The sequence below is a fragment of the Shinella pollutisoli genome (genome assembly GCF_024609765.1).
Classification (GTDB): Bacteria; Pseudomonadota; Alphaproteobacteria; order Rhizobiales; family Rhizobiaceae; genus Shinella; species Shinella pollutisoli.
In genome coordinates this window covers 57,672-113,404 of the sequence record NZ_JANFDG010000011.1, presented here as the reverse complement: position 1 = coordinate 113,404, position 55,733 = coordinate 57,672, and the positions used below count along the sequence as shown (strand labels likewise).

The following is a 55,733-nucleotide window of genomic DNA, read 5'->3' as shown; positions in this document are numbered from 1 at the left end:
GATCCGTTGCAGCTTGCGGCGGATGCCGCCGTGGCTGTCGGCTTCGGCTTCGACGAGCTGGAGACGACGATGCGGGTCGCGCGCAACGCCTGGTCCAATGCCGTCGCCTGCCTCGTCGGCTCGGCGGTGGGCGACTGGGGCACGCTGTTCCAGTGCTCGTCGGAGGAGGCGGAGGAGCTGAAGATCGGCATGGCCGGCTTCACCTCCTATGCCGAGACCGTCTCCGTCTACGGCACGGAGCGCACCTTCGTCGACGGCGACGACACGCCCTGGTCCAAAGCCTTCCTGGTCGCGGCCTATGCCTCGCGCGGCATCAAGGCGCGCTGCACCTCGGGCGGCGGGGCGGAGCTGCTGATGGGCTATCACGAGGCGAAGTCGCTGCTCTATCTCGAGGCGCGCTGCCTCTGCCTGCAGCGCGGCATGGGCGTGCAGGGCACGCAGAACGGCGGCATCGACGGCGCGCCCGTCACCGCCAGCATTTCCGGCGGTATGCGCGAGATCATGGCCGAGAACCTGCTCGCCGTCTGGCTCGACCTCGAATGCGCGAGCGGCAACGACGCGCGCCCGACCGAATCCGAGATCCGCGTCGGCGCCAAGATCCTGCCCTATCTGATCGCCGGCTCCGACCTCATCTGCTCCGGCTTCGGCTCGATCCTGAAATACGACAACTCCTTCAACCCCTCGCTCTTCAACGGCGAGGAGATGGAGGACTTCCTCGTCTTGCAGCGCGATTTCGAGGCCGACGGCGGGCTGACGCCGCTGCCGGAGACGAAGGCGCTCGATCTGCGCATCCGTGCCGTCGAGGCGATCTCCGCCGTGCTGGAGGAACTCGACCTCGCCCGGCCGACGCCTCAGATGAAGGCGAGCGTCGTCGTCGCCTCGGGCTCGCGCGAGACCACGACCTTCTCGCCCGGCGAGACGGCGAGGATCAGCGAGGCGATCCAGACGCGCGGCATCGACGTGCTGGACGTCATCCGGGCGCTGCACAGGCGGGGCTTTTCGCCGGAGGCGGAGAACCTCCTGCGCCTCGTCAAGCTGCGCGTCTCGGGCGACTATCTCCAGACCTCGGCCATCGTCCGCCGCGGCCGCATCCTCAGCGCCGTCAACGATCCGAACGACTATGCCGGCCCGGGCAGCGGCTACCGGCTTTCGGACGAGCGGCGCGAGGAGATCTGCGATATCCGCGACACGATCGGCCAGAGCGAGGTGCTCGCGGCCCAGGCCATGCACCGCCGGGCCGAGGCGCGGCGCATCACCTACGAGGCGAAGGGCGACGCCGGGGAGGGGACCGACCCGCTCGACGTGGTGATCGGCATCAGCCCGGCCTTCGGCCTGCAGCTCTTCCAGACGACGGGCGGCCTCAACCTCTCCGACGTGCTGCGCGCGCTCATCAGGGGCGTCGAGGACGGCGGCGCGCGTCCGCGCATCCTCAGGATGCACCACACGGCCGATACGTCCTTCCTCGGGCTGACGGCCGCGCAGATGGCGGGCTCCGGCTACGGCATCGGCATCCAGGCCAAGGGCACGGCGGTGATCCACGCCCGCGGCCGCATGCCCCACAACAATCTCGAGCTCTTCTCCAACGCGCCGATCACGACGCTCGCCCATTACGAGCAGCTCGGCCGCAACGCCGCCTCCTTCGCGCGCGGCGTGCCGCCCGAGCCGGTGGTGGTGCCGACCGAGGGCCAGGCGCTCGGCGCGCGCTACCACGCGCAGGTGGCGCTGATCCACGCCATCGAGACGGGCCTCACGGTCCCCGATCGTGCGCCCGAGGAGATCGAGATCCTGTTCCTCGGGCAGAAGGAGAAGGCCTGAGATGGCGGAAAAGCCCACCCTTGCCGACTATCCGCTCGCCGAGACCGCGCCGGACCGCATCCGCGGCGGCCGCGGCAAGGCGCTGGACGACCTGACGATGGAGGCGGTGCTCGCCGGCGACGTCACGGTCGAGGACCTGCGCATCACCGCCGAGGCGCTGGCGGCGCAGGCGGCGATCGCGCGGGCCGCCGGGCGCCCGACGCTGGCGGAGAATTTCGAGCGCGGGGCCGAGCTCGTCGCCGTGCCGCAGGACCTGATCATGGAGACCTACGACATGCTGCGGCCGGGCCGCGTGCGCGACCGCCGGGCGCTCATGGAGCGGGCAGAGCTGTTCCGGCGCGACTACGGCGCCGAGGAGATCGCGCGTTTCATCGAGACGGCGGCGGAATTCTATCACCGGCGCGGCCTCGTGTCGGACTGAGGAGGAACGGTATATGCGGCTTCGGGACAGGATCGCCTTCGTCACCGGCGGGGGCTCCGGCATCGGCCGGGCCGGCGCGATCGCCATGGCGGTGGAGGGCGCGCAGGTGACGGTGAGCGACCGCGACGGTGCGGCGGCCGAAAGGGTGGCCGCCGAGATCGCCGCGGCGGGCGGCCGCGCCGAGGCGCTGGCGCTCGACATGACCGACACCCCCGCCGTCGAGGCGGCGCTCGCGGGCACGATCTCCCGGCACGGCCGGCTCGACGTCCTGCATTCCCATGCCGGCATCCAGATCGAGGGGAGGCTGGAGCAGGTGACGCCCGATGAGATGGACGCCTCCTGGGTGCTGAACGTGCGCTCGCATTTCGTCGCGGCGCGCGCCGTGGTCGGGCAGATGCGCGCGCAGGGCGGCGGCTCGATCATCGTCACCGCCTCCAATTCCGGCGTGCAGTACGACGCGGAGATGATCGCCTATGCGACGACCAAGCATGCCGCCGTCGCCATGGTGCGGCAGATGGCCAAGGACTACGCCCGCGACAACATCCGGGTGAACGCGCTCTGCCCCGGCTTCGTCGACACGCCCTTCAACGCGGGCTTCGAGCGGCAGATGGGCGGGCGCGACAGGCTGGAGGACTACATCGCCGGCGCGATCCCGATGGGCCGCTTCGCCTCGGTCGACGAGATCGCCGAGGCGATCCTCTACCTCGCCTCCGACGCCTCGCGCTTCATGACCGGCCATGCGCTGGTGATCGACGGCGGCGAATGCCTCTGAACCTCAGGCCTGGCAGGTCCTGACCCGCTCCAGCGTCTTGGAGGGCAATTCGCCGAACATGGCGTGATAGTCGCGGGCGAAGTAGCTGAGGTGCCAGAAGCCGAACTGCGTTGCGACCTCGGTCACCGAGCGCGACTGCTCCATCATGCGGCGCGCCTCGCTGAGGCGCAGCGCCCGCAGGTATTGCACGGGGCTCAGGCCGACGATCTCCTGGCAGGCGTTCTGCAGCGTGCGGCGCGACACGCCGAGCTCGACCGTCAGCTCGGCCACCGAGGAGGGGCAGGAGGACGACTGGGAGACCAGCTGGCGGACCGCCGTGATCGTGTCCCAGTGGCGCATCGGCGGGTTGTCGGATTCGGGCGGGGCCGCCTGCAGCATGTCGAGGATCCAGCCGACGAGGCCGCGGTTGAAGGCCGCCGCGTGATCCGGCCAGGTCTGCAGCCGGTCGCCGATCCCCTCCTCGCTGAGCGTCGCGCCCAGCAGGCGGCCGAGCTTGCCGAGCCGCGCCGCGTCCAGCCGGATCGCCCGGCTCGACGAGGTGATCACGTCCTCCAGCGTCCGCACCATGGCGAGGAACACCGGATCGTCGGACGCCGATGCCGAGGTGTCGATCTCGATGCCGTAGAACTCGAAATCGTCGGGCGAGAGGAACTCGAAGCCCGAGCGGCCGGAGAACACCAGCAGGCTGTGCCCGTTTCCCTCCTCGCCGCAGATGTAGCTGCGCCCGGCGGCGCGCACCGGCAGGCCGAAGCCGAGCTTCGTGGCGGGCAGCGCGCCCATCTGGAAGACCGCGCGGTTCATCTGTTCGCGGAACAGCTTCACCCCGCCGTTGCGCAGGGTGCTGACCGATCCCGTGAAGCCGCCGGACCGCAGTTGCGTGTACTTCTGGTCCCAGGCCCGCAGCAGCGTCGCCTGATGGTGCACGTCGGCGCTGGCTTCCGTCGAAAGATCTGCCTGTTCCACCTCGCTTGCAACTCCATGCCGATCGGGATCCGGTCGCCGGACCCCGGTCAAGGTTTCGACGGGACGGGAATGGGCCGCCGCCACGGATAACGCATGCGAACCGGGCACTTGCGATGAGCGGACACGCCCAGCCTATCCAGCGCGAGCACGATAGGTAGGCCATCCTGACCTGTCAATCGGCAAGCCGTCCCGTCATCCCCGGACCCTCTCCTTCCGGCGCAGGCCGCTCGCCAGCAGGACGAGCGAGACGAGCACGATGGTCATCAGCACGACGGCCGCGACGGCGAGCCGCGGGCTGCCGGCCGAGCGCAGGCTGAGCCACATCAGCACGGGCAGCGTCTGCGTGTCCCGCGTCGTCAGGAACAGCGCCATGTAGAACTCGTTGACGGAGACGACGAAGCTGAAGAGCGCGCTCGACAGGATCGCGGTGCGCACCTCCGGCAGCACGATCTCGCGGAAGGTGGTGAAGGGGCCGGCGCCGAGGTCGCGCGAGGCCTCGAGCACCTGGCGGTCGAGCGAGCGGAAGGTCGTCTCCATCAGCATCATGACGAGCGGCATGCCCCACAGGCTGTGCGCCAGCATGACGATGAAGCGCGTGCCGTAGAGATCCATCCCGAACAGGCGGACATTGCCGAAGGTGATGGCGATGCCGAGCCCGAGCACGACGCCGGGCACGAAGAGCGGCAGCATGTGGAGGAGCGTCAGCGCCCCGGTGGCGAGGTTTTTCCGCCGGCTGATCGCCCAGGCCGAGGCGGTCCCCGCGGCGACGGAGAGGACGGTCGCCCCGAGCGCGATGACGAGCGTGTTGACGAGCGCGTCGACATATTGCGGGCTGCCGAAGAAATCCGCGTACCAGCGCAGCGACCAGGACTGGATCGGGAAGCGCAGGATCTGCCCGCCGCTGAAGCTCATCACGAAGGCGATCGCCACCGGCAGGGCCACATAGACCGACACGACCCCGAGGACCAGCAGCCCCGCCGCCCAGAGCAGGCGGGCGGTAATGTCGCCGCTCCGCCTCATGCCGTCCGCTCCTTCGGTTCCACGGTCCGCATCACCACGAGCAGCAGCGCGATGGCCGCGATCATCGCCACGGCGATCGCCGAGGCGAGCGGCCAGTTGGCGCGCCCTATCATCTCTTCCTGGATGCGCTGGCCCATGGTCCACAGCGTGTCGGGGCCGAGCGCGGAGGGCGTGGCGTAGATGCCGAAGGCCCAGATCAGCGCCTGCGAGAAGGCGAGCACCACGCCGCGCCAGGTGAGCGGCAGCACGACCTCGCGGAAGGTCGAGAGCGGCGAGGCGCCGAGATCGGCGGAGGCCTCGATGAGCAGACGGTCCTGCCGGTCCATGACGGAGAGCAGGATGAAGAAGGAATAGGGCAGGATGGCATAGACGAGGCCGAGGAAGGCGGCGAACTCGGTGTAGAGCAGGTTGATCTTCTCCGAGACCAGCCCGGAGCCGACGAGCATGTAGGAGAGGAGCCCGTTGCGCGGCAGCACCAGCCACCAGCCGAAGATGATCGAGATCTCCGAGGCGAGCAGCGGGCAGAGCATCAGGCCGATGACCGTGAGGCGGAAGCGTTTCGGCCTCAGCCAGACGATCAGCGTCATCACATAGGCGAGGACGACGGAGGTGAGCGCCGCCTGGAACGCCAGCACCACCGTGTTGAAGGCCGCCTCGCGGATCAGCGGGTCCGTCGCGAGCCGGACATAGTGGTCGAGCACGACGTCCTCGACGTAGAAGCTCGGCGGCGTCCAGCCGTTGAAGCTCATCCGCACGACGCCGGCGACGGTCCTCGCGAAGACGAGGACGAGGAGCAGCAGCGAGGGCGCAAGCAGCAGCCAGAAGCCGAGGGCTTCTCCCGTCCTCCTCCTGCGCGCGTCCGTCATCGATAGGCCCTCATGTCCGCCCCGTCCCAGGAGGCGATGACGTCGCTTCCCTCGGAGAGGCCGAGCTTTGCGGACACGTCGCACATCAGCCGCAGGCCGTGGCAGGCGAGGTGATAGCGGAAATGATCGCCGAGGAACTCGACCATGGACACCGTGCAGCGCAGCGCGTTGGAGCGGACGGGCTCGTGCTCGGAAAGATGGAGGCGCGAGGGCCGCAGGTAGAGCCGCCAGGCGCCCTCGGCAAGGCCGTCTTCGAGCGTCAGCGGCAGGAGGTGCCCCTGGAGGTCGCGGATCGCGCCGCCGCCGACGGTGACGTCCAGCCGGTTCGACTCGCCCATGAACGTGTAGACGAATTCGCTGGCGGGCCGGTTGTAGAGCGTGTCGGGCCGGTCGATCTGCTCGATGCGGCCCTTCTGCATGACGGCGACACGGTCGGAGAGCGACAGCGCCTCGCCCTGGTCGTGCGTGACGAAGACGGCGGAGAAGCCGAGCTCTGCGTGCAGCCGCTTGATCTCGGCGCGCAATTGCAGCTTCAGCGCCAGGTCGAGCGCCGACAGCGGCTCGTCGAAGAGGAGCAGCGACGGCCGGACGACGAGCGATCGGGCGAGCGCCACGCGCTGGCGCTGGCCGCCGGACATCTCCGCCGGATAGCGGTGCTCGAAGCCGGGCAGGGCGACGATCTCCAGCATCTCGGCGACCCGCCGCGCGATCTCGGCGGCGGGCACGCGGCGCATCCTCAGCCCGTAGGCGATGTTCTCCGCCACGGTCTTGTGCGGGAAGAGCGCGCCGCTCTGGAAGATGGTGGCGGTGTCGCGCCGGTTCGCCGGCAGGCCGTTCACCGGACGGCCGGCGATGCGGATCACGCCGCCGGTCGGATGCTCGAAGCCGCCGACGAGGCGCAGCGTCGAGGTCTTGCCGGAGCCGGACGGGCCGAGCAGCGTCACGAACTCGCCCCTGCCGACGGCGACGGTGACGTCGTCGACCGCCACGACCGGCCCGTATTGCAGGCGGACCCTTTCGAGCTCCAGGATGCTCTCGCTCACGGCGTCTCCTTGTCCGGGGCTGTCGTATATGGAAGCGACCTGGCCGTTTCCCCTTCTCCCCGGCGGGGAGAAGGTGGCCCGAAGGGTCGGATGAGGGGGCGAGTTCGCCGCATCTTGCCTACGCCCCCTTTCATCCCGCTGCCGCGGCCTTCTCCCCGCCGGGGAGAAGGGGCAGGAAGCACCCTCGCCATTCCACAGGCGATTCCCGTCTCCTTGCCCGCACGCCCTCGCTCAGCCGCGCGACGTGGTGGCGATCGTCTGCTTCATGCGGTCGTTGAGCGCGTCCCAGTTCGCGCCGAAGGCGTCCCAGCCCTTGAGGCTGAAGAGGTTGAACGTCTTGGCGATCGCCTCTTCCGTCGTCGGATAGTCCGGCCAGTGTGCCGGCGGCGTCAGGTCCGTGCGCGACAGGAAGTCGGTCGAGTTGTCGAGGAAGCGCTGCTGCGTCTCCTTTTCGAGGAGATAGGAGAGGAAGAGGTCGGACAGCTCCGGATGGCGGGTGCCGCGGACCTTCATGAACCAGTTCGTGTAGGAGGCGGTTCCCTCGGCCGGGATGGCGATCTCGTGCGTCTCGCCGAACTCCTTCATGAAGCCGCGGGCGTCGGCGGAATAGACCATGGCGATCTCGGCCGTCTCCTGGATGAGGATGTTGGCGAGCTCCGCCCCGTCGCTGTACCACTTCGCCATTTGCAGCTTGTCGAGCTCGGCAAACAGCGCCTCGACCTCGGCCGGGCTGTCGAAGACCTCGTCGATGCCGGGCTTGCGGTCGGAGAGGATGGCGGGCACGCAGAGGTCCCAGTAGAAGGCGGCCGCGTCCATGGTCGTCTTGCCCTTGGCGCGCTCGTCCCAGAAGCCTTTCCAGCTTCCGGCGCCGATGCCCGAGGAGCGGCTCGCCACCATCCACAGCGACCCGCCGCCGAAGGGCACGCCGTAGTCGCGCGCCGCGCCGCGATGCGCGTCGAACCAGGGCGACACGGCCTCGAAGCCCTTGATCCCGGACCGGTCGGTCTTCAGGAAGACGTTCTCGGCAAGGCCGAGCGAGGTCGTGTATTCGTCGGCGATGGTCAGGTCGAAGGGCGGGTTGTCCGCGGGTGCCGCCTTGATCTGGGCGATCATCTGGTCCCAGCCGCCGACCGTCTCGACCTTGGTCCCGTATTTCTCGTTGAACGGCTCGACGACGCTCTCGCGAAAGCTCTGCTCGTGGTTGCCCGACCAGGAGACGACGATCAGGCTCTCGCCGGCAAACGAATCCTGCGCGCCGGCGAGGCTTGCCCTTCCGAGGATCGCCGGCGCTGCCAGCAGCGCGGTCGCCTGCGCCGTATGCTTGAGGATCGAACGGCGTGTGAATCTGCTGTTAATCGGCATGGCGTGCTCCCCTTTGTGGTTCTTGAAACTCTGCCTAGCTGCGTGCCCGCTCTCCCGCCGGGTCGTAGACCGGCTTGCGGTGGAGCGTGACGGGAACCCGTTCGCCGCCCGCCGAAGCGATGACGAGCGACAGCCCGTCCGTATCGAAACCGGTCTCGACATAGCCCATCGCCAGGCTCTTGCCGACCGTGTGGCCCTTGGCCGCCGAGGTGACCGCGCCGACCTTTCGCCCCTCCGCCTCGATGGCGTCGCCGATCGCGAAGGTGGGCGCAAGGTCGTCGGCGGAAAGCAGGACGAGGCGCCTTTCGGTGCCGTTCTGTGCCTGTTCCGCGATCCGCTCGCGGCCGATGAAGTCGCCCTTGGCGGCCCGGAAGGTCCAGCCGAGGTCCGCCTCGATCGGCGTCGAGGCCTCCGAGATGTCGAGCCCGTAGAGCGGGTATTTCTTCTCCATGCGGAGCGTCACCAGCGCGCCGAGCCCGCAGGGACGAAGCCCGTGCGCCTTGCCGGCGGCGACGACGGTGTCCCACAGGTGCCCGGCATATTCCGACGGATAGAACAGCTCGAAGCCGAGCTCGCCCGAATAGCCGGTGCGGGAGATGACGGCGCCGGGAATGCCGGCGACGGCCCCTTGCGTGAACTGGAAATAGCGCAGGCTGTCGTTTCCGAGGTCCGCATCGGTCAGCGATTGCAGGAGTGCGCGCGACTGCGGCCCCTGCACCGAGAGATAGGCGTCGCGATAGCCGAGATTGACGATGGCGACGGGGTTCGTCCCGCGGTTCCGCTCCAGCCAGGCGAGGACGGGGCCGACACGCGTCGGCGTCGGCGCGAGCCGGTATTCCGTCTCGGAGAAGCGGAAGACGGTGAGGTCGTCGATCATGCCGCCGTCGGCGTTGCAGATCGAGGTGTAGCGCACGCCGCCGACCGCCATGCCGGCGATGTCGTTGACCGAAAGCCCGTCGAGGAAGGCGGCCGCGTCCGGCCCGATCACCGCGATCATCACCTGGTAGTAGACGTCGAAGATGCCGACCGCCTCGCGCGTCGCCTTGTGCTCCTCCGCGATGGAGCCGTAGTGATAGGCGGCGGCGAAGCCGACGCGGTCGACGAACTCCGCGCCGAGTGCGGCTTGCCGGGAATGATAGGGGGTGTTGCGGGTGAAGGTCATGGCGCTCACCGGATGTCGCGCAGGATTTCGCGCGCGGCGTTGAAGCCGGGGATGCCGGAGACGCCGCCGCCCGGATGCATGGACGAGCCGCAGATATAGAGGCCGCCGATGGGGGTCCGGTAGTCGGCATAGCCCGAGACCGGCCGCTGGAAGAACAGCTGGTCCGGCGACAGTTCGCCGTGGAAGATATGGCCCTGCGGCAGGTTGACGATCTTCTCGATGTCGGGTGCGACGAGGAGCTGCGCCTCGATGACGTCGTTGGAGAAGCCGGGTGCGAAGCGCTCGATCGTGTCGAAGACGACCTTGCGGAAATTGTCCTTTTCCGTCGCCCAGTCGCCGCCCTTCAGCTCGTAGGGGGCGTGGCCGCCGAAGAAGTTGACGACGTGCTTGCCGGGCGGCGCCAGCGTGTCGTCGACCATCGTCGGGCAGACCGGCGTCAGGAACGGCGCGCTCGAATACCAGCCGTACTTGGCGTCGTCATAGGCCCGCTCGAGATAGTCGATGTCCGGCGCGATATGCATGTAGGTCGGGTAGTCGAACTTGCCGAGCACGCCGTCGGCGCGCACCTTGTCGAGGATCGTGTATTGCGGCGGGCGCTCGCAGGCGACGTTCATCTTGAAGGCCGTCGAGAACGTCCGGTAGCCGCGGATCTCGCGCAGCACCTCGTCCGGCAGCAGCTTGGGGTCGAGCATGTCGAGATAGAGCGTCTTGGCCGACGCGTTCGAGGCGATGACCGGCGCGGTGAACTCGCGCCCGTCCGTCGTCAGCACCGAGCGCACCCTGTTGCCGCCGACCTTGATCTCGGCGACCGACGCATCGGTGACGATGTCGACGCCGTGGCTGCGGGCGGAGGCGGCGAGCGCCTGGGTGATCGAGCCCATGCCGCCCTTGATGAAGCCCCAGCCGCCGGCGCCCTCGTGCTCGCCCATGATGTGGTGCAGGATGACATAGGCGGTGCCCGGCGTCTTCGGCCCGGCGAAGGTGCCGATCGAGGCGTAATAGGCGATCACCGCCATCACGCGCTCGTCCTCGAACCATTCCCTGAGGAAGTCGTAGGCGCTCATCGTCAGCATGTCGGCGATGCGGTACATCTTGCGGCCGACCTTGCGGTAGCGCCAGACGAGCGAGGCCATGTCCCGGAACGTCTTCCAGTCGCGCCGCGACGGGTCGGGCGGCGTCTCCCAGAGCAGCTTGCGGACGATGTCGGTCGCCTCGCGGAGATACTGGTCGAAGACCGGATAGATCTCCGCGTCCTTTTCGGAGAATTTCCGGAAGCTGTCCTGCGTCTTCCTGATGTCCTCGGAGAAGAGGATGTAGTCGCCGCCGTCGACCGGCGAGACCATGTCGGAGCAGGGCAGCACCTCCAGCCCGTGGGCCTTGAGGTCGAGCTCGCGGATGATGCGCGGGTGCAGGAGGCTCATCAGGTAGGAGAAGATCGAGGCCCTGAAGCCGGGTGCGATCTCCTCCGTCACGGCGGCGCCGCCGACGATGCCGCGGCGCTCCAGCACGAGCACCTTCTTTCCGGATTTGGCGAGATAGTTCGCGCAGACAAGGCCGTTGTGCCCCGCACCGATGACGATGACGTCATAAGCGGCCTTTGGCGCGGTTGCGGCACTCATGCGAGCTCCCCCTCGTTGTTATGGCAACCGTCGATATGAAAAACGATACCGCGGATTTTTGAAAAGTAAATATTCAATGCCAAAAATTTGATAGAGTGAATTTTGTGGAATCCGGCAGAGGGCTGGCTTATGGTCCGCGGGATGACGACGCAGACAGGACCGAAATGAGCAGGAACGAGCCGAAATTCTTGAGACCCTCGAACAGCCTCGGCCTCGCCGAGGCCGGGGACGAGACCATCCGGATCGCCGACATCGTCAATCTCGACGGGCGCGTCGGCCAGGACATCAAGGGCCTGCGCAAGGCGAAGGACATGACGCTCGGCGAGCTCGCCGCCGCCACCGGCCTGTCGCAAGGGTATCTGAGCCAGATCGAGCGGGGGCTCGCCAACCCGTCGGTCAAGGCGCTCTATTCGATCAGCCGGGCGCTCGGCGTGACGATCAGCTGGTTCTTCCCGCCGGCGGCCGACGACGACGAGGAACTGCGCGACTTCGTCGTGCGCGCGCCCTCCCGCCGCAAGCTCCACTACGCCAACGGCATCGTCGACGAGCTGCTGTCGCCCAATCTCGACCGGCAGCTCGAGCTCCTCTGGTGCACCTTCCCGCCCGGCAGCCGGAGCGGCGAGACGCCCTATACCCATGTCGGCGAGGAGACCGGGATCGTCGTCTCCGGCCAGCTCGACCTCTGGATCAACGAGAGGCACGTCGTCCTGCTCGCCGGCGACAGCTTCGCCTTCCCGAGCAACACCCCCCACCGCTACGCCAACACCGGCGATGCCGAGGCGGTCGTGATCTGGGCGATCACGCCGCCGAGCTACTGAGGCGCGGCGGGCGGCGCGCCGGATGCGCCGCCCGTTCCAAGATCAGCCGAGGTTGATCCACACGGACTTCGTCTGCGTGTACTGCGTCAGCGCCTCGAGGCACTTGTCGCGGCCGTTGCCGGTCTGCTTGTAGCCGCCCCAGATCGACGTCATGTCGCCGTGGTCGAAGCAGTTGACCCAGACGACGCCGGCCTCGATGTCGCGGGCGAAGGTGTGCGCCTTGGTGACGTCGCGCGTCCAGATCGAGGCGGCGAGCCCGTAGATCGAATCGTTGGCGACGGCGATCGCGTCGTCCACCCCGTCGACCGGGATGATCGCCGCGACCGGCCCGAAGATCTCCTCGCGGGCGATCTGCATGCCGTTGTCGACGCCGGTGAAGAGCGTCGGCTCGACATAGGCGCCGGCCGGTGCCGCGGCGAACGTGCCGCCGCCGAAGCGCAGCGCCGCGCCCTCCCTGCGGCCGATGTCGATATAGTCGAGCACGCGCTTCTGGTGCGAGGCCGTCACCAGCGGGCCGATGGTGGTGGCCGGGTCGAGCGGGTCGCCGAGCACGAAAGTCTCGCGGGTGCGGGCGGTGAAGCGCTCGACGAAATCGTCGTGGATGCCCTTCTCGACGAGGATGCGCGAGCCGGCGTTGCAGACCTCGCCCTGGTTGCCGTAGATGCCGTTGACGGCATAGGTGACGGCGGTGTCGAGGTCGTCGTAGTCGCCGAGCACGATCTGCGGGGTCTTGCCGCCGCATTCCGTCGAGACCCGCTTCATGTTCGACTGGCCGGCATAGATCATCAGGAGCTTGCCGACCTCGGTGGAGCCGGTGAAGCCGATCTTGTCGACGTCGTTGTGGAGCGCCAGCGCCTTGCCGGCCTCCTCGCCGAGGCCGTGCACGACGTTGAGCACGCCCGCCGGCCCGCCCGCCTCGATGAAGAGCTCGGCCAGGAGGTTCGCCGACAGCGGCGACTGCTCGGCCGGCTTCAGCACCACCGAGTTGCCGGTGGCGAGCGCTGGCCCGAGCTTCCAGGCGGCCATCATCAGCGGGTAGTTCCACGGCACGATCAGGCCGACGACGCCGAGCGGCTGGCGCAGGATGTAGTGCAGCGCGTTGGCCGCCGTCGCCGTCACCGCACCCTCGATCTTGTCGATCGTCTCGGAGAAGAATTTCAGCGACGTGACGGAGCCGGGGATGTCGATGTTCATCATGTCCATCACCGGCTTGCCCATGTCGAGGCTGTCCAGCACCGCGAACTCCTCCGCATGCGCCTCGATGAGGGCGGAGAATTTCTCCAGCACGGCCATGCGGGCGCGCGGGTCCATGCGCGACCAGGCGCCGGAGCGGAAGGCCTTGCGGGCGACCGAAACGGCCCGGTCGATCTCTGCGGCACCGCCGCGGGCGACCTCGGCCAGCGTCTCGCCGGTCGCCGGGTTGATCGTCGGGAAGGTGCGGCCGTCGGCGGAGGCGACATAGGCCCCGTCGATGAAGTGCTGCGTGCGGAATTTCAGCGATCCGGCCTTGCTGCGCCAGAAATCGTGGGTGTAGGTCGAGGCGTCCATGCTTGTTCTCCCTTCCATGGATCAGGATCGCTCCCGGTCGCGCAGGAGCGTGACCGAGAGGACGATGAGGACGAAGGACACGGCGACGATCACCGTGCCGATGGCGTTGATCTCCGGCGTGATGCCGCGCCGGAGCGTCGAGTAGATGTAGATCGGCAGCGTCACCTCGCGGCCCGTCAGGAAGTAGGTGACGGGGATCTCGTCGAAGGAGAGCGTGAAGCAGAGCAGCGCCGAGCCCACGATGGCGCTGCGGATGCCCGGCAGCGTGACGTGGCGGAAGGTCTCGAACGGGGTCGCGCCGAGGTCGGCGGAGGCCTCGAACTGGCGGCGGTTGATCTTGGCGAGCCTGGCCATCACCTGCGAGACGACGACGCCGAGGAGTGCCGTGGCATGGCCGATCACCACCGCCGTCAGGCTCTGCGGGATGCCGATCTGCTTGTAGAAGTTCAGCATGGCGATGCCGGTGACGATGCCCGGCAGGCTGAGGGGCAGCAGGATGACGTTCTGGAACAGCCGTTTTCCCGGAAAGTCGTAGCGGTCGAGGGCAAGCGCCGCCGTCACGCCGATGACGACGGAAAGCGCGGTGGCGAAGAGCGCCACCCACAGGCTGTTGGCGAGCGCCCGCAGCATCTGCGCATTGGCGAGGAAGGCCTCGTACCAGTGCAGCGTGAAGCCCGAGAGCGGGAAGGAGGTGACCTTGCTGTCGTTGAAGGAGAAGATCACCAGCATGACGATCGGCAGGTAGAGGAAGGCCAGCACGCCGAGGCTGACGCCGACCAGTCCCCTCTGCCACCAGTGCAAGCGCCGCATCACCGCCTCCTCACGCCAGGTCGACCCGGCCGGCCCGGTCGAGGCGGCTGGAGAGTTGCAGGAGGATCAGCACCAGCGCGAGCACCAGCGTCGCGAGCGCCGATCCGAGCGGCCAGTTGAGGGCGGCGCCGAACTGCGTCTGCAGGAGGTTCGCCACCATCGTCCCGTCCGGCCCGCCGACGAGCACCGGGGCGACGAAATCGCCGAAGGACAGGCAGAAGGTCATGGTCGCGCCGGCGATGACGCCGCCGAGCGAGAGCGGGAAGATCACCTTCCAGAAGGTCATGAACGGGCCGACGCCGAGATCCTCCGAGGCCTCGATCAGCCGGCGGGGGATGTTGTCGAGCACGGTGAAGAGCGGCATCACCATGAAGGGCACGAAGATGTAGACGAGCGTCACGACCATGGCCGTCTGGTTGTAGAGGAAGATGTCGAGCGGCGCGGAGACGAGGCCGGTGGAGACGAGCAGCGAATTCAGCGCGCCGTCGGTGCCGAGGATGATCTTCCACGTGTAGGCGCGCAGCAGGTAGGAGACCCACAGCGGCACGATCACCGACATGTAGAGGAGGTTGCGCAGCTTCTGCGAGCGGACGGTGAAGACGAGGAAATAGGCGAGCGGATAGCCGAGCAGCAGCGCGCAGACGGTGACGCAGGCGGCGATCTTCAGCGTGCGCAGGATGACGGTCGTGTATTGCGGGTCGGCGAGGATCTGCGCGTAGTTGCCGAACTGGAAGTCCGGGTAGAACAGCGGGAACTGCCGCGTCCAGAAGCCGACCGAGATCATGATCGCATAGGGCACGACCATCAGCAGCAGCACCCAGGCGAGCGGCAGCGAGAACAGGGCGGCGAAGCCCGGGATGGTGCGGCGCGTCAGCGTCATGGCCTGTCTCCCGTCTCGAACACCATCACGTCGGCCGGATCGGCATGGACGGTGACGCGGCTGCCCGGCGCGAAGCCTTCCGCCGCCGCGGTGCGCGCCATCTCGGCGAAGAGCGGCCGGGTAGCGCCGTCGAGCGCCAGCTCCACGCGCAGCCGGTCGCCGTGGAAGAGCCGTTCCGTCACCGTGCAGTCGAGCGCGTTCCCGCCGGCGGAGGAGGCGACCAGCAGCCGTTCGGGGCGGATGCCGAGGCTCACCTTGCGGCCGGCGGCGGCGTCCGCGCGCCGGCTCGCCATGGTCTGGCCGCCGGCAAGGCGGAAGGCGCCGCCGCCGAGCGCTTGCGCGTCCAGCAGGTTCGCCGCGCCGATGAAGTCGGCGACATAGGGGCTCGCCGGATGGTCGTAGAGCTCGGTCGGCGAGCCGATCTGGGCGATGCGGCCCTGGTTCATCACGACGATGCGGTCGGAGAGCGCCAAGGCCTCCGTCTGGTCATGCGTGACCATCAGGAAGGTGATGCCGAGCTCGCGGTGGAGCCGCTTCAGCTCGACCTGCATGCCTTCCCGGAGCTTCACGTCGAGGGCCGAGAGCGGCTCGTCGAGCAGCAGCACGCGCGGGCGCCGCACGATGGCGCGGGCCATGGCGACGCGCTGGCGCTGGCCGCCGGAGAGCGCGCCCGGCCGGCGCTCCGCCATGCCGTCGAGGCCGACCATGGAGAGCGCGTCGGCCACGCGCCGGTCGCGCTCGGCCCTGCCGATCCGGCCCGAGCGGACGGTGAGGCCGTAGCCGATGTTCTCCGCCACGCTCATGTGCGGGAAGAGGGCGTAGTCCTGGAAGACGGTGTTGACCGGCCGGCGGTAGGGCGGGCGCTCGGTCACGTCCTCGCCGGCGATGGCGATGCGGCCGGCGCTCGCCTCCTCGAAGCCGCCGACGAGGCGCAGCGTCGTCGTCTTGCCGCAGCCGGACGGGCCGAGCAGGGTGACGAACTCGCCTTCGGCGATGGCGAGGTCGGTCTCGTGAAGCGCGACGAAGGCGCCGTATCGTTTCTGAACGCCGTCGAGCGCCACAATCGGGCTGGAGGTCATCGGGTCCCCGTGTCTCTTGATCGTACGATGCCGGGCAAGGCAATCGAATCCAGAATGCGGCCTTTCCGTTTTCCCCTTCTCCCCGCCGGGGAGAAGGTGGCCCGAAGGGCCGGATGAGGGGTATACCGCCTTGCCTGCGCCTGGCGGTGCCCCCTCATCCCGCTGCCGCGACCTCTCCCCGCCGGGGAGAAGGGGCGGGACGCACCCTCGTCATTCCATATGCGATTGCCCTGCGATGCGAAGGGGAGGGCCGCGCGCGGCCCCTCCCGGCAGATGTCAGGGCGCCGCCTTCACGGCGTTCCAGGTCTCCAGATACTTGTCGAGACGGGCCGGCTGCTGCCACATGACGAGGCTCTTGACGAACTCGACGTTGTCGACCTGCCGCTCCTTCTTGAGCTCGTCGCTCATGCAGCCCTGCACGGCCTTCGGGTTGGCCGGGAAGTAGCCGGTGGATTCGGCGAGCCCGCACTGGCCGTCCGGCGACTGCATGAAGCTCATGAACTTGTAGGCGCAGTCCTCGTTGGGGGAATCCTTCACCAGCATCATCGAGTCCATCCAGCCTTCCGCCTTCTCCTTCGGCGTGAACTCGACGACCTCGAAGCCCTTCTTGAGGTTGTTGACGTCCTTGCTGGTGAGCCCCGTCCAGGCGTTGGAGACGTAGACCTCCTGGTTCGCCATCAGCTCCGTCAGCTCGCCGGCAGACGCCCAGTACTTGCGGATCAGCGGCTTCTGCTCGATGAGCTTCGCCTTCACCGCGTCGAGCTGCTCGTCGGTCAGGTCGAAGATGTTGTCGTAGCCGAGGTAGCGCGCGGTCCAGTAGAGCGCGGACTTGTCGTCCCAAAGCGAGATCTTGCCCTTGAGGGCCGGGTCGAACAGCACGGCGATCGAATCCGGCGCGGTCTCGAACTTGTCCGGCCGGTAGATCAGCGAGACGGAGCCCCAGATCAGCGGCACGGCCCAGGTCTCGCCGTCGGCCACCACGTCGCTTTCCTTCGAGAATTCCGGATAGATGTCGCCGAAGCCCTCCACCTTCGCCGTGTCGATCGGCGCGACGAAGCCGGCGAGGCGCAGCATCGGCACGGTGTCGAGCGAGGGCGTGATGATGTCGTAGACGCCGCCGCCGGCGGCGAGCTTGGCGGCGAAGTCGTCGTTCGAGCCGACATAGGAGGCGCTCACCTTGCAGCCGGAGGCCGCCTCGAACTTCGAGATGAAGCTGTCGACGGCATAGCCTTCCCAGGTGAGGTAGTTCAGCTCGGCGGCATTGGCGGCGAGCGCCTGCGGCAAGACGCTTGCCGTTGCAAGGGCGATGATGGCGGATCTGCGCAGTATCGACATGGTCTGTTCCCCTTCATGTCTCTCGTTGGTCATCTCGTCCGCTTCGTCTTCCTGACGAGGGTGGCGATATCGATGCCGAGCGCCTTGGCGGCGCCTCTTTTGCTTCCATGTTCTGCGATGGATTTTTCCAGGACCCAGCCTTCGAACGCCTGCACGAGGTCCCTGAAACTGGCCGGCGAGCCGTCCTTCCCGCCGCTGCTCATGATGGCGTTGGTGGGCGAAGGCGCGGGCGCGGGGGCGATGAAATGCTCGGCGAGCGCCATGTCCTCGGCCGTCGCCGCGGCGCGTTCGAGGATATTGGCGAGCTCGCGGATATTGCCGGGATAGGCGTGGGCGGCGAGCCGCTCCATGAAGGTCGATGAGAGCCTCAGCGCCGGCGTGCGCCCCGCATTGAGCCGGCGCAGGAAATGCTCGGTGAGCGCCGCGACGAGCTCCGGCTGGTCGCGCAGCGCCGGCAGGTCGAGCGTCACCACGGCGATGCGGTAGTAGAGGTCGCTGCGGAAGGCGCCGCTCGCCAGCAGCGCCGAGAGGTCGGCATTGGTCGCGGTGACGAGGCTGATGCGCGCCTTGCGCCGCTGCACCGAGCCGAGGCGGCTGAAGGTCTGGCTTTCGAGGAAGGCGACGAGCTTCATCTGCGCGACCGGCGTAAGGTCGGTCACCTGGTCGAGGAAGAGCGTGCCGCCGTCGGCCGCCTCGACGAAGCCGAGCTTGCCGCGCGTCGAGGTGTCGAGCGCCGAGCCGGGCTCGATGCCGAACATCTCCGCGTCGAACTGCGCGTCGGTCAGCATGCCGCAATTGACGTGGACGAAGGGCGGTGCGTTGGAGGCGCCGGCCTTGCCGACGAGGCGGGCGAGCTCCGTCTTGCCGGTGCCGGTCTCGCCGGTCAGGAGCACCGCGCTGCCGCGCTCGATGGCGCTTGCCGCCCGCCGCGCGACGGCCTGCAGGCGCGGCGTCAAGACGGGGCTCGCCCGGCCGGCGGCGGCGGGCTCGGCCTCGAAGCGGAACTTGTCGGAGCCCTCGCGATGCGGCCGGCCGGCCTCGCGCAGCGTCAGGAGCGCGCCGTAGGCGCCGCCGTCCGGCGTGCGCAGGATGCCGAGCGAGGCGGTGACGGTGCGCTGCGAGTTGAGCGTGCCCGAGACCTCGATACGCTTCAATTGCTGCAGGGCGGCGGCGAGCTTCTGCACGAGCGGCCCGGCCGTCTTGGCGTGGCGGGCGAGCTCCGAGCCGACGAGGTCGCCGCGCGCGAGGTTGAGGAGCAGCTCCAGCTTGCTGTTGACGAGCTTGATCGTGCCGTCCGTCTCCAGCAGCGCCACCCCGTCCGGGAAGGCCTCGAGGAAGGCGCCGAACTGCGGCTCGTCGATGAAGCCGGGGCGCAGGCGGCGGTGGCCGAGGGCGGTGATGTCGTTGGCGTAGAATTTCATGACGCGGCCTCCGTGAGGCTGCGCGCGCGGCGGCGGGCCTTGCGCCGGGCGGTCAGCACGTAGCGGCGGATCTCGCCCTCGATGCGGGCGGCGCGGAAGCGCCAGACGTCGCGGCTTCCGTCGGCGGCGATGACGGCGAGCTCGCATTCGCCGTCGCCCTCCTCTCCCGACAGGACCGCCTGCCGGAGCTTGTCGAGCGCCTGCCGGGTCTCGATGAAGTGCTGGATCGGCCGGCCGAGCACCTGCTCGGCGGTGCGTCCCCAGACGCTCTCGGCGGCGGGGTTGGCGGCGAGCAGCAGGCCGTCCTCGGAGACGACGAGGATCGGGTCGGGGGCCGCGCTCAGGATGTCCTGCATCGTGTCGGCGCGGTCGGTGAGCTGCTGCTCGCGCTCGCGGTGTGCGCCGATGTCGCGCGTCGTACCCCACAGCCGCACCAGGAAGCCGTCCTTGATCGCCGCGCGGAAATCGTTCTCGACCAGCATCTCGGTGCCGTCGTGGCGGCGGTCGACGGCGACGGCGCGGTCGAGCCGGTAGTTGGAGCGCACGAGGTCGCGCACCATCTGCCGGTTGATCTCGGTCGCCGGGAAGTAGCGCGACACCGGCTGCATGTTGAAGTCGGTGCCGTCCGGCACGCGGTAGAGCCGCGCCATCGCCTCGTTGCAGGCGCGCCAGCGGCTCTGGTTGGCGAAGATGCGCTCGACGATCTCGTCCTCTGCGAGCGACGTGTCGACCGGCTCCAGGAACTCGATGCACCAGCAGGCCTCCGTCGCCGCGCCGATCATCTGCGACAGGATCTCCACGCGTTCGGCGAGCTCCGGACCGATGCCGAGCACGCTCGCCGGCAGCGGCTGCTTGATGACGACGATCCCCCGGGCCGCATCGGCGGCGACCGTGGCGATCATCGGCACCTCGCTGTATTGCGGCGAGTTCACCCAGACGGGAAGGCCGGAGCGGACCGGCTGGTCGCCGCGCGCGATGCCGCGCAGCACCTGCGCCGAGGTGCTGCTGTAGATGCGTTCGAGCGGCAGGCTCTCGCCGTCGGCGATCTTGATGGCGAGTTCGCGCGCCTCCAGCGCGTTGACGGCGCAGACGCGCCCCTGCCCGTCGATCCAGTCGACCATCAGGGCGTCGAAATGCGCGGTGTCGGGCACGTGTATCTTCATTCTCCGATCCTGATCTCGAAGGCTGGCCTTCGTCACGACGGCCGCGCCAACGGACGCGGCAATCCCGCCACAACTGGAAACGGAAACAACCCTGAATCCGTTGGAAAGCGAAATTCGGAGCCGATGATAGGGAAAACAGGTAGAAATGCAGCATTCCGCTGCGGATTTGCGCAACATGGCGATGCGAAACGGCGGTTTTCGACGGGCGGCCCGCCGGTTCGCCCGTCGAATTTGCGGCTATCGCGACGGCGGCAGGCATGCTCATACTGGCGGCGGATGGCAAACCGGGGCCCGACGCCCCGCCGAGGAGTGGCCGGCATGACCGTTACCGACGTCGCGACGCGCACCTACAATCACAACTTCCGCCTCGACCCGATCGTGCGCAGCCTGCTGGACACGGATTTCTACAAGCTGCTGATGCTGCAGATGATCTGGCGGCGGCATCCGGACGTGACGGCGACCTTCTCGCTGATAAACCGCACGCGGAGCGTCCGCCTGGCCGAGATCGTCGACGAGGGGGAGCTGCGCGCCCAGCTCGACCATGCGCGCAGCCTGCGCTTCACGAAGAAGGAGCTGATCTGGCTGTCTGGCAACAGCTTCTACGGCAAGGCCCGCATGTTCGCGCCCGATTTCATCGGCTGGCTTTCCACCTTCCGCCTGCCGGGCTACGAGCTGCGCAAGGCGGACGGGCAGTACGAGCTGGTGTTCGAGGGACCCTGGGCCTGCACGACGATGTGGGAGGTCCCGGCGCTGGCGATCGTCAACGAGCTGAAGTCGCGCGCCGCCATGCGCGACAGGGGGCGCTTCGCGCTCGATATCCTCTATGCGCGCGCCAAGTCGAAGCTCTGGGAGAAGGTGGCGCGCCTGCAGGCGCTGCCGGACCTCGCCATATCCGATTTCGGGACGCGCCGGCGCCACGGCTTCCTCTGGCAGCGCTGGTGCGTCGAGGCCCTCAAGGAGGGGCTCGGCGACCGCTTCATCGGCACCTCCAACGTGCTGCTGGCGATGGATGCCGACCTGGAGGCGATCGGCACCAACGCGCACGAGCTGCCGATGGTCGCCGCGGCCCTTGCGCCCGACGACGCCGCGCTCGTCGACGCGCCCTACCGGGTGCTGGAGGAGTGGCGGCAGCACTACAACGGCAACCTGCTGATCGTCCTGCCCGATGCCTTCGGCACGAAGGCCTTTCTCGCCGGGGCGCCGGACTGGGTCGCCGACTGGACGGGCTTCCGCCCCGACAGCGCCCCGCCCGTCGCCGGCGGCGAGCAGATCATCCGCTGGTGGCGGCAGAAGGGCCGCGACCCGCGCGAGAAGCTGCTGATCTTCTCCGACGCCATGGATGTCGACAGTATCGAGGAGACCTACCGGCATTTCCACGGGCGCGTGCGGATGAGCTTCGGCTGGGGAACGAACCTCACCAACGATTTCCAGGGCTGCGACCCGGACGGCGGCGCCGGCCTCGACCCGATCTCGCTCGTCTGCAAGGTCACGAGCGCCGGCGGGCGTCCCGCCGTCAAGCTGTCGGACAATCCCGCCAAGGCGACCGGCGACCCCGCCGAGATCGAACGGTACCGGCGCCTGTTCGGCGTCCCGGCCTATCAGGCCCGGGCCGTGCGCGTCTGACCCGGCCGCGGCGGGGTCTGTGCCATTCCGGGAAAGGCATGGAGCCGGCCGCGGGGCCTATTCCTCCGGCCTCGACAGGAGCGAGACCGGCTCGATGTCGAGCGCGCTTGCGATCCGTTCCACCACGTCGAGCGTGGGATTCTTCTGTCCGCGCTCGATTCCGCCCATGTAGGAATAGGCGAGGCCGACCTCGGTTGCCAGCGCCTCCAAGGTCATCCCGCGCTTCAGGCGGGTTTTCCGAACGTTCTCTCCGAGAATCTTTGCCATACGCATGGTGCGCATAGCGATAAGGGAGTCTTCAGGTTTACCAGTCATTATAGTGACTGACGGGCTGGAAGTTTCGGAGTGGACTGTCCGCTGTTTGCATACTCATGGCAGGGCGCGTCGTTCGACGAACAGGATGCAGGGAGTCCGAATCGCCCACGCCGTGAATGGTTCCGCAGCGAGGACGCGCCCTTTAGCGCCCGTCGTCGCGAGGGCGCCGGGAGGAGTGGATTTGCGAGTTGGTTTTGCCGGTTTCCGCTGACGCATTCGCCAACCGGGCACGACAGTCGCTGCGGTCGCTGCCGACGCTGATCCTCGGCCTGAGCATCGCCCTGCTGCTCGCCTACGAACTCTGGCGCAGCGACGCGGCCGCGCGCGAGGATGCCGAGCGCAACGTCGCGAACCTCATCCACGTGATGTCGGAGCAGGTCGCCCGCACGATCCAGTCCGTCGACGTCAACCTGCAGGACATCGCCGGCGAGCTTGCGGCCGCCCCCGGCCTTGCCGACAACGATCCCACCTTCCGCGCCCGGCTGCACAAGCGGCTCGCCGCCATGCCGTTCGTGCGCGCGCTCTTCGTCATCGGCCGCGACGGCTACATCTCCCACGACACGGACTTTCCGGCCACGCCCCGGGTCAGCCTCGCCGACCGGGACTATTTCCGGGTCCACCGGGACGATCCCGCCCTCGGCCTGCACATCGGCCGGCCGCTGAAGAGCCGCTCGCGCGGCGTGTGGTTCATCAGCCTCGGCCGGCGGATCGACGCGGCGGACGGCGGCTTTGGCGGGATCGCCGTCGCCGCCGTCGAGCCGCTCTATTTCGAGAGCTTCTACCGGCGCCTCTGGGTGGGCGGCGGAACGATCGCGCTCTTCCTCTCCGACGGCACCCTGCTCGCCCGCTCGCCGGCCAGCGAGCAGGCGATCGGCACGTCCTTCGCCGATGCCGAGCCGTTCCGAAGCCTGCTCGACGCGCAGGATGCCGGCGTCGCCTGGCTGGAAAGCCCCATCGACGGGGTCATGCGCGTCGTCGGCTACCGGCGGCTGGAGATCGCGCCGGTCGTGGTGCTGGTGTCGCTCAGCGAGGCCGACGTCATGCGGCCGTGGCGCTCGCATGCCGCGGCCGTCCTGATCGGCGCGGCGATCCTGCTCACCCTGCTTGCCGGCCTCGACTGGCTGACGCGCCGCGGCCGGCGGCGCGAGGAGGCGGCGCGCCGGCGGCTGGAGGCGACCCAGCGGCTGGAGGCCGTCGGCCGCTTCGCCGGCAGCATCGCGCACGACTGCGGAAACCTGATGCGGATCATCCGCTCCATCACCGTCGTCCTGCGCCCGCTGGTGGCGGACAGGCGCGAGGCGGCAAGGCTGCTCGACGAGATGGACGGCGCGCTCGATGCGGGGCGAGCTCTGGTGAACCGGCTGCTCGTCTATGCGTGCACCACCGAGGCCCGCCTCGAGACCCTCGACCCCGGCGCCCTCGTCGAGGAGATCCTGCCGATCGCGCGGCAGGCGGCGGGGCCGGGCATCACGGTCGCCGCCGAGATAGCCGGCGGAACCATGGCCTGCCGCCTCGACAGGGCGCAGTTCCAGGCGACGATCGTCAACCTGGTGCTGAACGCCCGCGACGCGATGCCGGCGGGCGGGACGATCACGATCGCCGTGCGCCCGCCGGACGGCGGCAACCCGTCGGGCTGGGTGGACGTCAGCGTCGCGGACGACGGGATCGGCATGAGCGAGGTGGTGCGGCGCCGGGCGTTCGATCCGTTCTTCACGATGAAGGAGACGGGGGAGGGATACGGCATGGGATTGAGCCAGACGCTGGAATTCGCCCGGCAATGCGGCGGGAGCGTCGATATCGTCAGCCGGCCGGGCGAGGGCACGACGGTCCGGCTTCGCCTGCCGCAGGACGGCCGCGGCGGAGGGAGAAAGGCATGAGCATGACGGCGAAGGCCGAGGCATGAAGGAGGCCGGCGGCGCGGGGCTGGACGTCCTGATCGCGGACGACCATCCGATGATCCGGGCGGGCATCCGGGCGACGCTCATGGCGCGCCCGCACTGGCGCGTCTGCGCGGAGGCCGAGACCGGCCCGGCGGCGCTCCGGCTGGCGCGCGCGCTGAACCCGGGCCTCGCCGTGCTCGACTATTCCCTTCCCGGGGTCAACGGCCTTGAGGTGGCGCGCCAGCTCTGCCGGGAGATGCCGGGGATCGGCGTGCTGATCTACACCATGCATGCCGACCCGCGGCTGCTTTCGGCGCTCGTCGCGGCGGGCGCGCGCGGCTACGTGCTGAAGACGGAGGACGACGTCGCCCTGCTTGCCGCGATGGACGCGGTCGCGGCGGGCGGCACCTACGTCTCGCCGGACGTGGCGGGCGCGCCGCCGGCCGCGCTCGCCGCGCTGACGCCGCGCGAGAGGGAGGTCGTGCGCCTCGTGGCGCTCGGCGAGACCAACAGGAACATCGCCGCACAGCTGAACGTCAGCGTGAAGACCGTCGACACCCACCGCACGGCGGCGATGCGCAAGCTCGGCCTGCACACCGCCGTGGACGTGACGCTCTTCGCCGTCCGCAACGGGATCATCGCGCCGTAGTTTTTCGCCGCGCCGCCGCAGCGTATTGATGCATGTCAGGTGCAGGGGCGGAAATGCTGGTAGCCTCGGGTATGCACCCGATAGTCCCCGGCGATGCCGGATGCTAGGGCGGGTGTTCGCGGTTGCGGCCGGTTGAAACGGAATGCCCCTGGGCATGCACGCCGAGGGGTTCCGGGCCGGTGGCGCCGCCCAGAAGGACCGTGGGATGCATGCCGCAGAAACAGCCGAACTTCGTCTCCTCCCGTAACTATGTCGACGTCGCGGAGCGCTTCCTCGACGTCGGCTTCTGGAACGCCGACCTGACGACGGGCGAGGTGCGCGGAACCGACGGCTTCTTCAGGATCCTCGGGCTTGCGCGCGGCGAGACGTTCAGCCTCCAGCGATGGGCGGCCCTGCTCCATCCGGAGGACCGCGAGGATTTCCGCTCCATCTCCCCGGTCGTCGCCATGGGCGTTTCCGTCTCGCGCGAGGTGCGCCTCGTCGACGGCCAGCGCCCGCCGCGCTGGATCCGCATCGCGGTGGAGGAGCCGACAGCGGCCGACCGCATCGTCGGCCTGGTGCAGGATGCCGCCGGCGAGCGGGAGGCGCGGGCGGTCCTCTATCGCGAGCGCGCGCGGCTGAACGCCTTCATCGACATGTTCGGCGGGGTTTTCTGGGCCCGTGACCTGAGCGGCATCGTCGCCGACCTCCGCGGCTGGGACCGGATCACCGGCCAGGACCAGTTCCAGTGCACCCGCGACGCCTGGATGGAGGCGATCCATCCCGAGGACCGCGAGCGGGTCCGGCAGGTGCGGGAGGCCTGCGCGCGCGACTCTCTCGCCCGCGAGGTCGCCTATCGCCTGCTCTATCCCGACGGCCGCTATCGCGAGGTGCTGGCGCGCACGACGCCCGTCCGCCAGGAGAACGGCACGCCGATGGAGTGGATCGGCCTCATCGAGGAAACGTGGCGGCGCGATGCGGCAAGCCTGCAGAGCGACGGCGCGGCGCTGCGGCCGCAGCAGCTGCGCGCGGCGCGCGTGATCCTCGGCTGGTCGGCCGAGCAGCTCGCCCAGGAGGCGGGCGTCTCCACCGCGACGATCCGCCGCTACGAGACCGACGGCGAGCACATGAAGGACGCGACGGTCGCCGCCATCCTCGCCGCGCTTGCCCGCCACGGCCTGGTGCTGACCTCCTCGTCCACGGAAATGGGCCTCCGGCTCCGGATTCCCGGCCTGTCCGACTGACCCGGCGCCTGCATGGAATTGTACAATTTTATGCAATTTTTGCGCTCAATTTTCAGGTTTTGAGTAGAAAAAACGCAGTTTTCGGCGCGCGGCGGGGAAGGCGGGCGCATTTCGTTTCATGGTTGTCAAGGGTGCTATGCTACTTTAGATTATCCGAATAGATGCGATCGTATCGCTTCCGGCATGACGACGGATTCGGGATTTGAACGTCGTTCCTGAGATAGCCGCCGGGGTGCTCCATGCAATCGAATCCCTCCTGTCCTTCCGCCTTGCCGGACGCCGATGCCGGGATCGCCGGCGATGACGAGGCCGAGCGCGTCCGGCGCCTCGTCGCCCAGATGACCGAGACGAAGAGGATGCTCAGCGGCCTTCTGTCCGATCTCGCGACGCTCGGGGCGACCATGGCGGTGCCCGAGCCGCGCGAGCCGGTCCCCAGGCCCGCCGCGCGGGGAGGATAGTCCGCGCAGTTTCTGTCCCGATGCGGCCGGCCGGAAGGCCGAAGCCCGTCCGGGGCGCCAACCCCAACCCGTGAGAATGGCACGCTGCCGGCAGGTCGACGAGACGCCCTGCCGCGGGGCGGACCATTGTGGATTTCAATCAGGCCTGCCGCCGAGGAGGAAACATGCCATCACTGTCTTTCGGTCTTGCATCCGATGCAAGCGCCGTTCTTGCCGCAATGCAGCGTTCCCAAGCCATCATCGAGTTCGACCTGTCCGGCCGGATCCTCAAGGCGAACGAGAATTTCTGTCACGCCCTCGGCTACAGCCTTTCCGAGATCGTCGGCCAGCACCACCGCCTCTTCGTCGATCCCGCCGAGGCCGCATCCGAGGACTACCACGCCTTCTGGGCCAAGCTTTCCCGCGGCGAGTTCGACCAGCGCCAGTACAAGCGCATCGGCAAGGGAGGCAGGGAGGTCTGGATCGAGGCGTCGTACAACCCGGTGTTCCGGCGCGGCAAGCCCTACAAGGTCGTGAAATTCGCGACCGACGTCACCGCGCAGAAGCTGAAGAGCGCCGAGGACGCCGGCAAGCTGGAGGCGCTGTCGCGCGCCCAGGCCGTCATCGAGTTCACGCCGGCGGGCGACATCATCACCGCCAACCAGAACTTCCTGGCGACCCTCGGCTACCAGCTTTCCGAGATCGAGGGGCGCCACCACTCGATGTTCTGCGACCCGACCTATTGCCAGAGCCCGCAATACCGGCAGTTCTGGGAGCGGCTGCGCGGCGGCGAGTTCGTGGCCGAGGAGTTCATGCGCATCGGCAAGGGCGGCCGGCGCATCTATATCCAGGCCTCCTACAACCCGATCTTCGACATGAACGGCAAGGTCTTCAAGGTGGTGAAGTTCGCGACCGACGTCACCGGCCGCGTCGAGAACGTCGAGACGCTCGCCGGCGCGCTGACGCGGCTCTCCCAGGGCGACCTGACGCTCAACCTGCCGACCCCCTTCATCCCGTCCCTCGAGCGGCTGCGCACCGATTTCAACGGCGCCTGCGAGCGGCTGCGCGAGGCGATGACCGCGGTCGGCGAGAACGCGCATGCGATCGCCGCCGGCTCGAGCCAGATCCGCTCGGCCGCCGACGACCTGTCGAAGCGCACCGAGCAGCAGGCGGCCTCCGTCGAGGAGACGGCGGCGGCGCTGGAGGAGATCACGACCACGGTGGCCGATTCCAGCCGGAGGGCCGACGAGGCCGGCAAGCTCGTCGCCAGCACCCGCGAGAACGCGGAGAAGTCCGGCGAGGTCGTGCGCATGGCGATCGCGGCGATGGGGCAGATCGAAGGCTCCTCGCGCGAGATCTCCAATATCATCGGCGTCATCGACGACATCGCCTTCCAGACGAACCTGCTGGCGCTCAACGCCGGCGTCGAGGCGGCGCGGGCAGGGGAGGCCGGCAAGGGCTTCGCCGTCGTCGCCCAGGAGGTGCGCGAGCTCGCCCAGCGCTCGGCCAATGCCGCCAAGGAGATCAAGGCGCTCATCAACACCTCCGGCGAGCAGGTGAAGAACGGCGTGACGCTGGTCGGCCAGACCGGCGAGGCGCTGGAGCGGATCGTCGGGCAGGTGCAGGACATCAACACCAACGTGGCGGCCATCGTCGAGGCGTCGCGGGAACAGGCGATCGGCCTCGGCGAGATCAACCAGGCCGTCAACACGCTGGACCAGGGCACGCAGCAGAACGCCGCCATGGTCGAGGAATCGACGGCGGCGAGCCATAGCCTCGCCCGCGAGGCCGAGGCCCTCTTCAACCTGCTCGGCCAGTTCCGCGTCGGCGACACCGGCCGCGGCCGTCCGTCGGAAGCCCAGGCGGAGACGCGCACGGCATCCGCCCAGCCGCGCCGGATGGCCGGATAAGGCGGCCGCCACCCGAGAAACGCGGGCGCCGCCCCGGCGGCGCCCGCATCCGCATGTCCCGCCTTACGCCGCCGGGAAACGGATCGTCACCCGCAGGCCGCGGCCGGCCGCGCCGCTTTCCAGCACCATGGTACCGCCGAAGAGGGCGGCGATCTCCTCGACGATGGCGAGGCCAAGCCCCATGCCGGGGGCGTCCCGGTGCTCGCCGCGCGAGAAGCGCTCGCGCGCGAGCCGCAGCCGGTCCGGCGCGATGCCGGGGCCGTTGTCCTCGACGCGAAGCAGGACCGCGCCGCCGTCGGTGCGCACGCTCGCCGTCACCTCGGCGCCGCGCCCCGCATAGGCGATGGCGTTTTCCAGGAGGTTGCGCAGCAGTTCGCCGAAAAGCAGCGGCTCGGCCCGCACCATCGCCGGCCCCGCGCCCTCGTAGCCGAGGTCGATGCCCGCCTCGGCGGCTGCCGGCACGCGGTCGGCGGTGAGCTCGCGGGCCAGCGCGGCCACGTCGACGGGCTCGGGCGGACCCGGCTCGCCGGAGGCGGCCGCGTCGATCTTGGCCATCAGCAGGAGCTGGGCGAGGATGCGCTCGGCATGGGCGACCGCCTCGTCGCCCTTGCGCACCGCCTCGCGCACCTCGGCGAGCGAGCTGGCCCGGCCGGCGAGCGCGAGCTGCGTGCGCACGATCGCCATTGGCGTGCGCAGCTGGTGGCTGGCATTGCCGGAGAAGTGGCGCAGCGCATCGAGCGCCGACTGCAGCCGCACCATGAAGGAGTTGACGGTCTCGACGAGCCCCTGCACCTCGCTCGGCGCGCGCTGCTCGATGGGATGCAGGTCGTCCGGATTGCGCAGCGCGATCGCCTCGCCGAGCCGGTGGAGCGGGCGCAGCGACACGGTGACGGCGATCCAGACGATGGCCGCCGCCCCCGCGATCATCAGCGCGAGCCGGAGCGCCGAGCGCAGCAGGATGGTCTCGGCGAGCTGGCGGCGCGCGATGGTGGTCTCGGCCACCGTCACCGCGAAGGGCACGGAATTGATGCCGGTCGAGGCGGAGCGCTGCAGCACGGCGATGCGGATCGGCTCGCCGCGGAAGACGGCGTCGCGGTACGCCGTTGCCTGCCCGCCCATGTCGGCGACGGTCGGCAGGGTCTGGTAGCCGGTGATGAACTGCCCCGGCGGCCCGTCGACCCGGTAGAAAACCCGGTCCTGCGCCGCGGACGTCAGCATCTCCAGCGCCACGTAGGGGATGTCCACCTCCAGGCTGCCGTTTTCCGTCACCACCACCCGCTCGGCGATGGCGAGCGCCGAGCCGGCGAGCACCCGGTCGGAGACGGCGTTCGCCGTCTCCACCGCCTCGCGCCACGTGTCGGCGAGCGCCACGACGCCGATCACCGCCGTCGAGGCGAGCAGCCAGAACAGCAGGCGGCGGCGCAGCGACGGGGCGGACAGCAGGCTCAAGCGGCACTCGCCTTGTCGAGGTAGTAGCCGATGCCGCGCGCCGTTCGCACGGTCAGCCCGTGCGGGGCGAGCCGCTTGCGCAGCCGGCTCACATATTGCTCGATCGCATTGGCGGAAAGATCGTCGTCGAAGGCGGCGAGCGACTGCATGATCGCCTCCTTGGCGACGACCCGCCCCGCCCGCAGGAAGAGGATCTCGAGGAGGCCGAGCTCGCGCGCGGGAATGTCGAGCGGCGCGCCGTCGGCCGAGAAGGTGCGCGAATTGAGGTCGAGGTCCAGCCCGCCGAAGCTCACCGCCGAGGAGCTGAGCCCCGCCTGGCGGCGCAGGAGCATGCGCACCCGCGCCTCGAACTCGGAAATGTCGAAGGGCTTGATCATGTAGTCGTCGGCGCCGAGGTCGAGGCCGCGCACGCGCTCCTCCGGCGCGCCGCGCGCCGTCAGGATCAGCACGGCCGCCCTGCTCTGGCGCGCGCGCATCGCCCGCAGCACGTCGAGCCCGTCCATCTCCGGCAGCGTGAGGTCGAGGACGACGAGGTCGAAGGTCTCGGTGGCGATCGCCGCATCGGCGGAGGCGCCGTCGCGCACCACGTCGACGGCGTGGCCCGTGCCCTTCAGGAGCGCCGAAAGGCCGTCGGCGAGCGCCCGGTTGTCCTCCACCAGCAATATCCGCACGGCGTTCCTCCTCGCCTGCGACTGTAGCGGGCAGGGGCGCACTTGTGAACGGCCTCCCGCTTTGGCAAGCTCGGCCCATGCGCATCCTCACCCTCCTGTCGGCGCTTCTCCTCGCCGCCCCCGCCGCCGCTGCCGCCGGCCCGACCCTCTATCCGGCCCGCGACGGCAATGCGGCCGCCCCCGTGCTCGTCGTCTATTCCTCGCTCGACGAGCCGCTCGCCCGGCCGATGATCCTCGGCTTCCAGGAGGCCAACCCGGACGTGGCCGTGCGCTACGAGGAGATGCTGACGGGCGAGGTCTACGACCGCATCGTCGCGGAGACGGATGCCGGCGCGCGCACGGCGGACTTCGCCTTCTCCTCGGCGATGGACCTGCAGGTCAAGCTCAGCAACGACGGCTACGCCCAGCGCAGCGACCTGCCGATGAGCGCGAGCTGGCCGCAATGGGCGAACTGGCGCAACACCGCCTATGCGCTGACCTTCGAGCCGGCCGTCTTCGCCTATCACAAGCCGAGCTTCGCCGAGGAGGCGCCGCCCGCCTCCCGCGCCGAGCTGATCGACTACCTGAAGCGCCGCGGCCCGCAGGTGCACGGCCGCATCGGCACCTACGACATCGAGCGCTCCGGCGTCGGCTTCCTGTTCCTGTCGCGCGACCAGGAGCAGTTCGGCGACATCTGGACGGTGATCCAGGCGATGGGCGAGGCGGGGGTGAAGCTCTATTCCACGAGCTCGGCCATCCTCGAACGGGTGGCGGACGGGCGCTTCGCCATCGGCTACAACATCCTCGGCTCCTATGCCGCCGACTGGGCCGCGCGCAATCCGGACGTCGGCATCGTGCTGCCGAAGGACTATACCGTGGTCATGTCGCGCATCGGCCTCGTGCCGCAGGCGGCGGCCTCGCCGGAGCTCGGCCGGCGCTATCTCGCCTTCTTCATGTCGAAGGAGGGCCAGACGATCATGGCGCGCGAACTGCAGATCGCCGCCGTCAGCCCCGAGGTCGGCGGCGAGAACACGGCGAGCGCCATGCGCGCGCTGCTCGGCGCGCAGCTGAAGCCCGTGCCCGTCAGCCCCGGCCTGATGGTCTATCTCGACCAGGTCAAGCGCGCCCGGCTGATCGCCCACTGGAACGAGGTGCTGCGGCGGCATTGAGCGCTCGACAAGTCCGTCCGGCGCGCTACGATGTCAGGTAGATGTCAGCTTCTTCTGCTGGCTTTGGGCCTTCGCGGTCCGTGGAGGCGGAGCGGGAAGACCTGGGAGGAGAAGACCGTCAGCCGCTGCGGGCGTCGCGCCCGCGCCGCGCGCCGTCGATCCTCCCGCAAGCAACGACGCGCGGGCAGGGACCCGCGCCTGACGGAGGACAGAATCGTGAGACATTTTTTCCTGGCATCCATCCTGGCCGGCGCGATGGCGCTGCCGGCGCTCGCCGCCGACTACACGATCATCGCGCCGGCCGGCCCCGGCGGCGGCTGGGACCAGACGGCCCGCTCGATCCAGACCGTGCTGCAGGACGAGAAGATCTCCGGTAGCGTGCAGGTGGTGAACGTGCCGGGTGCCGGCGGCACCATCGGCCTTGCCCAGTTCACCGGCCAGAACGCCGGCAATCCCAACGCGCTCATCGTCGGCGGCTATGTCATGGTCGGCGCGATCCTGACGAACAAGTCGCCGGTGACGCTCGCCGACGTGACGCCGATCGCGCGGCTGACCGGCGAATACGAGGCGATCGTCGTGCCGGCGGCCTCGCCGCTGCAGTCGATGGGCGACCTCGTGGAGGCACTGAAGGCCGATCCCGGCGCGGTCTCCTGGGCCGGCGGCTCGGCCGGCGGCACGGACCATATCGCCGCCGGCCTCATCGCCAAGGCGGCGGGCGTCGATCCGACCAAGATCAACTACATCGCCTATTCCGGCGGCGGCGAGGCGCTCGCGGCCATCCTCGGCAACCAGGTCACGGCCGGCATCTCCGGCTACGGCGAGTTCGAGGCGCAGGTGAAGGCCGGCACGCTGAGGCTCCTGGCGATCAGCTCGCCCGAGCGCATCGAGGGCATCGACGCCCCGACGATCAAGGAGAGCGGCCTCGACGTGGTGGTCGAGAACTGGCGCATGATCGCCGCCGCGCCCGGCCTCTCGGCCGAGCAGACGGCCGCCGTCAGCGCCGACATCGAGAAGATGGTCAATTCCGACTCCTGGAAGGAGCTTCTGAAGACCAAGGGCTGGCAGAACACCTATCTCGCCGGCGACGCCTTCAAGGAGCAGCTCGCCAAGGACATCTCCGCCACCGAGGCGATCCTCAAGGACATCGGGCTCGTTCAATGAGCGAGGACGTTTCCCGCAACGCAGAAAGGCGCCGCCCCGACCGGGCGGCGCTGGTGATCGCGCCCGCCCTCCTGCTGCTTGCCGCCGTCATCTGGTGGGACGCCTCGCGGCTTTCCGCCATGAGCAACTACGCCCGCATCGGCCCGGCGACGGTGCCGCACGTGGTGGCGCTGGGGCTGGCGCTGCTGGCGGTCTGGACCGCCTTCGAGGCCTGGCGCGGCGACTTTCCCGAGCGCGAGCCGATCGAGACCGTCCCGGTCGTCTGGATCGTCGCGGGCCTCGCCGGGCAGATGCTGCTTCTGAGGCCGGCCGGTTTCTCGATCGCCACCGGCCTGCTCTTCGCGCTCACCGCCTACGGCTTCGGCCGGCGCAAGCTCTGGATCTCGCTGCCGGTCGGCATCGTCCTCAGCTTCCTCGTCTGGATCGTCTTCGGCCGCCTGCTGCAGCTGTCGCTGCCGGCGGGCCCCCTCGAACATCTCTTCTTCCGGGGGAGCTGACATGGGAACCTTCGAATTCCTGCTGCAGGGCCTCGTCGTCGCCGCGCAGCCGATCAACCTGTTCTACGCGCTGATCGGGGTCACGCTCGGCACCGCCGTCGGCGTGCTGCCGGGCATCGGCCCGGCGCTCACCGTGGCGCTGCTCCTGCCCGTCACCTACAAGCTCGATCCGGCCGGCTCCCTCATCATGTTCGCCGGCATCTACTACGGCGGCATGTACGGCGGCTCGACCACCTCGATCCTTCTCAACACGCCCGGCGAGAGCGCCTCGGTCGTCACCGCGCTCGAGGGCAACAAGATGGCGCGGGCGGGACGCGGCGGACCGGCGCTCGCCACCGCCGCCATCGGCTCCTTCGTCGCCGGCCTGATCGCCACCCTGGGGCTCGCCTTCATCGCCCCCTTCGTCGTCAAGTTCGCGCTCTCCTTCGGCCCGCGCGAATATTTCGCGCTGATGGTGCTCGCCTTCGTCACCGTCTCGGCGGCCTTCGGCGACTCGACGCTGCGCGGCCTCACCGCGCTCTTCGTCGGCCTGGCGCTCGCCGTCATCGGCATCGACCAGCAGACCGGCCAGGCGCGCCTTTCCTTCGGCATCCCCGACCTTCTCGACGGAATCGAGGTGACGACGCTGGCGGTCGCCATGTTCGCCATCGGCGAGACGCTGTTCGTCGCCTCGCAGGGCAGCCGCGTTCCGGAGAAGGTCGAGGCCGTCAAGGGCTCCGTCTGGATGAGCGCTGCCGACTGGGCGCGCTCGTGGAAGCCGTGGCTGCGCGGCACCGCGATCGGCTTTCCGATCGGCGCGATGCCGGCGGGCGGGGCCGACATCGCGAGCTTCCTGTCCTATTCGGCGGAAAAGCAGTTCTCGAAACATGCCGACGAGTTCGGCAAGGGGGCGATCGAGGGCGTGGCGGGGCCGGAGGCGGCCAACAACGCGTCGGCCGCCGGCACGCTGGTGCCGCTGCTCTCGCTCGGCCTGCCGACCACGGCGACGGCGGCGATCATGCTCGCCGGCTTCCAGCAATACGGTCTCCAGCCCGGCCCGCTGCTCTTCGCCACCAACCCGCAGCTCGTCTGGGGCCTGATCGCCAGCCTGCTCATCGCCAACTTCATGCTGCTGGTGCTGAACCTGCCGCTGATCGGGCTGTGGGTGAAGCTGCTCACCATCCCGAAGCCCTGGCTCTATGCCGGCATCCTGCTGTTCGCCACGCTCGGCACGATCGGCGCGAACCCCTCGGTGTTCGAGCTCGGCATCCTGCTCGCCTTCGGCCTGCTCGGCTTCGCCATGCGCGTCTTCGGCTATCCGATCGCCCCGGTGGTGGTCGGCCTGATCCTCGGGCCGATGGCCGAGCAGCAGCTCCGCCGCGCGCTCGCCATCAGCCAGGGCGACGTGACGGCGCTCTTCATGTCGCCGATCGCCGCCGTGCTCTTCGTGCTCGCGGCCGTCGCCGTCGTCGTGCCGCTGGTCCTCAGGGCGCGCGGGCGCGGCGAGGTTCTGTCGCAGTTCGCGGCGAACGAGGACTGAGCCCCGCGGGCCGGAGGGGCACCTTCGGCCCGCATGCGTCCCCTGCATGGCTGGGGTGACGTTCCGTCGCTTGTGCCGGGCCGGCGGCGACCTCATCTTTCCTCTGTCAAGAGAGCAAGAAAGAGAGCATTCCGATGGCCACCCTCCGCACTTCCTTCGTCACGGGCTTCCTCGGCCGGGCCTTCGCCGTACTGAGCGCTGCCAACGCGGCCGCCGCGGCCGTCGAAGGCCACCGCCGCCCGAAGGACCGCGACCTGCGCACCCTCGGCATCGACCCCGCCGACTTCCCGCGCGTCTGACGCCGCCGGTCGACCGGAACGCCGGTCAGCGCTGACCGGCCGGGGAAGACCGGCTGGTCGCCGCCGCCTCGTCGAGGATCCATTCGCGGAAGGCGACGACGCGCGGGTCCGAGGCGGCCTCCTCCGGATAGACCAGGAAATAGGCGAACTCGGGCGGGACCCTGATCCCGAACTCGAAGAGCTGCACCAGCCGTCCCTCGGACAGGTCGTTGGCGACCATCGCGAAGTCGGCGAGCGCCACGGCGTCGCCGTCGATCGCCGCCTGGATGGCGTCCGAGGACGAGCCGAACACCACCGTCCTGCTGTCGTCGAAATCCTCCACCCCCGCCGCCGCCATCCACATCCGCCAGTTCGGCCAGACGATGCCCTGCTGCGACCATTCGATATGGACGAGCGTGTGGTGCAGCAGGTCGCGCGGCTCGCCGAGCGGCCGGCCGGAGGCGAGCAGGTGCGGGCTGCAGACCGGCACGACGACGTTGTCGAACAGCCGGTGGGCGGCGAGCCCCGGATATCGGCCGGTGCCGAAGCGGATCGCCACGTCGATGTCGTCGTGGCGGAAGTCGCGCACCTGGTAGGAGATGTCGAAGCGCAGCTCCATGTCGGGATGGACCTTGCGGAACCGCTCGACCCGCCGCATCAGCCACTTCGCGGCGAACTGGGCGTCCGCCGTCACCTTGAGCTCGCTCGCGCCGCGCGTCATCCGCTGCGCCCGCGCGATCGCCCTGCCCATGACGTCGAAGGCCTCGACCGCCGCGTCGAACAGCACGGCGCCCGCCTCCGTCAGCCGGATCGTGCGGCTCGATCGCACGAACAGCGCCACGCCGAGCTGATCCTCGATTTCCTTGATCTGGTAGCTCACGGCCGCCGGCGTCAGGCCGAGCTCGTCGGCCGCGCGGGTGAAGTTGAGGTGCCGCCCGGCGACGACGAAGGTCCTCAATGCGCGCATTCCCGGTATGGACTGCATGTCGACCTTCAAGGAAAACTTGACGCTGTGGAAAGCCGTACTCGTTTCTCACTTTTATATCAATATGTTAAAGGTATAGATAGAAGAAAATATCAAGCATGCATAAAGGATGGTCCGATGTCGGCCCCGCCAGCCACCTTCACCGTCGCCTTTCCGTCGGGCGGCCTCCTCTCCGCCCTGCGCCGCCTGTGGGAGGAGCGCACGATCCGCGTCGATCCGGTAAAGGACCTCGACAAGCTCTCCGACCATCTCCTCGCCGACATCGGCGTCGATCCGCGCGCCGTGCACGACCCGATGCGCGACGAGGCCGACAGGCTGCATCTCATGCGGCACGGCTTCAGCCGGCTGTGAGCGCCGCCGCCTGCCGGCGTCTGATCGGCGCCTGAGCGATCCCGCCGTCGCTGCCGCCCGCGGGCGGATTCCCTCTTTCCTTCCTCCTTGCCGCGGGCCTTTCCACGCCGCGCGTGCGTCGATGCGCCGCAGGAGCCGTCATCCGGCTCAGGCTGCGCGCGGCCCGAGAATACCGGCATTCGCGCGGCACGGCTTGAGTCAGATCAAAGCAGGTCAAAAATGTTGAGTATAAAGGTATCCGACTTCCTGAAGACCGTGGACGAGAACTTCGCCAAGGTCGACACGATCCTCGCCAAGTACAAGGAAGGCGACGGCTACGTCTCCTACGAGAAGCTGACGGACGAGGACCGCACCGTGCTGGCCGCCGCCGTCAACACGCTCGCCGAGGACCTCTCAACCCTGCGCGGCAAGCTCGGCCTCGACTGAGCCGCCGCCCGACGGCTGCCTCCGCCCGCACTACGGGCGGGGGCATGCGCTTTCCCCCTGCGCCGCGCACGGTCGGCGTGATAGGCTGTCTTCCGCAAGGACGAGGACGCGCATGGAACCGCTGCCGCTCAGCAAGGCCTTCACGCTGCTCGAACCGGGGCCCGTCGTCCTGGTCACCACCCATGACGGGCGCAAGGCGAACATCATGACCATCACCTGGACCATGGTGCGCGGCTTCTCGGCGGAGTTCGCCATGACGACGGGGCCGTGGAACCATTCCTACGAGGCGCTTTGCCGCTCGAAGGAATGCGTGCTGGCGATCCCGGCGGCCGACATGCTCGACACGGCCGTCGGCATCGGCACCTGCTCCGGCAGGGACACCGACAAGTTCGCGAAGTTCGGCCTCACGCCGCTGCCGGCGCAGCATGTCCGCGCCCCGCTGATCGCCGAATGCCTCGCGAACATCGAATGCCGGGTGGTCGACGTCATCGAGCCCTACAGCATCGTGCTGCTCGAAGGCGTGGCGGCCTATTTCGACGACGCGCGGACGGAGAAGCGGATGCTTCACGCCGTCGGCGACGGCACCTTCGTCGTCGACGGGCGGCGGATCGACAGGCGCGAGATGATGCGCTCGAAACTGCCGGACGGCGTCTGACCACACCTTCGCCACGGATGTCCGGCCTGATGCGGGCGGAAGGAGACGTTCGATGGCCGGCCTGATTCTCACCACCTACGACTGGGTTCCCGAGGCGCCGCGCGGCTACGTGCGCGACATCCGCCTGCGCTGGGCGCTGGAGGAGGCGGAGTTGCCCTATCGCGTCGCCAGCACCCCGTTCCACCGGCGCGACGCCGCGCATTTCGCGCACCAGCCGTTCGGCCAGGTGCCCTGGCTGACCGACGGCGACCTCTCGATCTTCGAGAGCGGCGCGATCCTGCTCCATCTCGGCGAGCGCAGCACGGCCCTGATGCCCGCCGATCCGCGCGGCCGCAGCGACGTGCGGGAATGGGTGTTCGCGGCGCTCAATTCCGTCGAGATGGCGAGCCTGCCCTGGGTGCTGTTCCATTTCGCGGGCGATGCCTTCGATACGCCGGGAGGAAGGCAGTTGCAGGCGTTCCTCGACGTCCGGCTCGAGCACATGGAGCAGGTGCTCTCGGCACGGACGTGGCTGGCCGGGACCTTTTCCGTCGCCGACATCCTCATGGCGGACGTGCTGCGCCTGGTCGACCGTTTCGACGGGCTGGCGGCGCGTCCCGCCTGCCGCGGCTACGTGGCGCGCGCCACGGCCCGGCCGGCCTTCGTGAAGGCCTACGAGGACCAGATTGCGCATTTCGCCGCGGCGGACTGAGGCGCGTCAGCCCGCCGGCGCGGCGGCGAAGACCGCCCGTTGCGCGGCGAAGGCGCGCCCGAAGGCGGGGCGGGCCTTGCCGCGGGCGACATAGGCGGAGAGGTTCGGAAAGGCGTCCAGCAGGCCCGATCCCTCCAGCCTGCGCAGCACCGACACCATCAGCAGGTCGCCGGCGCTGAACGCGCCGTCGAGCCAGTCGGCCGCGCCGAGGCGTGCGGAAAGCGCGTCCAGCCGCCTGCGGATGCGGCCCTCGACGATCGGCAGGCGCGGCTCGTACCAGGGCTCGTTCCGCTCCAGGAGGACGGCGGTCTCGCGCTCGACGATCGGCGGCTCCATCGTCGCGAGCGCGGCGAACATCCACGCGACCGCGCGCGCCCGGGCCTCCGGGTCGGCCGGCAGCAGGCCCGCGTGGCGCTCGGCGATGCGGAGCACGATCGCCCCCGACTCGAACAGGGCGAGATCGCCCTCCTCGTAGGTCGGGATCTGCCCGAAGGGCTGGAGGGCGAGGTGCGCGGGCTCCTTCATCGCCTCGAACGAGAGGAGGCGGACCGCGTAGGGCTGCCCCACCTCCTCGAGCGCCCAGCGGACGCTCATGTCGCGCGCCAGCCCCCTGCCGCGGTCGGGCGAGCGTTCAAAGGCGGTAATGGTGATCGTCATCGTCGTTCTCCCTTGGTTCGTCCGTCTTGAAGACGTGCGGCCGGAGGGAATTCCGACATCCGTCAATCCAGAAACGGGCCTTCGAGGTCCTGCGTGCGCAGCAGCGTGGCGAGGCGGTTGCCTTCGAGCAGCAAGGTCTCGCCGGCCGTCCCCGCGCCGCTCTCCGCCAGGCCGTCGAGCGCGGAGAGGAAGCCGCGGGCGGCCGCACGCAGCGTCTCGAGCCGTCCGGCGTCCGACCGCAGGGCCTCGAGGCCCGCCGCGGTCATGCCGCCGAGGCCCGGGGGCCGCGTCGCGCCGGCGTCGGTGTAGCCTTCGGGCAGGTCGCCCTTGAGGTTGCGCACCACGCGCCGCCCGATCGCGTCGAGGATCTGGTCGACCGCCTGGATCGCCCCCGAGACGCGGGTCGGATGGTCGGTGTCGGCGGCGGCGTGCGGCAGCAGCGACAGTCTCGCGCCGTGCTCCGGCAGGAGCGACAGGTAGGGCACCATCGGCCCGGAGAGCGCGCCGCTTGCCGGATCGCGGAAGAGGTCCGCGTCGATCGCCGCATGGGCGAGGCGCCCCTCGGCGAGCGCCCGGCCGAGCGCCGCGACGTCGACCAGCTCGCCGCGGTCGTAGTTGATCAGCACCGCGCCCTCTGCGAGCGCCGACAGCACGTCCCCGCCGACGAGCCCGGCATTGGCATGGCCGTCCGGCCCGAGCGGCCCGAGGCCGATATGCACGGAGAGCGCATCCGCCCCTGACGCCGCCTCGCGCGGGCTCCCGGCATAGAGGAAGCCCTCGCTCTCGATCCATTTCCGGTGACGGGGGCGGGCGTGGATGCGCACCCTCATGCCGAAGGCGCGGGCGAGCTTCGCCACCTCCCGGCCGATATTGCCGTAGCCGATCACCGCGAAGGTCCGGCCCTCCAGCTTGGCGGTCGGGAAGCGCGCGAGGTCGCGGCCGGTGTCGAAGCGGCCGGCGGCCACCAGCGCGTTCATCTCCTCGACCGGCAGGTCAGGGCGAACGCGGAGCAGCGCCTTCATCACCATCTGCGCGGTGGCGCGCGCGTTGATGCCGGGCGTGTTCATCAGCGGCGCGATGCCGCCCCGGCCGTCGCCGCCGCCCCAGCTTTCGGAGCCCATGTTGCCGGTCCCGGCGCCGATCCTGACGCCGCCGAGATCGAAGCGCGTGCCCCTCGGCAGGAAGGTCGCCGCGGCGATCACCGCGTCGTAGAGGCCGTCCTGCGCCTCGGCCAGAAGCTCGGCCTCGGTGGAGAGCATGGGCATGTAGTAGAAATGCGGCCTTCCGGGCGCGGGCGCGGGCAGGCCGCGCGCGGAGCCTTCGTGGAAGACGCCGCCGCGGGCCTCGACATGCGCCTTCACGGCGGAATGGTCGGGGCGACCATCGGGCCCGGGGGCGAGGCCCACCAGGTCGACGATGAGGATCTTCGGCGTGGTCCTGTCGGTCATCTTTCCTCCTGCCGGAAGCGGGCGGGGAGCGTCCCGCCCGCCTCGTCGGGATATCAGAACAGTTCGGAGACGAACTTGGTGCGCTGGAACGCCTCCAGCCCCTCGATGCCGCTCTCGGAGCCGAAGCCGGACTCGTTGACGCCGCCGAACGGCGTCTCGGGGGTGGAGATCATCGTATGGTTGACCCCGACGAGGCCGGCGTCGAGCGCCATTTCCGCGTCGCGCGCGGTCGCCCCGTCCTTGGTGAAGACGAAGGAGGCGAGGCCGTAGGGCAGGGCGTTCGCCCGGGCGATCACCTCGTCGAAGGCCGAGAACGGCACGATCGAGGCGACCGGGCCGAAGGGCTCCTCCGACATGATCCGGGCATCCTCGGGCACGCCGGACAGCACGGTCGGGGCGTAGAAGTTGCCCGGCCGGTTCAGGCGATGGCCCCCGGTGAGCAGCGCAGCACCCTTGCCGACGGCGTCGTCGACCAGCGACTGGATGGCGTCGCAGCGGCGCGGCGCGATCATCGGCCCCATTTGCGTCTCGGGATCGAGCCCGTCGCCGAGCTTCAGCGCGGCGGCCCTGGCGGCCATGCCGGCGGCGAAGGCGTCCGCGATGCTCTCGTGCACGAAGAAGCGGGTGGGCGAGGTGCAGACCTGGCCGGCATTGCGGAACTTCGCGGCGGTAAGCGTCGCCACGGCGTGGTCCACGTCGGCGTCGGCGAAGACCAGCACGGGGGCATGGCCGCCGAGCTCCATCGTCGTGCGCTTCAGCGTGTCGGCGGCGCGCTTCTGCAGGAGCTTGCCGACGGCGGTGGAGCCGGTGAGCGAGACCTTCTTCGGGATCGGCGAGGCCAGCAGATGGCGCGACACCTCGTCCGGCACGCCGAAGACGAGGTTCAGCACGCCGTCCGGCAGGCCGGCATCCTGGAAGCAGCGGGCGAAGGCGACGGCCGTGCCCGGGGTCTCCTCGGCGGTTTTGAGGATGATCGAGCAGCCGGCGGCAAGCGCCCCGGAAATCTTGCGGATGACGTTCGAGGCCGGGAAGTTCCAGGCGGCGAAGGCGACGACCACGCCGACCGGCTCCTTGTAGACCATCTGGCGCTGGCCGGGCACCCGGCCGGGAACGATGCGGCCGTAGGCGCGCTTGCCTTCCTCGGCATACCAGCGCGTCGCCTCGGCCGAGAAGGCGACCTCGCCCTTCGCCTCGGCGAGCGGCTTGCCGTTCTCCATGGTCAGCACGCGGGCGATCGTCTCCAGCCGCGCGTCGATCAGGTCGGCGGCCTTCATCATGATCCTGTAGCGGTTGATCGCCGGCAGCGCCTTCCAGGGGCCGAAGGCGCGCTCGGCGGCGGCAAGCGCCGCGTCGAGATCGGCGGGCGAGGCATGCGGCACGGTGGCGATCTCCTCGCCGGTGGCGGGGTTGACGAGCGGCTGGCTCCTGCCCTCGCTGCCCTTGCGGAACACGCCGTCGATCAAAAGGTCGATTGTCTCTTCATACATCGGTCTCTCCTTGTCCGGCGTCTCGGCCGGGTTGCCGCCCATGGCCGGTCAGAACCGGGACGAGCGGAAATGCGATATGTCGATCGAGGTCGGCCGGCCGGCGGCGAGCTCCGCCACCAGGCGGCCGGTCACCGATCCGCCGATCAGCCCCTGGTGGCCGTGGCCGAAGGCGAGGATGACGTTGTCGTGGCGCGGCGCGGTCTCGATGACGGGAATGCTGTCGGGGGTGCCGGGACGGTTGCCCATCCAGCGCTCCACGCCGCCGAGATCGGCACCGGGGAACATGTGGGCCGCCTGGCGCACGAGGATCTCCGCCCGCCGCCAGTTGGGCGCCGCCTCCGGCCGGGCGAACTCCACCGTGCCGGAGAGGCGGAGCCCGCCTTCCATCGGTGCGGCGACGAACTTGCGCTCGGCGGCGTTGACGTTGACCTTCAGCCCCGTCTTCGCGTTGGGCAGCATGACGTGATAGCCGCGCTCGCTGATCAGCGGCACGCGCACGCCGGCCTGCCTGGCGAAGGGGGCGGAAAACGCGCCGGCGGCGATCACCACCCTGTCGGCGGCGATCACGCCGGCCTCGGCCGCGACCCCCTTGACGCGGCCCTGTTCCAGCACGAGCGCCCGCGCGCTCTCGCGGGTGAAGACCGCGCCCTTGCCGGCCGCGAGCCGGGCGATGGCGGCGACCAGCCGGCCCGGATTGGGGCATTGGCCCTGCTCGGGCAGGAAGACGCCGGCGCGGTAGGCGGGCGAGATCGCCGGCTCCAGCTCGCGCAGCTGGCGGGCGTCGAGGATCTCGACCCTGACGCCGCGCTCGCGTCGCATGGCGATGGAAAGCGCGCTGCCTTCCGGCCCCCTGGGGTTCTCGTAGGCGAAGAGCTGGCCGCGGTTGAGGATCAGGTCCTCGCAGCCCGCCGCCTTCACCAGCGGCTCGTAGCAGGAGAGCGTCAGCCGGTTGAGCGCGATCATCCCGTCGGAGATGCGCTTCACGCGCGACAGCCGCGAATTGGCGAGGAAGCGCAGGAGCCAGGGCAGGGCATGCGGCAGGTCGAGCAGGCGCAGCCCGATCGGCCCATCCGGGTCGAGCAGCATGCCCGGCACCTGCGCGGCGATGCCGGGCATGGAGTTGGGGATGCAGGACCCCGGCGAGAGCCCCCCGGCATTGCCGTAGGAGCACTGTCCGGGGCTGCCGGGCTCGACCGGGTCGACGACCTCGACCGCGAAGCCTTCGTCCACAAGCGCGTTGGCGGCGCAGACACCGATGATGCCCGCGCCGATGACGATCACTTTTTCGCTGCGACGCGATCCAGCCATCTTCCCGGCTCCGTCCTCTTTCCGCGTCAGGGCGCGTTCGGCGCTGGCGTGCCGGCGCGGAAGGCCGGCAGCGCGCGGGCATAGGCGATCTGCAGCATGCGGAAGTCGGAGAGATAGGCGATGAACTTGTAGCCGAGGTCGCGCATCTTCTGGCCGTATTCGACCGAGCCGACATGGATGCCCGGCACGACGCCGGCCTTGGTGCAGCGCTCGGCGATCAGCGCGATCGCCTCGTTGACGTCGTCCCACTTCGGGTCGAAGCCCGGCGTGTGGCCCATCGACACGGCGAGGTCCGACGGACCGACGAAGATCGAATCGAGGCCGGGCGTGGCGAGGATCTCGTCGAGGTTGGCGACCCCGTCCTTGTGCTCGATCATCGCCATGGTGATGACCGTCCTGTTGGCATTGGCGAAATAGTCGGCGCCGCCGTAGAGGCCGGCGCGGATCGGGCCGACCGAGCGGCCGCCCTCGGGATAGTAGCGGCAGGCCTCGACGAAGGCGCGGCATTCGGCGCCGGTGTTGACCATCGGCACGATCACGCCGAATGCGCCGGCGTCCAGCACCCGGCCGAGGATCGCCGGGTCGTTCCACGGCACGCGCACGAAGGGCGTCTTGTCGGTGGTGGAGATCGCCTGCAGCATCGACAGCATGTCGGAATAGTCGGCGCAGCCGTGCTGCATGTCGACGGTGACGGCGTCGAAGTCCTGCTGGGCCATCATCTCGGCGGAAAGGCCGGAGGGGATCGCCAGCCAGCCGGTGACGGCGCATTCGCCTTTCGACCACAGGGTTCTGACCTTGTTCTCACGCATTTCGGGCTCCTCTTCGGATCGGGTTCAGGACTTCAGGATGAGATCGGCGGCCTTCTCGGCCATCGCGATCGTGGTGATGTTGGTGTTGGCGGCGATGACCGAGGGCATGGCGGAGGCGTCGACCACGCGCAGGCCCTCGACGCCGCGCACCCGGCACTGGTTGTCGAGCACCGCCATCGGGTCGCCGTCGCCGCCCATCCGGCAGCTGCAGGAGACGTGCCAGCCCGACCAGACCGCCTTCTTCGCCCAGTCGACGATCAGGTCGCGGTTCTGCATCATCTGGTGCATCCGCTCCTTCGTGCCGAACTTGTGGCGCAAGAGCGTCTCGCGGAAGAAGGGCGCGTAGTCGAACAGCAGCGCCGCCGTCCCGGTCTTGACGTAGTTCGACAGCTTGCGGACGGACAGCGAGCGCGCCTCCTCGGTGTAGCCGGCGAGGAACCACGTGTTGACATGGGCCTGCACGCGCGGGTCCTCCATGATGCGGTAGATCCGCTCGAAGCCGTCGACGAGGCGCATCAGGTCGCGCTCGTCGCCGGCGAGGTTGAGGTTCACCACCGGCTCGTCGCGCCAGTCGGCGGTCTTCAGGCTGACGCTGCCGCGCGAATAGGACTTGTTCACGCAGACGTTGAGCGCGCCCATCGCCTTGCCGAGCGGGTGCCAGCCGGCGCGGTTCACCGGCATCAGCAGCATGTCCGACGGCGAGCATCCCTCGTAGCCGGAGGAATAGCGCACGCCGAGGAAGATGTGGCGGCGCTGGCCGCGCTTCAGCCGGGCGGAGCGCTTGAAATGTGCGCCGACGGCGAGATGCGGATGGTCCATCAGGTTGGCGCCGACGCCCGGCAGGTCGACCAGCACCGGGATGCCGAGCGCGCGCAGGTCCGCCGCCGGGCCGATGCCGGCGCGAAGCAGGATCGGCGGCGTGTGCAGCGCGCCCGAGGAGAGGATGACCTCGCGCGCCCGCCAGAGTTCCGATGGACGGTCCCCGGTATGGGCGTGGACGCCGGTGATGCGCCGGCCGTCGATCTCCAGCGCCTCGACCTGCGTGTGGGCGAAGATGTGCAGGTTTTTTCGTGCACGCACCTCGCGGGTGAGATAGCCGAGCGCGGTCGAGACGCGGCGGTCGTTCTCGTTCGTCAGGGGCAGGGGGAAGGAGCCCTCGTCGAAGGAGGCGTTGTAGTCGTCCCGGTAGGGGATGTCCTTCTCGGCCACCGCGAGCACCGAGCGGGTGAAGCCCGCCCAGTCCTCGGGGAAGACGCGGCGGATCGGCATCGGCCCGTCCTTGCCGTGCAGCGGGCCGTCGAAATCGAGATCGCGCTCCAGCTTGCGGAAATAGGGGAGCATGTCCTCCCAGCTCCAGCCCGAGACGCCCATCGCCTCCCATTCGTCGTAGTCGGCCGGCAGGCCGCGCACGGCGAACTGGCCGTTGATCGACGATCCTCCGCCCATGACGCGGGCCTGTTCGAGGCGGGTCGGCGGAACGACCTCCGAATTGGAGCGCGGGTTGCGCGCATAGACCCGGAGCTTCGACCAGTGGAAGTTCGGATCGAAATAGGAGAGGCCCGGATAGCTGTCCGAAATCACATCCGGCACATTGTCGGGCGGCGTGTCCGGCCCGGCCTCCAGCAGCGCCACCTGCCTGGCGGGGTTTTCCGACAGGCGGCCCGCAAGCGCCGCGCCGGCCGACCCGCCCCCCACGATGACGTAATCGTAGATCATTTGGGATGTCCTCAGAGATAATTGATCCACACGGCCTTCTGCCGGGTGAATTCCTCGATGCCGGCGCGGCCCATGTCCTTGCCGAAGCCGGAGCCCTTCCAGCCGCCGGCGGTGTAGGTGAACTCGGGGTCGCGCCCGTGCTGGTTGACCCAGACCATGCCGGCCTCGACCGCGTCGGCGACCTTCATGGCGAGCTTCAGGTCCTGCGTGTGGACGGAGGCCGAGAGGCCGTAGGTCGGGTGCTGCGCCTCGGCGATGGCCTCCTCGATCTCGTCATAGGTCGTCACGGACATGACGGGGCCGAAATATTCCTCGCCGAAGCCGATATTGGCGCGCGAGACGTTGGCAAGCACCGTCGGGGCGTAGAAATTGCCCTCGTTCGGGCCTTCGAGCCGGGTTCCGCCGGTCAGCACCGCCGCACCCTGCTTCACCGTCTCCTGCACCAGCGTGTCGATGCGCTCGAACTGCCGGGCGGAGATCACCGGGGCGAAGGTGGTGGCCTCGTCCCAGGTCGGGCCGGCCTTGATCTCCTTGGTCCTGGCGATCACCCGGTCGAGCAGCTCGTCCGCCACCGTCCTGTCGACGATCAGCCGCGAGGCGAGCGTGCAGACCTGGCCGGCATTGACCATGAAGGCATTGGCGACGCGGGTCGCCACGGCGTCCATCTCGCCCGGGTCGCGGGTGACGATCTGCGGGCTCTTGCCGCCGAGCTCCAGCACGACGGGCTTGATGCCCGACTGCGCGGCGAGCGACATGACCGCGGCCCCCGTCTTCGTCGAGCCGGTGAAGGAGACGATGCCGATCTCGGGATGGGCGACGATGGCGGCACCCGTGGTGTGGCCCCAGCCGTTCACCACGTTGAGGAGGCCGCCCGGCAGCCTCGCCTCGGCGGCGCATTCGGCGAGCGCCAGCAGGCTGTGCGGGGTCAGCTCCGACGTCTTCATCACCACGGCGTTGCCGGCCGCCAGCGCCGGGGCGAATTTCCACGCCGCGGTAATCATCGGGAAGTTCCACGGCACGATCGCGCCGGCGATCCCGTAGGGTTCGCGCCGGGTGTAGCTCAGCGTGTCGCCCTTGGTCGCGGTGACGATGCCCTCGAGCTTGTCGCAATATTCGGCGAAGTAGCGCACGACGCCGGCGGTGCGCACCGCATCGCCCGTGATCGTGCCCGCCACCAGCCGGCTCGATCCCATGGCCTCCAGCCGGCCGAGATATTCCGCCTTCGCCTCGATCCGTTCAGCGAAGCGGAAGAGGGCCTTCGCCCGGTCGCGCGGGTTCATCCGTGCCCAGCCGGAGGCGGCGAGCGCTGCTTTCGCCGCCGCGACCGCCATGTCGACGGCATCCTTGCCGCCGTCGGTGACGGGGCGCATCGGCCGCTCGTCGGAGGGACGCAGCACGGCGATCTCCTCGCCCGGCAGGTCGACGAAACGTCCGCCGATGTGATGGCCGGAGGGAATGGTGACGGTATCGGGATCGAAGCTGAGGGACATGGGGCTTTCCTTCGTGTCTTGCCTGCGCCGGGACGCAGCGAGCCGGCCGGCCCCGGGGCGGGGCCGACGCGCGGATTGCGGTCCGGGCGGGCCGCGGCCCGCCGGATCGTTCGGGATCAGCCGCCTTCGAGGAAGGGGCGCAGCAGGTCGGCGGTCTCGTGGAAGCGGCCGACGAAGCTCTTCAGCCGCGGATGCGTCGGGCGCAGCAGCACCTCCTTCGGCGGGCCGTCCTCGGCGATCGTGCCGAGATCGAGGAAGATCACCCGGTCGGCGATCTCGAAGGCGAAGCCGAGCTCGTGGGTGACGATGACCATGGTCATGCCGGTGCGGGCGAGATCGACCATCGCCTTCATCACCTCGCCGACAAGCTCCGGGTCGAGCGCCGAGGTCGGCTCGTCGAACAGCATGACCTGCGGATGCATGGCGCAGGCCCGCGCGATCGCCACGCGCTGCTGCTGGCCGCCGGAGAGCTGGCGCGGATACTTGCCGACATGCTCCTCCAGGCCCATCTGCGAAAGCAGGTCGAGCGCCTCCTTGCGGGTCGCGCCGTGGTCGGCCTTCTTGACGGTGACCGGCCCTTCCATGACGTTCTCCAACGCCGTCATGTGCGGGAAGAGGTTGAACTGCTGGAACACCATGCCGGTCTGCGAGCGGATGCGGTTCACCGTCTTCGCCGGCACGCCGTTGCCGTCGCGGGCGGAGGGATCGAGCTCGTAGATCGCCTCGCCGCCGATGGTGATGCGGCCGGCGGACGGCATGTTGAGCAGGTTGATGCAGCGCAGAAGCGAGGTCTTGCCCGAGCCGGACGCGCCGATCAGCACCACGACCTCGCCCTTCTCCACGGAAAGGTCGACGCCCTTCAGCACCTCGCGCTGGCCGAATTTCAGCCGCAGCCCCTCGATCTTCAGAAGCGGGTCGGACTTCATCATTTGACGCGCTCCGAGATGGTTTCCAGCTTGCGCGACAGGAACGTCAGCGGCACGAGCAGGACGAGGAACATGACGCCGACCATGGTGTAGACCTCCATGGGCCGGTAGGTGAAGGAACTGACGTAGCTCGCCTGGTAGAGCAGGTCGGGCACGGTGATCATCGACATCAGCGTGGTGTTCTTGATCTGGATGATGGACTGGCCGGCGAGCGGCGGGATCATGCGGCGGAAGGCCTGCGGCAGGATCACCCGGCGCATGCGCTGGCCGTAGGTCATGCCGAGCGCGGTCGAGGCGTCGGTCTGGCCCCTGTCGATCGACTGCACGCCGGCGCGCAGGATCTCGGCATAGAAGGCGCCGGCATAGAGGCTGAGGCCTGCGAAGCCCGCCCAGAACTTGGTGACGGCGAGCCCGGCGAAGATCGGGAAGGCGTAGTAGATCCACAGCAGGATCACCAGCAGCGGGATGTTGCGGAATATCTCGACATAGACCCGGCCGACGACGGTCAGCGTCCGCGAGCCGGTAAGCTGGATCAGGCCGATGATCAGCCCGATGACGAGGCCCGCGCCGATGGAGATCGCCGAGTAGAACAGCGTGACCAGAAGCCCGTTCCAGAACAACGGCCAGTTCTGCAGGATGACGGAAATATCGAACAAATGCGTGACTCCTGGGCTGGTTTGACCAACGTGGCGCGGGAGCGAAGTCGAAGGGCCGGCCGGACCGAGGCCGGGCCGGCCCTGAGGCGGATCAGAAGCTGAAGTTGTCGGGAAGGATGGACAGGTCGATGCCGCGATCTTCCCAGGACTTCGCCAGACGGCCCTGCGCCAGGCCGAGCGAACGCTGCTGCTGGACCCAGTTGGTCAGGAAGTTGATGAAGCCCGCATTGCCGGCCTTGCGCGCGACGGCGAGCGTGGCCGGGTTGCGCAGCATGGGCTCGGGCACCGAGACCTCGCCGCCGACCTGCTGGGCGATCTGCAGGACGTCGAAGACCGACTGGATCATCGCGTCGGCGCGGCCGGCCTGCAGTTCCATGATCGCGAGGTTGCGGTCCTCGACCACGGTGATCGTCGCCTTGGGCAGCAGCGCCTCGGCCACGATCTGCATGGTCGAGCCCTTCTGGACGACGACGGTCTTTTCGGGCGTGTTCAGCTCGGCCCAGGTGGCGACCGGCTTGCCCTTCGGCGAGAAGACGGCCCAGGCGTCGGTGAAGAGCGGCTCCCACAGGTAGTCGACCACGAGGCCGCGCTTGGGGTTCGGGTTCACGCCGATGGCGACGTCGATCTTGTTCGACTGGAAGTCGGCGGCGAGGTTGCCCCAGGTGGTCTCGACCGGCGTCACCTTGACGCCGAGCTCGGTTGCGACCTCCGTCAGGAAGTCGACGTAGAAGCCGCTCCAGGCGCCGGTGGCCGGATCCTTGATGTAGCCCGGCTCCTCGCCGACCATGACCGGGATCTTCAGCTCGCCGCTGGCGCGGATCTCGTCGATCACCGCCGAGGGGTTCTCCTGAGCGGCGGCCGGGTTCCACGCGGCAACAGCTACCGCCGCCCCCAGGGCGCACGCCCGGAGGATGTTTCCAAAGAATGACATTTCAACTCTCCCTGATTTGTTTCGACGTTTGAGACCGGCTCGTTTCACCGGCCCAGGAACCCCCCCGAAAGCGGATCGCCCTTTTCGAGGTACAGTGTGCCCTGGGAGGCGACGTAAGCCTCTCCCCGGACGATGACGGAATAACCCGTCGTACCGTGGACCTCGCTCTTGTCGGCGAGTTCCGCGGTAAAGGGCACGCCGAGGATGTTCTCGGCGCGATAGGTCTCGGTCTCCGACAGCGCGCCGCGGATCAGGAGCTGCGCCATGCGCGCGCAGGTGCCGGTGCCGCAGGGAGAACGGTCGTACTTGTTGGGCGCGAGCACCAGGAACTGGCGTGCGCTGCCCCGGCCGAGGTCGCTGTGGAACAGCACGGAGGGGGCGGGAAGGCCGCGCATCTCGGGCCGCCCGTCCGTGGCCTTGGCGATCGCTTGCTTGATCTTCCAGCCGAGCGCGAGGCCGGCCGAGACGTTGTCGGGGGTGAGCGCGAGCCCGAGCGGATCGGCGTCGACCATCGCGTACCACATGCCGGAATAGAGGATGTCGGTGCGGATCGTGCCGAGCCTGGGGACGTCGACCTCCAGCGCCTCGATCCCCATGTAGGCCGGCACGTTCTTCAGCGAGACCGCGCCGAGGCGGCCCTCGCCGTCCCATTCCAGCCGCACGTCGACCACGCCCGCCGGGGTCTCCAGCGTGAAGCCGTCGCCCGTGGCGGGCGAGATCGCCCCGGTGAAGGCCAGCGTCTTGGCAAGGCCGATGGTGCCGTGGCCGCACATGCCGAGATAGACGTAGGAGGAGATGAAGATCGCCCCGAAATCCGCCACCTCGGACGGAACCGGGATCAGCCCGACCATGGCGGCGTGGCCGCGCGGCTCGTGCAGCAGGGCAGGGCGGAGATGATCGAAGCGGCGCTCGAAATCCTCGCGTTTCTCGAGGACGCTGCGGCCCCGAAGCGGCGGGATCCCGCCCAGCACGGCGCGGGTCGGATGCCCGGCCGTGTGGGTGTCGATATAGGGGAATGCCGCTTCGACGCCGATCATTTGCGGCCTTCCCCGAACTCCGCGCGGATCGCGTCGCGGGTCTCGCGCCAGATCTTCTCGATCAGGTCGTGCTCCAGCGCGTACGAGCGCTCGGCGTCGCCGTCGACGATCGCCCGGAAGATCAGCGCGGTGTCGTCGAAGGAGAGGTCCACGACGCTCCTGTTGCGCTGGTAGAGGTGATAGCGGTAGCGCAGCGCCTGCTTCTCCAGCCCCTTGAGCAGCCGGCGCAGCGTGGTGTTGTCGGCGATCTGGTAGATCAGCTCGGAGCCGCGCACGTCGTGGGTGAAGAAGAGCCTGGCGTCGCCGGCCTCCCGCGCCCGCTTCATCCCGTCGAGCACCTGCCAGAGCTGTTCCTTGAGGGCCGTGTCGGTCGAGCGCGCCGCCTGCTCGGCCGCGATGGCCTCGAGCGCGATGCGGCAGCGGTAGATGTCGTCGAAGTCCCGCAGCGACATCGGCGTGACCCAGATGCCCTTGCGCGCCTCGCGCAGCACGAGGCCGTCGCGCTCCAGCGACCGCAGCGCGTCGCGCACCGGAGAGCGGCTGACGCCGTAGCGCTCCGCCACCTCCTCCTCGGTCAGCCGTTCGCTCGGCGCGAGTTCGAGGAAGACGATCGCCTCCTCGAGCACGGCAACGAGGTTGTCCGCGATTCCTGCCGAAAGCTTGTGTGGGTAGCTCATGTCCATGAATCCACCATACTGTATCCTGTATACAATGCAAGCTCCTCTTTCTCTGTTCGGGACATTCCGATGGGGATATCCTTGCAAAAGAACGCGCGTCTTCTCAACGGCGAATGCGCCGGCGCGCTCGCGGATACGGGGGCAGGGCAAAGAAACGGGGGGGATCCGGACCGCTGCGGCGGCCGGTTGCGTCATGACGGGTCGAGTGCGGCGGGGGCGGCCGTTGCCTATCGGCGGCCCCGATCCGGGCGATCTGCGGAGCGGCCCGCCTCGCCATGCGGAGGGCGACCGGTGCGGGATGTGAACTGCGCGGCTGTCTGCAAAGCCGCGCGCCCGATCGCCCGCCGGGCATCCGCCGGGCCGATCGGGCGGCCGTCTTCCGGCGGGAAGCACACCCGGCGGCAGACGGCCGCCGGTGCGCCGGTGCGATGTCAGGCGGGGTCTGCGCCCATGACGAGGCCTTCGATGTCGTGCTTCTGAGTGATCGGCACCAGCTCGTCGACGACCCGGCAGACGAGGTGCTTCTTGGCGATCTCCGGAAGCGCATCGTACCAGTCCTGGGTGACCATCATGTCGTGCAATTCGGCATGCCCGGCGCCCGGTGCGTCGACGCCGAGGACCATGACCGGCCGGGCGATGGGGGAGCGGTGCTCCGTGCCGCGGTGGACGGTCAGGGCCGAGCGGCAGGAGATGTCGCCGCGCTGCGGATACTTGCGGGTCGCGCGCTCCTGGAAGCGGCCCCAGAGCGCCTTGTCCGGGAACATCTCGTGCTTCCACGCACGGCCGTCGTCATATTGCGTCCCCGGCGCCACCTCGAAGGGGCCCATGTCCTCGGTCACGTCGACGCCGGTGAGGTTGAAGGCGAGCGAGGTGATCTTGCGGTCGCGATAGGTGTCGACCGGGGAGGGGAAGTCGCGGTGCCAGGGCTGGTACTTCGCGCCCTGGAACGGCACGTCCAGGCCGATCTCGACGATCTGGTAGTCCGGCCCGAGCACGTTGGTGCAGACGTCCACCACCCAGGGATGGGTGACGAGGTCGACGAAGCCGCGGAAGGCCTGCGGGTGGATCTCCACGTACCAGCGGCGCGGGCCGCGGCCGACGGCGCCGCCCGGCCTCTGGATGGCCGACCAGAAGGCCGTCATCATGTCCTCGCGCATCTCGTCCGCCCATTCGGGGGTGAATGCGCCCTTCAGTCCGATGATGCCGTCCTCGGCGAGCTGCGCCACCTGGGCGGCGATGTCGTAGGTGAACGAGGGTCGTGTGTTCATTGGGCTGTCTCCTCCAAAACATCGCAGAGGCTACCGTAACTAATAATTATTAGTCAATGGCCGAACTTTATTAGTTGGTGTAGAGGACGGAGCGGGGTCGGAGGCGGAGAGGGCATGGACGGCCGGAAAGTCAGGAAGCGCGTGACGATGATGGACGTGGCGAAGGCCGCCGGCTGCTCGCAGGCGACCGTGTCCGTCGTGCTGAACAACGTGACCGACATCAAGATCTCGCACGAGCTGCGCGCGCGGGTGCTGGAGGCCGCTCGATCGCTCGGCTACGGGCTGGGCGGCCCGGTCCGGCGCGCGGGCCTGGAGGACCTGCGCGGCAGCTGCATCGGCTTCGTCGTCGACCAGCTGGCGACGACGCCGGAAGCCGTCAACGCCATCGAGGGCGCGCGCCACGCCTCCTGGGAGAACGACGTGACCATCCTCGTCGCGCAGACCCAGGGGCGGGCCGAGCACGAGCGCCGGGCGGTGGCGCGGCTCCTCCAGGCGGGGGCGCAGGGCATCGTCTACATGTCGATCTTCACCCGCCGCGTGTCGCTCGATCCGGCGCTCGCGGACCTGCCGGTGCCGCTGGTCCTGCTCAACTGCTACACGAGCGACAACCGTTTCCCGTCGGTCGTGCCGGACGAGAGGACCGGCGGCCGCATGGCGACCGCCCTTCTCGCCAGGAAGGGCCATACGCGCATCGGCACGGTCGTCGGGGAGAGCTTCATGGAGGCGGCGCAGGACCGCCTCGCCGGCTACCGGGAGGCCCTGGCCGAGGCGGGCATCGCCTACGACGACCGTCTGGTCGTGGAGGGCAACTGGACGCCGACGTCCGGCTTCGAGGCGACGCAGAGGCTGCTCTCGCTCGCCGCGCCGCCGACGGCCATCTTCTGCCAGAACGACAAGATGGCGATGGGATGTTTCAATGCGATCGCCGAAGCAGGGCTGGGCATCCCCGGCGACATCTCCGTCGTCGGATACGACGACGACGAGCTGGCGCGCCATCTGCGGCCCCAGCTGACGACGCTGGAGCTCCCGCACCGCCCGATGGGCGCCTGGGCGATCGAGCAGCTCGCGAAACGGCCCGCGCCCGGGTCGCACCGCGTGCACAGGGTCGGTTGCACGCTGATCGAGCGGGCCTCCGTCGGGCGCAGATCCCGCGGCAGGCCCTAGGATCCGGGCGCGGGGAAGGACGGGAGCGCGTCTAGGAGGACAGCGCGTTCTCCGCCAGCCACCGTTCGAGCCATTGCGTCGAGACATTGCCGTCGAGCAGGTCCGCGTTGCGCGCAAGCGCGCGGTGGAGCGGGATCGTCGTGGCGACCGGGCCGATGTCGAGCTCCTCCAGCGCCTGCCGCAGCCGCTCGATGGCCAGGGCGCGGGAGCTGCCCGACACGATCAGCTTGCCGACCAGCGAATCGTAGTAGGGCGGAACGCGGCTGCCGGCGTCGAAGCCCGTGTCGAAGCGGATCGCCTCGCCGCTCGGGACTTGCAGCCTGTCGATCGGGCCGGGGCTCGGGAAGAAGTTGCGTGCCGGGTCCTCGGCGTTGATGCGCACCTCGATCGCATGGCCGTCGCAGCGGATGTCCTCCTGCGCCATCGACAGCTTCCGCCCGCCGGCGATCAGGAGCATCTCGCAGACGAGGTCGACGCCGGTGACCATCTCCGTCACCGGATGCTCGACCTGGATGCGGGTGTTCATCTCGATGAAGTAGAACGCGTTGCGGTCGGGATCGTAGAGATATTCCATCGTCCCGGCGCCGCGATAGGCGACCGACCGGGCGAGCCGCACGGCCGACGCGCAGAGCTCGGCCCTGAGCGCCGCCGGGAGGGCCGCGGCCGGCGCCTCCTCCCAGACCTTCTGGCGCCGGCGCTGCAGCGAGCATTCCCGCTCGAAGAGATGCACGACGGTCTCGCCGTCCCCGAGGATCTGCACCTCGATATGGCGCGCGTTCTCGATATAGGCCTCCAGGTAGAGGCCGCCGTCGCCGAAGGCGGCCGTGGCCTCGGCGATCGCCTGCGGAACGGCGGCGGCGAGCTCCTCGGCGCTGCGCACGACGCGGATGCCCCGTCCGCCGCCGCCGGCCGCCGCCTTGATCATGACGGGATAGCCGATCGCCTCGGCGAGCTCCAGCGCGGCCCGGGCGTCATCGAGGCGGCCCTCGCTGCCGGGCACCACCGGAACGCCCGCCGCGATCGCCGCCTGCCGGGCGTTCACCTTGTCGCCCATGCGCTCGATCGTCCCGGCGTCCGGGCCGACGAAGATGCGTCCCATGTCGGTGACGGCCTTCGCGAACTGCGCGTTCTCGGACAGGAAGCCGTAGCCGGGATGGAGCGCGTCGGCGCCGCTGCGGCGCAGCGCGTCGAGCACGTTGCCGACGTTCAGGTAGGACTTCGCCGCCGCCGGCGGGCCGATCTCGATCACCTCGTCCGCCATCCGCGCCGCCAGCATCTCGCGGTCGGCCTCGCTGACGATCTGGACGGTGGCGATGCCGAGCTTGCGCGCCGCGCGGATGATGCGGACGGCGATCTCGCCGCGGTTGGCGACCAGCAGCTTGCGGATCGGCGTTGTCATTGCGCGACCTCGATCCGGCAGACGGCCTCGCCGGGCTCGATATTGCTGCCGGTCTCGGTCGAATAGCCGAGGAAGGTGCCGTCGCTGTCCGCCTCGACGGGCAGGAAGGACTTCATCACCTCCACCAGCGCCACGGTCTCGCCCGCGGCGACCCGGTCGCCCGCGGCCTTGAAGGGCGGCGTGTCGGGCGAGGGCGACAGGTAGATCACGCCCGGCAGCATGGCTTCGACGGTCTTGATGGTCATGGGTCTCTCCGCAATCTCGTAAGGGGTCAGGACAGGCGCTGCAGCACCAGATCGAGCTTGGTGATCAGCTCGTCGGCGTTCTCGCGCGTGAAGACGAGGGGCGGGCGGATCTTCAGCACGTTCGCCGCCTTGGCGCAGCCGGAGATCAGGACGTTCTCGTCCCGCAGCCCGTTGATGATGCGCGTCGCGGCGGCGGCGTCCGGCGTCTTCCCGGCCCGGTCCGAGACGATCTCGACGCCGAGGAAGAGCCCCGCGCCGCGCACGTCGCCGAGGCAGGCGTGCCTGCCGGCGAGCGCCTGGAACCCTTCCTTGATGTGGCGGCCGATGGTGCGGGCGTTTTCCAGGAGCCCCTCCTCCTCGATGACGTCGAGCACCGCGGAGGCGGCGGCGACCGCCACGGCGTTGCCGCCGAAGGTGTTGAAGTAGCGCGCCTTCGCCCCGAAGTCCGCGAGCACCTCCGGGCGCGCGGCCACGCCGGCGACCGGGAAGCCGTTGCCCATCGGCTTGCCCATCGTCACCAGGTCCGGGACGACGCCGTGGCGCTGGAAGC

The 55,733-nt window shown here is 69.2% G+C and carries 54 protein-coding genes (2 of these 54 cut by a window edge); 20 read left to right on the top strand and 34 right to left on the bottom strand.

From position 1 onward, the window contains the following. The 3 genes in view from NNZ72_RS11075 to NNZ72_RS11065 are tightly spaced (at most 13 nt apart) and all read left to right on the top strand, a layout consistent with a single transcriptional unit that may run on beyond the window. Positions 1–1,815 carry the 3' portion of a propanediol/glycerol family dehydratase large subunit gene (locus tag NNZ72_RS11075; RefSeq protein ID WP_257315370.1) on the top strand. The gene continues 468 nt to the left of window position 1, outside the view, so the window shows 1,815 of its 2,283 coding nt (coding positions 469–2,283); its start codon lies beyond the left edge, outside the window; the stop codon is at positions 1,813–1,815. A 1-nt stretch (position 1,816) separates the two neighbouring features. Then, positions 1,817–2,236 (top strand): diol dehydratase small subunit, encoded by a 420-nt coding sequence (locus NNZ72_RS11070; RefSeq protein ID WP_257315369.1) that lies wholly within the window; start codon positions 1,817–1,819, stop codon positions 2,234–2,236. Positions 2,237–2,249: 13 nt separating this feature from the next. Next, a complete protein-coding gene (locus NNZ72_RS11065; RefSeq protein ID WP_257315368.1) occupies positions 2,250–3,008 on the top strand; it encodes an SDR family NAD(P)-dependent oxidoreductase in 759 nt (252 codons plus the stop codon). A 3-nt stretch (positions 3,009–3,011) separates the two neighbouring features. Here NNZ72_RS11065 and NNZ72_RS25520 read toward each other — a convergent pair whose 3' ends face one another. The 7 genes from NNZ72_RS25520 to NNZ72_RS11030 form a co-directional block, all read right to left on the bottom strand. Then, positions 3,012–3,971: a helix-turn-helix domain-containing protein gene (locus NNZ72_RS25520; protein ID WP_257315367.1), complete on the bottom strand. Its 960-nt coding sequence runs from the start codon at positions 3,969–3,971 to the stop codon at positions 3,012–3,014. 192 nt (positions 3,972–4,163) lie between these two features. After that, the gene (locus NNZ72_RS11055) at positions 4,164–4,991 is read right to left on the bottom strand and encodes an ABC transporter permease (RefSeq protein ID WP_257315366.1); all 828 of its coding nucleotides are present in this window, start codon (positions 4,989–4,991) and stop codon (positions 4,164–4,166) included. Beyond that, on the bottom strand, positions 4,988–5,857 hold the full coding sequence (locus NNZ72_RS11050) for an ABC transporter permease (RefSeq protein ID WP_257315365.1): 870 nt from the start codon (positions 5,855–5,857) through the stop codon (positions 4,988–4,990). Before NNZ72_RS11050 ends, NNZ72_RS11055 begins: the two co-directional genes overlap by 4 nt. Then, positions 5,854–6,900 carry an ABC transporter ATP-binding protein gene (locus NNZ72_RS11045; protein ID WP_257315364.1) on the bottom strand — a complete coding sequence of 349 codons (1,047 nt, stop codon included), beginning with the start codon at positions 6,898–6,900 and terminating at the stop codon, positions 5,854–5,856. The genes NNZ72_RS11050 and NNZ72_RS11045 overlap by 4 nt, the downstream gene beginning before the upstream one ends. Before the next feature lie 231 nt (positions 6,901–7,131). Next, a complete protein-coding gene (locus tag NNZ72_RS11040; RefSeq protein ID WP_257315363.1) occupies positions 7,132–8,262 on the bottom strand; it encodes an ABC transporter substrate-binding protein in 1,131 nt (376 codons plus the stop codon). A gap of 34 nt (positions 8,263–8,296) precedes the next feature. After that, positions 8,297–9,424: a glycine cleavage system aminomethyltransferase GcvT gene (gcvT, locus tag NNZ72_RS11035; protein ID WP_257315362.1), complete on the bottom strand. Its 1,128-nt coding sequence runs from the start codon at positions 9,422–9,424 to the stop codon at positions 8,297–8,299. A gap of 5 nt (positions 9,425–9,429) precedes the next feature. Further along, a complete protein-coding gene (locus tag NNZ72_RS11030; protein ID WP_257315361.1) occupies positions 9,430–11,043 on the bottom strand; it encodes a phytoene desaturase family protein in 1,614 nt (537 codons plus the stop codon). Between the two features lie 188 nt (positions 11,044–11,231). Here NNZ72_RS11030 and NNZ72_RS11025 point away from each other — a divergent pair, with 188 nt between their 5' ends. Continuing rightward, positions 11,232–11,861 (top strand): helix-turn-helix domain-containing protein, encoded by a 630-nt coding sequence (locus NNZ72_RS11025; RefSeq protein ID WP_257315360.1) that lies wholly within the window; start codon positions 11,232–11,234, stop codon positions 11,859–11,861. A 42-nt stretch (positions 11,862–11,903) separates the two neighbouring features. On the opposite strand, the gene NNZ72_RS11020 is transcribed toward NNZ72_RS11025, so the two are convergent. The 7 genes from NNZ72_RS11020 to NNZ72_RS10990 all read right to left on the bottom strand — a co-directional run bounded on the left by NNZ72_RS11020 (position 11,904) and on the right by NNZ72_RS10990 (position 20,097). Continuing rightward, positions 11,904–13,409 carry an aldehyde dehydrogenase gene (locus tag NNZ72_RS11020; RefSeq protein WP_257315359.1) on the bottom strand — a complete coding sequence of 502 codons (1,506 nt, stop codon included), beginning with the start codon at positions 13,407–13,409 and terminating at the stop codon, positions 11,904–11,906. Between the two features lie 21 nt (positions 13,410–13,430). Next, positions 13,431–14,219: an ABC transporter permease gene (locus NNZ72_RS11015; protein WP_257315358.1), complete on the bottom strand. Its 789-nt coding sequence runs from the start codon at positions 14,217–14,219 to the stop codon at positions 13,431–13,433. A 10-nt stretch (positions 14,220–14,229) separates the two neighbouring features. After that, on the bottom strand, positions 14,230–15,099 hold the full coding sequence (locus NNZ72_RS11010) for an ABC transporter permease (protein ID WP_257315357.1): 870 nt from the start codon (positions 15,097–15,099) through the stop codon (positions 14,230–14,232). Continuing rightward, a complete protein-coding gene (locus NNZ72_RS11005; RefSeq protein ID WP_257315356.1) occupies positions 15,096–16,178 on the bottom strand; it encodes an ABC transporter ATP-binding protein in 1,083 nt (360 codons plus the stop codon). The genes NNZ72_RS11010 and NNZ72_RS11005 overlap by 4 nt, the downstream gene beginning before the upstream one ends. Before the next feature lie 276 nt (positions 16,179–16,454). Beyond that, entirely contained in the window at positions 16,455–17,513 is a 1,059-nt protein-coding gene (locus NNZ72_RS11000; protein ID WP_257315355.1) for an ABC transporter substrate-binding protein, read from the bottom strand. Between the two features lie 29 nt (positions 17,514–17,542). Further along, the gene (locus NNZ72_RS10995) at positions 17,543–18,934 is read right to left on the bottom strand and encodes a sigma 54-interacting transcriptional regulator (RefSeq protein ID WP_257315354.1); all 1,392 of its coding nucleotides are present in this window, start codon (positions 18,932–18,934) and stop codon (positions 17,543–17,545) included. Further along, a complete protein-coding gene (locus NNZ72_RS10990; RefSeq protein WP_257315353.1) occupies positions 18,931–20,097 on the bottom strand; it encodes a PAS domain S-box protein in 1,167 nt (388 codons plus the stop codon). Before NNZ72_RS10990 ends, NNZ72_RS10995 begins: the two co-directional genes overlap by 4 nt. A 318-nt stretch (positions 20,098–20,415) precedes the next feature. On the opposite strand from NNZ72_RS10990, the gene pncB reads away from it, so the two are divergent. Continuing rightward, positions 20,416–21,720: a nicotinate phosphoribosyltransferase gene (gene pncB / locus NNZ72_RS10985; protein WP_257315352.1), complete on the top strand. Its 1,305-nt coding sequence runs from the start codon at positions 20,416–20,418 to the stop codon at positions 21,718–21,720. A 57-nt stretch (positions 21,721–21,777) separates the two neighbouring features. Here pncB and NNZ72_RS10980 read toward each other — a convergent pair whose 3' ends face one another. After that, positions 21,778–21,987 carry a helix-turn-helix domain-containing protein gene (locus NNZ72_RS10980; protein WP_257315351.1) on the bottom strand — a complete coding sequence of 70 codons (210 nt, stop codon included), beginning with the start codon at positions 21,985–21,987 and terminating at the stop codon, positions 21,778–21,780. 242 nt (positions 21,988–22,229) lie between these two features. Here NNZ72_RS10980 and NNZ72_RS10975 point away from each other — a divergent pair, with 242 nt between their 5' ends. From NNZ72_RS10975 to NNZ72_RS10955, 5 genes are all read left to right on the top strand, one after another. After that, on the top strand, positions 22,230–23,912 hold the full coding sequence (locus NNZ72_RS10975) for a hybrid sensor histidine kinase/response regulator family protein (RefSeq protein ID WP_257315350.1): 1,683 nt from the start codon (positions 22,230–22,232) through the stop codon (positions 23,910–23,912). A gap of 22 nt (positions 23,913–23,934) precedes the next feature. Next, a complete protein-coding gene (locus NNZ72_RS10970; protein ID WP_257315349.1) occupies positions 23,935–24,564 on the top strand; it encodes a response regulator in 630 nt (209 codons plus the stop codon). A 209-nt stretch (positions 24,565–24,773) separates the two neighbouring features. Next, entirely contained in the window at positions 24,774–25,787 is a 1,014-nt protein-coding gene (locus NNZ72_RS10965; RefSeq protein ID WP_257315348.1) for a PAS domain-containing protein, read from the top strand. A gap of 239 nt (positions 25,788–26,026) precedes the next feature. Beyond that, positions 26,027–26,245, top strand: a complete 219-nt coding sequence (locus NNZ72_RS10960) for a hypothetical protein (protein WP_257315347.1) — start codon at positions 26,027–26,029, stop codon at positions 26,243–26,245. Between the two features lie 164 nt (positions 26,246–26,409). Further along, positions 26,410–28,134 carry a methyl-accepting chemotaxis protein gene (locus tag NNZ72_RS10955; protein WP_257315346.1) on the top strand — a complete coding sequence of 575 codons (1,725 nt, stop codon included), beginning with the start codon at positions 26,410–26,412 and terminating at the stop codon, positions 28,132–28,134. 63 nt (positions 28,135–28,197) lie between these two features. Here NNZ72_RS10955 and NNZ72_RS10950 read toward each other — a convergent pair whose 3' ends face one another. Further along, positions 28,198–29,577, bottom strand: a complete 1,380-nt coding sequence (locus NNZ72_RS10950; protein WP_257315397.1) for a sensor histidine kinase — start codon at positions 29,575–29,577, stop codon at positions 28,198–28,200. A 2-nt stretch (positions 29,578–29,579) separates the two neighbouring features. Next, entirely contained in the window at positions 29,580–30,254 is a 675-nt protein-coding gene (locus NNZ72_RS10945) for a response regulator (RefSeq protein ID WP_257315345.1), read from the bottom strand. A 77-nt stretch (positions 30,255–30,331) separates the two neighbouring features. Between NNZ72_RS10945 and NNZ72_RS10940 the strand changes: the two genes are divergently transcribed. The 5 genes from NNZ72_RS10940 to NNZ72_RS10920 all read left to right on the top strand — a co-directional run bounded on the left by NNZ72_RS10940 (position 30,332) and on the right by NNZ72_RS10920 (position 34,878). Next, the gene (locus NNZ72_RS10940; protein ID WP_257315344.1) at positions 30,332–31,402 is read left to right on the top strand and encodes an ABC transporter substrate-binding protein; all 1,071 of its coding nucleotides are present in this window, start codon (positions 30,332–30,334) and stop codon (positions 31,400–31,402) included. Positions 31,403–31,618: 216 nt separating this feature from the next. Further along, a complete protein-coding gene (locus tag NNZ72_RS10935; protein ID WP_257315343.1) occupies positions 31,619–32,563 on the top strand; it encodes a Bug family tripartite tricarboxylate transporter substrate binding protein in 945 nt (314 codons plus the stop codon). Beyond that, complete coding sequence (locus tag NNZ72_RS10930; protein WP_257315342.1) at positions 32,560–33,060, top strand: tripartite tricarboxylate transporter TctB family protein; 501 nt, start codon at positions 32,560–32,562, stop codon at positions 33,058–33,060. The genes NNZ72_RS10935 and NNZ72_RS10930 overlap by 4 nt, the downstream gene beginning before the upstream one ends. Before the next feature lies 1 nt (position 33,061). Continuing rightward, a complete protein-coding gene (locus NNZ72_RS10925) occupies positions 33,062–34,579 on the top strand; it encodes a tripartite tricarboxylate transporter permease (RefSeq protein WP_257315341.1) in 1,518 nt (505 codons plus the stop codon). A 134-nt stretch (positions 34,580–34,713) separates the two neighbouring features. Continuing rightward, positions 34,714–34,878 (top strand): hypothetical protein, encoded by a 165-nt coding sequence (locus NNZ72_RS10920; protein ID WP_257315340.1) that lies wholly within the window; start codon positions 34,714–34,716, stop codon positions 34,876–34,878. A gap of 25 nt (positions 34,879–34,903) precedes the next feature. Here NNZ72_RS10920 and gcvA read toward each other — a convergent pair whose 3' ends face one another. After that, positions 34,904–35,842, bottom strand: coding sequence for a transcriptional regulator GcvA (gene gcvA, locus NNZ72_RS10915; RefSeq protein WP_257315339.1), 939 nt, complete (start codon positions 35,840–35,842; stop codon positions 34,904–34,906). 117 nt (positions 35,843–35,959) lie between these two features. Between gcvA and NNZ72_RS10910 the strand changes: the two genes are divergently transcribed. From NNZ72_RS10910 to NNZ72_RS10895, 4 genes are all read left to right on the top strand, one after another. Beyond that, positions 35,960–36,193 carry a hypothetical protein gene (locus NNZ72_RS10910; protein ID WP_257315338.1) on the top strand — a complete coding sequence of 78 codons (234 nt, stop codon included), beginning with the start codon at positions 35,960–35,962 and terminating at the stop codon, positions 36,191–36,193. A gap of 219 nt (positions 36,194–36,412) precedes the next feature. Next, complete coding sequence (locus NNZ72_RS10905; RefSeq protein ID WP_306766265.1) at positions 36,413–36,619, top strand: hypothetical protein; 207 nt, start codon at positions 36,413–36,415, stop codon at positions 36,617–36,619. A 112-nt stretch (positions 36,620–36,731) separates the two neighbouring features. Beyond that, complete coding sequence (locus NNZ72_RS10900) at positions 36,732–37,274, top strand: flavin reductase family protein (RefSeq protein WP_257315337.1); 543 nt, start codon at positions 36,732–36,734, stop codon at positions 37,272–37,274. Between the two features lie 52 nt (positions 37,275–37,326). After that, positions 37,327–37,965, top strand: a complete 639-nt coding sequence (locus tag NNZ72_RS10895) for a glutathione S-transferase family protein (protein ID WP_257315336.1) — start codon at positions 37,327–37,329, stop codon at positions 37,963–37,965. 6 nt (positions 37,966–37,971) lie between these two features. Here the strand turns inward: NNZ72_RS10895 and NNZ72_RS10890 are convergent, their stop codons facing one another. The 13 genes from NNZ72_RS10890 to NNZ72_RS10830 form a co-directional block, all read right to left on the bottom strand. Then, on the bottom strand, positions 37,972–38,622 hold the full coding sequence (locus NNZ72_RS10890) for a glutathione S-transferase family protein (protein WP_257315335.1): 651 nt from the start codon (positions 38,620–38,622) through the stop codon (positions 37,972–37,974). 62 nt (positions 38,623–38,684) lie between these two features. Beyond that, a complete protein-coding gene (locus tag NNZ72_RS10885; RefSeq protein WP_371747747.1) occupies positions 38,685–40,070 on the bottom strand; it encodes an NAD(P)-dependent oxidoreductase in 1,386 nt (461 codons plus the stop codon). 53 nt (positions 40,071–40,123) lie between these two features. Further along, a complete protein-coding gene (locus NNZ72_RS10880) occupies positions 40,124–41,557 on the bottom strand; it encodes an NAD-dependent succinate-semialdehyde dehydrogenase (RefSeq protein ID WP_257315333.1) in 1,434 nt (477 codons plus the stop codon). Between the two features lie 48 nt (positions 41,558–41,605). Further along, complete coding sequence (locus NNZ72_RS10875; RefSeq protein WP_257315332.1) at positions 41,606–42,865, bottom strand: NAD(P)/FAD-dependent oxidoreductase; 1,260 nt, start codon at positions 42,863–42,865, stop codon at positions 41,606–41,608. A 26-nt stretch (positions 42,866–42,891) separates the two neighbouring features. Beyond that, a complete protein-coding gene (locus tag NNZ72_RS10870) occupies positions 42,892–43,674 on the bottom strand; it encodes an HpcH/HpaI aldolase family protein (protein ID WP_257315331.1) in 783 nt (260 codons plus the stop codon). A gap of 24 nt (positions 43,675–43,698) precedes the next feature. Continuing rightward, a complete protein-coding gene (locus NNZ72_RS10865) occupies positions 43,699–45,390 on the bottom strand; it encodes a GMC family oxidoreductase (RefSeq protein WP_257315329.1) in 1,692 nt (563 codons plus the stop codon). 11 nt (positions 45,391–45,401) lie between these two features. Continuing rightward, the gene (locus NNZ72_RS10860; protein ID WP_257315328.1) at positions 45,402–46,880 is read right to left on the bottom strand and encodes an aldehyde dehydrogenase family protein; all 1,479 of its coding nucleotides are present in this window, start codon (positions 46,878–46,880) and stop codon (positions 45,402–45,404) included. A 116-nt stretch (positions 46,881–46,996) separates the two neighbouring features. Next, positions 46,997–47,809 (bottom strand): amino acid ABC transporter ATP-binding protein, encoded by an 813-nt coding sequence (locus NNZ72_RS10855; RefSeq protein WP_306766264.1) that lies wholly within the window; start codon positions 47,807–47,809, stop codon positions 46,997–46,999. Next, a complete protein-coding gene (locus tag NNZ72_RS10850) occupies positions 47,806–48,462 on the bottom strand; it encodes an amino acid ABC transporter permease (protein ID WP_257315327.1) in 657 nt (218 codons plus the stop codon). The genes NNZ72_RS10855 and NNZ72_RS10850 overlap by 4 nt, the downstream gene beginning before the upstream one ends. A gap of 91 nt (positions 48,463–48,553) precedes the next feature. After that, positions 48,554–49,393, bottom strand: a complete 840-nt coding sequence (locus tag NNZ72_RS10845; protein WP_257315326.1) for a transporter substrate-binding domain-containing protein — start codon at positions 49,391–49,393, stop codon at positions 48,554–48,556. Positions 49,394–49,437: 44 nt separating this feature from the next. Further along, positions 49,438–50,430: a proline racemase family protein gene (locus tag NNZ72_RS10840; RefSeq protein ID WP_257315325.1), complete on the bottom strand. Its 993-nt coding sequence runs from the start codon at positions 50,428–50,430 to the stop codon at positions 49,438–49,440. Then, the gene (locus NNZ72_RS10835) at positions 50,427–51,107 is read right to left on the bottom strand and encodes a GntR family transcriptional regulator (protein WP_257315324.1); all 681 of its coding nucleotides are present in this window, start codon (positions 51,105–51,107) and stop codon (positions 50,427–50,429) included. The genes NNZ72_RS10840 and NNZ72_RS10835 overlap by 4 nt, the downstream gene beginning before the upstream one ends. Positions 51,108–51,538: 431 nt before the next feature. Further along, on the bottom strand, positions 51,539–52,375 hold the full coding sequence (locus NNZ72_RS10830; RefSeq protein ID WP_257315323.1) for a phytanoyl-CoA dioxygenase family protein: 837 nt from the start codon (positions 52,373–52,375) through the stop codon (positions 51,539–51,541). Positions 52,376–52,489: 114 nt separating this feature from the next. On the opposite strand from NNZ72_RS10830, the gene NNZ72_RS10825 reads away from it, so the two are divergent. Next, complete coding sequence (locus NNZ72_RS10825) at positions 52,490–53,539, top strand: LacI family DNA-binding transcriptional regulator (RefSeq protein ID WP_257315322.1); 1,050 nt, start codon at positions 52,490–52,492, stop codon at positions 53,537–53,539. Between the two features lie 31 nt (positions 53,540–53,570). Here NNZ72_RS10825 and NNZ72_RS10820 read toward each other — a convergent pair whose 3' ends face one another. The 3 genes in view from NNZ72_RS10820 to NNZ72_RS10810 are tightly spaced (at most 26 nt apart) and all read right to left on the bottom strand, a layout consistent with a single transcriptional unit that may run on beyond the window. Then, the gene (locus NNZ72_RS10820) at positions 53,571–54,938 is read right to left on the bottom strand and encodes an acetyl-CoA carboxylase biotin carboxylase subunit (protein WP_257315321.1); all 1,368 of its coding nucleotides are present in this window, start codon (positions 54,936–54,938) and stop codon (positions 53,571–53,573) included. Continuing rightward, positions 54,935–55,183 (bottom strand): biotin/lipoyl-containing protein, encoded by a 249-nt coding sequence (locus tag NNZ72_RS10815; protein ID WP_257315320.1) that lies wholly within the window; start codon positions 55,181–55,183, stop codon positions 54,935–54,937. Before NNZ72_RS10815 ends, NNZ72_RS10820 begins: the two co-directional genes overlap by 4 nt. Before the next feature lie 26 nt (positions 55,184–55,209). Then, on the bottom strand, positions 55,210–55,733 hold the final stretch of the coding sequence (locus NNZ72_RS10810; RefSeq protein ID WP_257315319.1) for an aspartate aminotransferase family protein. 799 nt of this gene lie beyond the right edge of the window; 524 of the gene's 1,323 nt are visible here — the last part of the coding sequence; its start codon lies off the right edge, out of view; its stop codon occupies positions 55,210–55,212.

Bases quoted from the DNA above. Each gene is read 5' to 3' on its own strand.
- pncB (WP_257315352.1), top strand. From the start codon at position 20,416: ATGACCGTTACCGACGTCGCGACGCGCACCTACAATCACAACTTCCGC.
- NNZ72_RS11070 (WP_257315369.1), top strand. From the start codon at position 1,817: ATGGCGGAAAAGCCCACCCTTGCCGACTATCCGCTCGCCGAGACCGCG.
- NNZ72_RS10910 (WP_257315338.1), top strand. From the start codon at position 35,960: ATGTCGGCCCCGCCAGCCACCTTCACCGTCGCCTTTCCGTCGGGCGGC.
- NNZ72_RS11050 (WP_257315365.1), bottom strand. From the start codon at position 5,857: ATGACGGACGCGCGCAGGAGGAGGACGGGAGAAGCCCTCGGCTTCTGG.
- NNZ72_RS10855 (WP_306766264.1), bottom strand. From the start codon at position 47,809: ATGATGAAGTCCGACCCGCTTCTGAAGATCGAGGGGCTGCGGCTGAAA.
- NNZ72_RS10920 (WP_257315340.1), top strand. From the start codon at position 34,714: ATGGCCACCCTCCGCACTTCCTTCGTCACGGGCTTCCTCGGCCGGGCC.
- NNZ72_RS10955 (WP_257315346.1), top strand. From the start codon at position 26,410: ATGCCATCACTGTCTTTCGGTCTTGCATCCGATGCAAGCGCCGTTCTT.
- NNZ72_RS10820 (WP_257315321.1), bottom strand. From the start codon at position 54,938: ATGACAACGCCGATCCGCAAGCTGCTGGTCGCCAACCGCGGCGAGATC.
- NNZ72_RS11065 (WP_257315368.1), top strand. From the start codon at position 2,250: ATGCGGCTTCGGGACAGGATCGCCTTCGTCACCGGCGGGGGCTCCGGC.
- NNZ72_RS10900 (WP_257315337.1), top strand. From the start codon at position 36,732: ATGGAACCGCTGCCGCTCAGCAAGGCCTTCACGCTGCTCGAACCGGGG.
- NNZ72_RS10885 (WP_371747747.1), bottom strand. From the start codon at position 40,070: ATGACCGACAGGACCACGCCGAAGATCCTCATCGTCGACCTGGTGGGC.
- NNZ72_RS10970 (WP_257315349.1), top strand. From the start codon at position 23,935: ATGAAGGAGGCCGGCGGCGCGGGGCTGGACGTCCTGATCGCGGACGAC.
- NNZ72_RS10880 (WP_257315333.1), bottom strand. From the start codon at position 41,557: ATGTATGAAGAGACAATCGACCTTTTGATCGACGGCGTGTTCCGCAAG.
- NNZ72_RS10865 (WP_257315329.1), bottom strand. From the start codon at position 45,390: ATGATCTACGATTACGTCATCGTGGGGGGCGGGTCGGCCGGCGCGGCG.
- NNZ72_RS11020 (WP_257315359.1), bottom strand. From the start codon at position 13,409: ATGGACGCCTCGACCTACACCCACGATTTCTGGCGCAGCAAGGCCGGA.
- NNZ72_RS10930 (WP_257315342.1), top strand. From the start codon at position 32,560: ATGAGCGAGGACGTTTCCCGCAACGCAGAAAGGCGCCGCCCCGACCGG.
- gcvA (WP_257315339.1), bottom strand. From the start codon at position 35,842: ATGCAGTCCATACCGGGAATGCGCGCATTGAGGACCTTCGTCGTCGCC.
- NNZ72_RS10905 (WP_306766265.1), top strand. From the start codon at position 36,413: ATGTTGAGTATAAAGGTATCCGACTTCCTGAAGACCGTGGACGAGAAC.
- NNZ72_RS10890 (WP_257315335.1), bottom strand. From the start codon at position 38,622: ATGACGATCACCATTACCGCCTTTGAACGCTCGCCCGACCGCGGCAGG.
- NNZ72_RS10925 (WP_257315341.1), top strand. From the start codon at position 33,062: ATGGGAACCTTCGAATTCCTGCTGCAGGGCCTCGTCGTCGCCGCGCAG.
- NNZ72_RS10980 (WP_257315351.1), bottom strand. From the start codon at position 21,987: ATGGCAAAGATTCTCGGAGAGAACGTTCGGAAAACCCGCCTGAAGCGC.
- NNZ72_RS10875 (WP_257315332.1), bottom strand. From the start codon at position 42,865: ATGGCTGGATCGCGTCGCAGCGAAAAAGTGATCGTCATCGGCGCGGGC.
- NNZ72_RS10840 (WP_257315325.1), bottom strand. From the start codon at position 50,430: ATGATCGGCGTCGAAGCGGCATTCCCCTATATCGACACCCACACGGCC.
- NNZ72_RS10960 (WP_257315347.1), top strand. From the start codon at position 26,027: ATGCAATCGAATCCCTCCTGTCCTTCCGCCTTGCCGGACGCCGATGCC.
- NNZ72_RS10860 (WP_257315328.1), bottom strand. From the start codon at position 46,880: ATGTCCCTCAGCTTCGATCCCGATACCGTCACCATTCCCTCCGGCCAT.
- NNZ72_RS11040 (WP_257315363.1), bottom strand. From the start codon at position 8,262: ATGCCGATTAACAGCAGATTCACACGCCGTTCGATCCTCAAGCATACG.
- NNZ72_RS10845 (WP_257315326.1), bottom strand. From the start codon at position 49,393: ATGTCATTCTTTGGAAACATCCTCCGGGCGTGCGCCCTGGGGGCGGCG.
- NNZ72_RS10825 (WP_257315322.1), top strand. From the start codon at position 52,490: ATGGACGGCCGGAAAGTCAGGAAGCGCGTGACGATGATGGACGTGGCG.
- NNZ72_RS10990 (WP_257315353.1), bottom strand. From the start codon at position 20,097: ATGAAGATACACGTGCCCGACACCGCGCATTTCGACGCCCTGATGGTC.
- NNZ72_RS10830 (WP_257315323.1), bottom strand. From the start codon at position 52,375: ATGAACACACGACCCTCGTTCACCTACGACATCGCCGCCCAGGTGGCG.
- NNZ72_RS10870 (WP_257315331.1), bottom strand. From the start codon at position 43,674: ATGCGTGAGAACAAGGTCAGAACCCTGTGGTCGAAAGGCGAATGCGCC.
- NNZ72_RS11015 (WP_257315358.1), bottom strand. From the start codon at position 14,219: ATGCGGCGCTTGCACTGGTGGCAGAGGGGACTGGTCGGCGTCAGCCTC.
- NNZ72_RS10815 (WP_257315320.1), bottom strand. From the start codon at position 55,183: ATGACCATCAAGACCGTCGAAGCCATGCTGCCGGGCGTGATCTACCTG.
- NNZ72_RS10835 (WP_257315324.1), bottom strand. From the start codon at position 51,107: ATGAGCTACCCACACAAGCTTTCGGCAGGAATCGCGGACAACCTCGTT.
- NNZ72_RS10995 (WP_257315354.1), bottom strand. From the start codon at position 18,934: ATGAAATTCTACGCCAACGACATCACCGCCCTCGGCCACCGCCGCCTG.
- NNZ72_RS11030 (WP_257315361.1), bottom strand. From the start codon at position 11,043: ATGAGTGCCGCAACCGCGCCAAAGGCCGCTTATGACGTCATCGTCATC.
- NNZ72_RS10895 (WP_257315336.1), top strand. From the start codon at position 37,327: ATGGCCGGCCTGATTCTCACCACCTACGACTGGGTTCCCGAGGCGCCG.
- NNZ72_RS11010 (WP_257315357.1), bottom strand. From the start codon at position 15,099: ATGACGCTGACGCGCCGCACCATCCCGGGCTTCGCCGCCCTGTTCTCG.
- NNZ72_RS10940 (WP_257315344.1), top strand. From the start codon at position 30,332: ATGCGCATCCTCACCCTCCTGTCGGCGCTTCTCCTCGCCGCCCCCGCC.
- NNZ72_RS11000 (WP_257315355.1), bottom strand. From the start codon at position 17,513: ATGTCGATACTGCGCAGATCCGCCATCATCGCCCTTGCAACGGCAAGC.
- NNZ72_RS11055 (WP_257315366.1), bottom strand. From the start codon at position 4,991: ATGAGGCGGAGCGGCGACATTACCGCCCGCCTGCTCTGGGCGGCGGGG.
- NNZ72_RS11005 (WP_257315356.1), bottom strand. From the start codon at position 16,178: ATGACCTCCAGCCCGATTGTGGCGCTCGACGGCGTTCAGAAACGATAC.
- gcvT (WP_257315362.1), bottom strand. From the start codon at position 9,424: ATGACCTTCACCCGCAACACCCCCTATCATTCCCGGCAAGCCGCACTC.
- NNZ72_RS10965 (WP_257315348.1), top strand. From the start codon at position 24,774: ATGCCGCAGAAACAGCCGAACTTCGTCTCCTCCCGTAACTATGTCGAC.